Genomic DNA, 55317 nt, shown 5'->3' on the forward strand with positions numbered 1-55317 from the left:
TGGCGAGTTCGGCCTGAGTGATGGTGCTGACCCACTGCTGGCCGTCGACGCGCAGGGCGAATTCGGCGCTGTCGTCCTGGCCCAAGGCTTTGCGCACGCGCTCGGCTTCGCGGCGCAGGGCTTGCAGCACAGTGCTGGTGGGCGGGAAGCCCTGGGCATTGCGCTGGCTGTCGACGAAGTGTTCGAGCAACAGGGTGTCGAAGTCTTCGCCGCCGAGGAAGTTGTCGCCGGCGCTGGCACGCACTTCCATCACGCCGTCGAACAGCTCGATGATCGACACGTCGAAGGTGCCGCCGCCGAGGTCGAACACCAGGAACGAGGTTTCCTTGTCACGCTGGTGCAGGCCGTAGGCCAAAGCGGCGGCGGTGGGTTCGTTGATGAGTTTTTCAACGTTGAGCCCGGCCAACTCACCGGCGATGCGCGTGGCCTTGCGCTGGCCGTCACTGAAGTAGGCGGGCACGCTGATCACCGCTTCGGTGACGGTCTGGCCGTAAGTACGCTCGATGTCTTCCTTGAGGCTTTTGAGTACCAGCGCCGAAAGTTCTTCGGGGCGGAATGAGCGGTCGCCCAGGCGTACTTCTGTGGCACTGCCCATGAAGCGCTTGAACAGCGACGTGGTCATGTGCGGGTGGGTGTGCAGGCGTTCCTTGGCGGCTTGGCCCACCAGGATGCGGCCTTGATCATCCAGGCCGACCACACTCGGGGTCAGCAACTGGCCAAGGGCATTGGGCACCATTTCGGTAGCGTCACCGCGCCAGACGGCTGCCAGGCTGTTGGTCGTCCCCAGGTCGATTCCTACGATCATTACGACAAGCTCCCTCTGTGGTCTGTAAGAATCTGTAACCAATTTTACCCTGAAAGGTTTGGCAGAAAGCAAGGCGCAAGACGGAGTCGGGTTGCCCTGTGGGAGCTGGCTTGCCTGCGATAGCGGCCGGTCAGTCAGTACACGTGTGGCTGACACACCGCTATCGCGGGCAAGCCAGCTCCCACCTTTGATTCACGGTGCTTAATGAACCGGTAAAAAAAAACCGCTTCCGGTGAGGGAAGCGGTTTTATTTACAGCAGCACGATCAGAACAACTTCAGTGCCGGTGCTTCTTCTTTCAACGGCTCGTTCTTCGCGGTCTGCTCGTTCCAGCCGCCGCCGAGGGCCTTGTACAGGTTGACCTCGCTGTTGAGCTGCGCCAGGCGGTCGGTGATCAGCGATTGCTGGGCACTGAACAGCTGGCGTTGGGCGTCGAGGAACGTCAGGTTGCTGTCGACACCAATGCGGTAGCGACGCTCGGCCAGGCGGTAGTAATCCTGGTTGGCCGCGACGAAGCCACGTTGGGCATCCAGCTGCTGCTTGTAGGTTTCGCGGGCGGCGAGGCCGTCGGAAACTTCCTGGAAGCCGGTCTGAATCGCCTTCTCGTAGTTGGCCACGTTGATCTCTTTCTGGATCTTCGAGTAGTCCAGGCTTGCGCGCAGGCTACCGGCGTTGAAGATCGGGATGTTGATCTGCGGTGCAAACGACCAGGTGCCCGAGCCGCCTTTGAACAGGCCGCCCAGGGTTGGGCTGGCGGTGCCGGCGCTGGCCGTCAGGCTGATGCTCGGGAAGAACGCTGCACGCGCCGCGCCGATATTGGCGTTGGCGGCCTTGAGGTTGTACTCGGCCTGCACAATGTCGGGACGACGTTGCAGCAGGTCCGATGGCAACCCGGCGGGCACTTCGCTGAGCAGGTCATCCGACAGTGGCTTGCTGGCGATATTCGCCGGCAGGCCGGTGCCGAGCAGCAGGGTCAGGTTGTTTTCGTCCTGGGCCACCTGGCGGGTATAACGCGCCAGTTGTACGCGGGCGTTTTCCACCGAGGTGCGCGCCTGGCTGAGGTCGAGGGCCGAGGCCACGCCGACTTCATTGCTGCGCGAGGTCAGTTTGTAGCTCTGCTCGAACGCGCCGAGGGTGTCCTGGGTCAGCTTGAGCAGTTCCTTGTCGGCCTGCCAGGTCAGGTAGGCGTTGGCCACACTGGCCACCAGGCTGATCTGGGTGCTGCGCCGCGCTTCTTCAGTGGCGAAGTACTTTTGCAGTGCTTCTTCACTCAGGCTGCGCACGCGGCCGAACAGGTCCAGCTCATACGAGCTGATCCCCAGGCCAGCCGAGTACTGGCTGGTGATGCCCGCTTCGCCGGTTTGCGACAGCTTGGCCGGGGTTCGCGAGCGGCTGCCGCTGCCCGTGGCCGAAATAGCCGGGAACAGGTCGGCACGCTGGATCTGGTACTGCGCTGCATAGGCGTCGATGTTCAGGGCCGCGACACGCAGGTCACGGTTGTTGACCAACGCGGTCTGGATCAGCTGTTGCAGGGCAGGGTCATGGAAAAACTGCTTCCAGCCCTGCTCGGCAGCGGCCTGGCCCGGCGCCTGGGCCGACGAATACGCCGGCCCCTGCGGGTACTGGGCCGCCACCGGCGCTTCGGGGCGCTGATAGTCAGGTATCAGCGAGCAGCCACTGAGCACGAATGCCGTGACGGCTAGGGAAAGTAGCGACTTGCTCATTGGCCAGCCTCTTTAGGAGTTTCAGTAGTAACCTTCTTTTTACGCTCGCCAGCGGCCGATACGGTCGCGAAGAACAGTGGCACCCAGAAGATTGCCAGGACGGTGGCGGTGATCATACCGCCAATTACGCCGGTACCGATCGCGTGCTGGCTGCCTGAACCGGCACCGGTGGAGATCGCCAGCGGCAATACGCCGAGGACGAACGCCATGGAGGTCATGATGATCGGTCGCAGACGCATGCGGGACGCCTCAATGGCTGCCTCGACGATGCCTTTGCCTTGTTCGTGCAGCTCTTTAGCAAACTCCACGATCAGGATGGCGTTCTTCGCGGCCAGGCCCACCGTTACCAACAGGCCCACCTGGAAGAACACGTCGTTGGACAACCCACGCATGCTGGTTGCTATCAACGCACCGACAACCCCTAGCGGCACTACCAGGATAACTGCGATCGGGATCGACCAGCTTTCGTACAGTGCTGCGAGGCAGAGGAACACCACCAGCAGCGACAAGGCGTACAGCGCAGGAGCCTGGGAGCCGGACAGACGTTCTTCGTACGACAACCCCGTCCACGCATAGCCAACACCTGCAGGCAGTTGCTTGGCAATACGCTCGACTTCGGCCATTGCGTCACCGGTGCTGTAGCCCGGCGCCGGTGTACCGAGGACTTCCATCGCCGCTACACCGTTGTAGCGCGAAAGTTTCGGCGAACCGAAGATCCACTTGCCCGAAGCGATGGAGGACAACGGCACCATCTTCCCGGAGTCGCTGCGCACGTACCATTTGTCCAGGTCTTCAGGGGACATGCGGCTGGCGGCGTCACCTTGCACGTACACCTTCTTCACACGACCGCGGTCGATGAAGTCGTTGACGTAGCTGCCACCCAGGGCAATTGCCAGGGTCTGGTTGATATTCGACAGGGTTATGCCTTGGGCACTGGCTTTCTCGTCATCGACGGTGAGCTCGTACTGCGGCTCATCGTTCACGCCGTTGGGTCGCACGCCTGCCAGAATCTTGCTTTGTGCTGCCATACCGAGGAACTGGTTACGCGCCGCCATCAATTTGTCATGACCAACACCGCCCTGGTCTTGCAGGAACACGTCGAAGCCGGTGGCGTTACCCAGTTCCAGTACAGACGGGGGCACGATGGCAAATACCATGGCGTCCTTGAATGTCTGCATGAAGTAGCCCTGGGCGCGCTTGGCGATTTCGAACACCGAGTTGGAGGCGTCACGCTCGCCCCATGGCTTGAGCATCACAAATGCCAGGCCCGAGCTTTGGCCGCGACCGGCGAAGTTGAAGCCGTTTACGGTAAACACCGATTTCACGCCTTTGCCTTCGCCCGGCTCGCCTTCCTTATCGTTGAGCAGGTAGGCACGCATATCGTCGATGACTTTCTGCGTACGTTCAGCCGTAGAACCGACCGGTGTCTGTACCTGGGCAAAGATAACGCCCTGGTCTTCATCGGGCAGGAACGCCGCTGGGATGCGCATGAACAGCCAGATCATGCCGGCGAAGATCAGTAGGTAGACCAGGAACGCCGGAATCTTGTGCTTGATCATGTTGCCCACGCCGCGCTCGTAGCTCAGTACGCCACGGTCGAAGGTGCGGTTGAACCAGCCGAAGAAACCACGCTTGGGTTGGCCGTGTTTTTCCGGGTCGATCGGCTTGAGCATGGTGGCGCACAAGGCCGGGGTGAAGATCAGGGCAACCAGTACCGACAACGCCATGGCCGAAACGATGGTGATGGAGAACTGTTTGTAAATCACACCGGTGGAACCGCCGAAGAACGCCATCGGCAACAGTACCGCCGACAGTACCAGCGCAATACCCACCAGGGCGCCCTGGATCTGGCCCATGGACTTGACCGTCGCTTCTTTAGGCGACAAGTGTTCCTCGGCCATCACCCGCTCGACGTTTTCCACCACGACGATGGCATCGTCCACCAGCAAGCCGATGGCCAGGATCATGCCGAACATGGTCAGGGTGTTGATGGTGAAACCGAACGCGGCCAGGATCCCGAAGGTACCCAACAGCACCACCGGTACGGTCATGGTGGTGATGATGGTGGCGCGGAAGTTCTGCAGGAACAGGAACATCACCAGGAACACCAACACGATCGCTTCGACCAGGGTGTCAACTACACCGGAGATCGATTCGGTCACCACTGGGGTCGTGTCATACGGCACCACCGCCTTCATGCCTGGCGGGAAAAACGGTTCCAAGGATGCCACGGTGGCGCGGATGGCCTTGCCGGTGTCCAGGGCGTTGGCGCCCGAGGCCAGCTTGATCGCCATGCCGGAAGCCGGTTTGCCGTTGAACTGCGCAGCGATGCTGTAGTTCTGACCACCGAGCTCAATACGGGAGACATCCTTCAGGCGTACCTGTGAGCCGTCGGTATTGACCTTCATCAGGATATTGCCGAACTGCTCTGCAGTCTGCAGGCGAGTCTTACCGATAATGGTCGCGTTCAGCTGAGTGCCGGGCAGGGCTGGCAGGCCGCCCAGTTGGCCAGTAGCCACCTGCACGTTCTGAGCCGAGATCGCCGTACTGACATCTACCGGCGTGAGCTGGTAGTTGTTCAGCTTGGCCGGGTCGAGCCAAATACGCATGGCGTACTGCGAACCGAATACCTGGAAGTCACCCACACCGGCGGTCCGCGAAATCGGATCCTGGATGTTCGACACGATGTAGTTGGACAGATCGTCCTTGGTCATGCTGCCGTCTTCCGACACCAGACCGATCACCATCAGGAAGTTCTTCACCGACTTGGTCACGCGGATACCCTGCTGCTGCACTTCTTGCGGCAGCAGTGGGGTCGCCAGGTTCAGCTTGTTCTGCACCTGAACCTGGGCGATGTCCGGGTTGGTACCCTGGTTGAATGTCACGGTGATGGTCATGCTGCCGTCGGAGTTACTGTCCGAGGAAACGTAACGCAGGTTGTCGATACCGTTGAGCTGTTGCTCGATCACCTGCACCACGGTGTCCTGCACGGTTTGTGCGGACGCGCCTGGGTAGGTCACCTGGATGTCGATGGCGGTCGGCGCGATGGCCGGGTATTGGTTGATGGGCAACTTCAGGATCGAAAGTGCCCCGACCAGCATGATCACCAGGGCAATTACCCAGGCGAAAATGGGACGGTCGATAAAAAATTTCGACATGGGTTACTCCCCTTTGCCGGCAGCGGCAGCAGGAGCAGCAGCACTGCCAGCATCAGCAGGCTTGGCGTTGTCGGCCGGTTTGACCTTGACCTCGGCGCCCGGCTTGACGTACTGCAAGCCTTCTGTGATCACGCGGTCACCGGCGTTCAGGCCTTTTTCCACCAGCCAGTAGGCGCCGTAAGTGCGGTTGGCCACCAGTACACGCTGCTCGACCTTGTTGTCGGCGTTGACGATCAGCGCCGTTGGAGTGCCCTTCAGGTCACGGGTCACGCCTTGCTGCGGAGCCAGGATGGCCTTGCTGTTCACACCGGCTTGCAGTTGGGCGTGTACGAACATGCCCGGCAGCAGGGTGTGGTCAGGGTTCGGGAACACGGCGCGCAGGGTCACGGAACCGGTGGTCTGGTCGACCGACACTTCGGAGAATTCCAGCTTGCCGTCCAGGCTGTAAGGCGTACCGTCTTCCAGGGTCAGCTTGACCTTGGCAGCGTTTTCGCCGGCTTTTTCCAGCTGACCGCTAGCCAGGTCGCGGCGCAGTTTCAGCATTTCAGCCGAAGACTGTGTGACGTCGACGTAGATCGGGTCCAGTTGCTGGATCACGGCCATGGCGTCGGCCTGGCCATTGCTGACCAGCGCGCCTTCGGTCACCGAAGAACGGCCAATACGCCCGGAGATCGGCGCGAACACTTTGGTGTAGCGCACGTTGATCTGGGCGGTTTGAACGTTTGCTTCCGCGGTCATGCGGTTGGCGACGGCGGTGTCGTATTCCTGACGGCTCACGGCTTGCTCATCGACCAACTGCTTGTAGCGGTCGGTGATCGACTTGGTCTGGGTCAGGCTTGCTTGTGCGCTTTTCAGGGTGGCGTCATACACCGACGGGTCGATCTGGTAGAGCTGTTGCCCTTCCTTCACGTCGGCGCCTTCCTTGAACAGGCGCTTGAGAATAATGCCGTTGACCTGAGGCCGAACTTCCGCGATGCGATAGGCCGTGGTGCGGCCCGGCAACTCGGAGGTCAGGGTAAAGGCTTGCGGTTGAATGGTGACCACGCCGACCTGAGGGGTTTGAGCGGGCGGAGCCGCCTCTTCCTTTTTACATCCGCTGAGCAGCGATGCCAGGGCGACGGCAGTGACCAGAGCGGTAACAGCTGGCTTAAGTTGCATGAAGATCCTCGGGTCAGGCGCGCAGAATGCGCACAAGAAGTGTGGAAGGGTAAAAAACAAGCTGTGAGTAGATAAGTAGCTTGCTACGCAATATACTTACGTTCATGGTTGTTTGTAAACTCTTGACAGGCTTCGCGGATTGTTGACAAAGCAACTGCCAAAGCCTCGATTTTAGTACGTTCGGCACCCATGACGGTGTCGTCCCACAATTATTCAGATGATCGTTAGCGCCTATTAAAGCTGCGTTACCGATAGTCCCAAGTGTTCTGATTGAGGTTTTACTGCCATGGTTCGTCGCACCAAAGAGGAAGCTCAGGAAACGCGCAGCCAGATTCTCGACGCCGCCGAACAGGCGTTTTATGAGCGCGGCGTTGCGCGCACCACGCTGGCGGACATCGCTGCGTTGGCCGGCGTGACGCGCGGCGCTATCTATTGGCATTTCAGCAACAAGTCCGATTTGCTGCAGGCACTGCTCGACACGCTGCACGAGCCCTTGGACGAATTGGCCCGGGCGAGTGAAAGCGAGGATGAAGTCGACCCGCTGGGCTGTATGCGCAAGCTGTTGATCCGTCTTTATCATCAAGTGGCCCTGGACCCGAAAACTCGGCGCATCAACGAAATCCTGTTTCATAAGTGCGAGTTCACCGATGAAATGTGTGACATGCGGCGCCAACGCCAAACCCACAGTCTTGAGTGCAACCTGCGTATCGGCCTGACCTTGCGCAACGCGGTCCATCGCGGGCAACTTCCGGAAAACCTGGACACCACCCGTGGTGCGGTGTGCATCCATGCCTTCATCCACGGCCTGATAGGCCAGTGGCTACTGGTCCCCGACAGCTTTCAACTGCATCAGGAAGCCGAACGCTGGGTTGATGCAGGGCTGGACATGCTGCGCTTGAGCCCTAGCCTACGCAATTAAGACAAAATGCGTAATTGCATCCAGTTGTGTCAACAGCAAAGACCAGAGACAGTCAATCGTCCCTTCGGCTGATCGGTGGGGTGACTTTATATACGGGCTGGCGGGCGGTTGATAGGTAGCCGCCTAAGTATTTTGTAGCAATATTGTTGCAAGGCTGTGAAGGAATGTTTCCCAGCCTTTGTATGATCGTTCCCACGCTCCGCGTGGGAACGCCTCCTGTGACGCTCCGCGTCACGCTTAAGGAGCAGACGCAGAGCGTCCAGGGCGGCAATCCCACGCAGAGCGTGGGAACGATCAAACAGGCGATAAAAAGCCCCGGTTCCTGCGAACCGGGGCTTTTTCGTTTCAGCTGGTTACATCACAGGGCCAGGGTTGGATAGTCGATGTATCCGACCGGGCCTTTGGCATAGAACGTTTCCGGGTGCGCCTCGTTCAGCGGCGCATCGGCCTTCAACCGCGCCGGCAGGTCAGGGTTGGCAATGAACGGTACGCCGAAGGCTACCGCGTCTGCCTTGCCGGAGGCCAGCCAGGCGTTGGCGCTGTCCTTGGTAAAGCGTTCGTTGGCGATGTACGCGCCGCCGAAGGCTTTTTTCAGTTGTGGGCCGAGGCTGTCGCCGGCCTCTTTTTCACGCGAGCAGATGAACGCAATGCCACGCTTGCCCAGTTCGCTGGCGACGTAGGTGAAGGTTTCCGCCAGGTTGTCGTCGCCCATGTCATGGGAGTCGGCGCGCGGTGCCAGGTGCACACCGACACGGCCGGCGCCCCACACTTCAATGGCGGCGTCAGTCACTTCCAGCAGCAGGCGCGCACGGTTTTCCAGGGAACCACCGTAGTTGTCGGTGCGCTGGTTGGTGCTGCTCTGCAGGAACTGGTCGAGCAGGTAGCCGTTGGCGCCGTGGATTTCCACACCGTCAAAACCGGCAGCCTTGGCGTTTTCGGCACCCACGCGGTAAGCGTCGACGATGTCGGCGATTTCAGCGGTTTCCAGGGCGCGAGGCGTCGGGTAGTCGGCCAGTGGGCGCACCAGGCTGACGTGGCCTTTAGGCTGGATCGCGCTCGGTGCCACCGGGGTTTCACCGTTCAGGTAGGACTCGTGGGAAATACGGCCGACGTGCCACAGTTGCAGGACGATCTTGCCGCCCGCGCCGTGCACGGCCTTGGTCACGTTAGCCCAACCGCGTACCTGGTCGTTGGACCAGATGCCCGGCGTATCCGGGTAGCCCACGCCCAGTGGTGTTACGGACGTGGCTTCGCTGAGGATCAGCCCGGCAGAGGCGCGTTGTACGTAGTACTCGGCCATCAGCGCGTTCGGCACGCGACCTTCATCAGCGCGGCAGCGGGTCAGCGGCGCCATGATGATGCGGTTGGACAATTCCAGGTCGCCCAGTTTGATCGGATCGAAAATAGTCGTCATGGGATAACACCTTTCTCTTTAAGTGGATTGATCAGTTGGTCGCAGGGGCCAGGTCGGCATCGCCGCTCTGACGGAAAGTAATCAGGGTCACCAGCAGGGCCAGGATCGCCAGGGCGGCAGCCGCCAAGGGCACGCTGGTCAGGCCGAAGCCGTGGGCAATCACGCTGCCGCCGACCCAGGCGCCGAGGGCGTTGCCGATGTTGAAGGCGCCGATGTTCAGGGTCGACACCAGGTTTGGCGCGGCCTTGCCGAAGGTCACCACGTTGATCTGCAGCGCCGGGACGGCGGCGAACGAGGCGGTGGCCCACAGGAACAGGGTGATTTCGGTCGGGATCACCGCGACGCTGGTCCAGGTCAGTACCGTGGAGACCACCCCCATGCTGATGAACACGCCGATCAAGGTGGCCGCCAGGCGCTTGTCCGCCAGCTTGCCGCCGATGATGTTGCCCACGGTGAGGCCCAGGCCGATCAGCAACAGGGTCCAGGTCACGCCTTTGGGCGACACGCCGGTGACGTCGCCGAGCAGCGGCGCGACGTAGGTGAAGAGGGTGAACATGGAGGCGGAGAACAACGCGGTCATGGTCAGCGACAACCAGATACCCGCGCCTTTGAGGGCTTTGAGTTCGGCGCGCATGTCGAGTTTTTCTTCGTCACGCTTGGCGGGCAGAAAGCGGATCAGGCCGATCAGCGCAATCACGCCGATTACCGTGACGGCAAAGAACGTCGAGCGCCAGCCAGTGGCCTGGCCCAGCGCGGTGCCGAGCGGTACGCCCAGCACGTTGGCCAGGGTCAAACCGGTGAACATCAGCGCCACGGCCGAAGCGCGTTTGTTGGCCGGCACCAGGTTGGCGGCAACCACCGAACCAATCCCAAAGAACGCACCGTGGCACAGCGCGGTGACCACACGGGCAAACATCAGCACGTTGTAGTCACTGGCCAGGGCGCAGAGCAGGTTGCCAATAATGAAAATGCCCATCAACGCTACCAGGGCGGCCTTGCGTGGCAGCTTGGCGGTGGCCAGTGCCATGAAAGGGGCGCCGATGGCCACGCCCAGGGCGTAGCCGGTGACCAGCCAGCCGGCGCCGGGGATCGACACGCCCAAGTCCGCCGCCACATCGGGCAGCAAGCCCATGATGACGAACTCGGTGGTGCCGATGGCGAAGGCGCTCAGGGCCAGTATGAGTAGCGAGAGGGGCATTATCGTTTCCTTGGTTACAGCGGTTCGATGATTTCAGCGCTGAGTTCAGTCGTCAGCGCCGTGAGAAAGGCTTGAATCGTTTCCTCATTGCGTTTGAAAAAGTGCCACTGCCCGGCCTTCTGGCTGCTGATCAACCCGGCCCGTTGCAAGGTGGCCAGGTGGGCCGACACGGTCGACTGGGACAAGCCGCAGCGCTGGTCGATCTGCCCGGCGCAGATGCCGTATTCGTGGTGGTGCACTTGCTCGGGGAACTGCACTTTCGGGTCTTTCAGCCAGGTGAGAATGTCTCGTCGTACTGGGTGCGCCAGGGCTTTTATTATTTCGTCGAGGTCAATGGACATGGCAGGGGCTCGGTGTCGTAAAACGTTATATCGCGATGAGGCGAACTTTAAATCGTTATATCCCGATACACCAATATGATTTTGATCTTAGGTCAGGCTATTTCGGTATATCGGGTTATAACGATACGGATTTGGCAGTGGTAGACTGCGCGGCATGAATTATCTCGCACATCTGCACCTGGGCGGCCAACTTCCTGCGCAATTGCTTGGCAGCCTTTATGGCGACTTCGTCAAAGGCCGGCTGCAGGGCCAGTACAGCCCGCAAATCGAGTCGGCCATCCAGCTGCATCGCTCCATCGACCGTTTCACCGACAGCCACCCGTTGGTCGGCGAGGCGTTGTCACGCTTCAGCCTGACCCGCAAGCGCTACGCCGGGATTGTCCTTGATGTGTTTTTCGATCACTGCCTGGCGCGGGATTGGGCGCTGTATGCCGACCAGCCGCTGGAGCGTTTCACCGCCCAGGTATACCGCGTGCTGGCGGCCGAACCGCAGTTGCCGGGGCGGCTGGCGCAGATCGCGCCGTACATGGCGGCGGATGATTGGCTGGGGTCGTACCGTGAGTTCGCGGTGATGGAGCAGGTGTTGCGCGGGATTTCGCGGCGGCTGACGCAGCCTGAGGAATTAAGGCATGCGATGCAGGAGTTGCGGGTGTTGTATGAACCGCTGAGTGAAGATTTCCGGGTGTTCTATCCAGAGTTGCAGAAATTTGCACAGCTCCAACTGACAACTGAGACCTAACTGTGGGAGCTGGTGTTCAGTTCATCTTAGGCCGCAAACGCCGGCCGAGCATCCACCTGCTCCGCCTCCGGCAACGGCCCAAACAACGCCTTCTGCACCGCCTGTTGCGCCTGGAATGCCAGCGCCGCGCGTTCCTGCCCGGCGCAGGCAATCGGCTTGAGCACATGGATTTCCACATCGCCCTGGTCGTTGGCAAACAGACGCATCAGGTGTGAGAGCAAATCGTCATCGCCAATAAACGGCGCCAGCGCATCCACTTGCCCGTCGCGCAGGTAACGAATCGCCACCGGTTGCAGCGACACATCGGCATCAATCGCACTGGCCAGCAAACGCCCGTGGAAGGTGCGCAGGCTGCGCCCGTCGGTGGTGGTGCCTTCCGGGAACATCAGCAGCGGGTGCTGTTGCTCCAGGTGACGAGTCATCTGCTTGCGGATCAACTGGCTGTCGCCCGAACCACGGCGGATAAACAAACTGCCGGCCTTGGCTGCCAACCAACCGGCCACCGGCCAGGTGCGCACTTCGGCCTTGGACAAAAACGACAGCGGCGTGACCATGCCCAGCAGCGGGATGTCGGTCCACGACACGTGATTGCTCACCCACAGCATCGGCGTTTGCGGCAGCTCACCGTGCACCGTCACGCGAAAGGGCAGGGCGTTGGTCAGCCGCGCCATAAAAAACCGCGACCAACGCTGGCGCCGCACCATCGAATTCGCCACACCCAAACGCTCGAACACACCAAACACACTGGCCATGCTCAAGCCCAGCGCCACCACCAGCAGCACTCGGGCAATGCGCCCGTACACCCGAAGGCGAGCCATTACATGGCCGCCTTGAAGTGGCGGGCGTAACGCGGGCACAGCTCGTCGCGCTTGAGCAGGATAAACACGTCGGCCACCTGGAAATCTTCATCCCAGCACGGCTCGCCGCAGATCTTCGCGCCCAGGCGCATATAGGCCTTGAGCAGAGGCGGCATTTCGGCGATCACGTTGGTCGGCAGGTCCAGCGCCGGCAGCGGCTTTTTCGGCTCGGCGCGCAGGTGTTCGTTGCACAGGTAGCGTTCGCGCAGGCGCTGCATGATCGCGTGGGCCTGGATGCCGCCGTCGTGCATCGGGATGCTCGCGCAACCCATCAAGTAGCTGTAGCCGCCCTGGTTCAAGACTTCCGCCAACTCGCCCCACAACACCGCGATGGTGCCGCCGTTGCGATAAGCCGGGTCGACGCAGGTACGGCCGATCTCCAGGATCGGGCCTTGCAGGTGCAGCAAACCATGCAGGCTGAATTCTTCTTCGCTGTAGAACCGGCCCAAGGTGCTCGCGGCCTGGTGGTCGAGCAGACGGGTGGTGGCCACCAGTCGACCGCTGTTCAAATCGCGCACGCCGATGTGGCTGCAGTGAACATCATAGTCATCCATGTCCAGACCCAGTTCCGCGCCTTTCAGCTTGGCGTTGAACTCGCCGCTGAACACGTTGAACCGCAGGGCCTGGGCTTCCTGCAGCGCCTGTGCGCCAACCAGGCGTTCGGCTTGCAGACGGCGTTCATTGCCGGTGTCGCTGATGCGGGCGATCTGAGTCATGGCGAATCTCCGAGTGCCGGCCACTTACCGGCCGGTCGACTTGTTTGTCCAAACTCAGGCTAGGTAGGCTCGGTGTCAGCACCATGAAGTTACGGTGACGGTTGGATGACAGGCCTCGGGGTTAGGCACCAGGCTTGGGTGGAACTCGATTGCGCCCGTCCACCAATTAGACGGTGGGATGCTGATGCATATATGACGAAAAACCTTTGTTCAATAGGGAAAAAGACATGCCGAATTCAATCGAGTGGACCCTCCCTCCCGCGCAATGGGACGTTCAAGGCGCCGGGCATTTGCAGGGTTCACCCCTTGACGGCAAGACCGGAGTGAACCCTCAGGACGGCCGCAGCTATGGCACAAAAATGAGCAATCGCCCGGTCATTCTTGGTTCGCAGCTGTATGACTACCGGTGGATACATGATTACCCAAGGGGCAAACCTGAGAATATTTGGGGGGACTTCAGCCAGTGGGGGGCCGATAACTGCCTGGCCATCGCGGTGATCAAGCTGGCGATGATGCAATTCGGTAAAAGCCCGCTGGATGTATTCAAGTCTGTAAAAGAAACAGCCGATGGCTTTCAGATTGTCCTGAGAAACGGCGAGTCGACGTACCTGAGCAGAGAAGAACTCAAACAGGCCGCCGCCGCAGCGGGTTTCAAAGGCGAGGACCCTACGACGTTGCTGTACGCCAATTTCCTGTTTGCGGTCAGCGCCAAGCGTTACCTGGAGGCCGGGTATGGAACGTACAGCCAGGCCCTGAAGGTGCTGTGCAGTGGCGGCAGTAGCGCTGAATATGCCTTCAGGCGGCTGGGGTTATGGGAGCAGGTGGAACCCGTGTCGATCCACGAACTGGTTAACGGCAGGATGGGGATGTTCCAGTCTGGCAGCCATATTGAGTTTGCCGCTGATGGGCATGAGGAGCGCTGGGGGAAAAAGGGCGGTACGCCGCCCACCACTTCGATCTATCAAGCGTACGCGTTTAAGCCATGACCGGTTTTTTCAGCACAACCCTGGCCGCTGAGGAGGATCGCTGTCGCTAACTTGTCACTTTTCCGGGCTAGGCTCGCGGGCTTGAATGCCCCCTTGAGTTTGCGTCCATGGTCCGAGGCTTGTTGTGCGTTGCCCTGCTGTTTGTCACCGTCGCCGCCCATGCCGAAACCTGGCCTGACAAGGACTGGGCCAGGGGTGCGACGCTCTCGGGACCCGCTGTCGATGCTCTGGATAGCTACGCTTTTCCACCCCGTGACGACGCCACCCGCCAAGGCATTCGCACCGACGCGCTGCTGGTAATCCGCGATGGCGAGATCATCTACGAACGCTACGCCGCACCCACCACCGCCAGCACGCCGCACCTGACCTGGTCCGTCAGCAAAAGCCTGATGGCCACCGTGCTCGGCGTGGCCTACGGCGAAAACCGCTTCAAACTCACCGACCCCGCCGCACGCTTCTACCCGCCGATGAAACAGCACCCCAAGGTGACCCTGGCCGACCTGCTGCACTGGGCCTCGGGCCTGGATTGGCAGGAAGACTACGAATACGCGCCGCTGAAATCCTCGGTGGTGGCGATGCTCTACACCCGAGGCCGCGCCGACATGGCCGAGTTTGCCGCCGACACCGAAGCCGCCGCCGCACCGGGCCAGGCCTTCCGTTATTCCAGCGGCGACAGCAACATCCTCTCCGCCGCGCTCAAAGGCATGCTCGGCCACAAGGCCTATATGAGTTACCCGTGGGATGCGCTGTTCAAGCCGCTGGGCATTCACGACGCCACCTGGGAAACCGACGCCGACGAAACTTTCGTCGCCTCGTCCTATGCCTACCTCACCGCTCGCGACTTGGCGCGGGTCGGCCTGCTGATGGCGCGCGACGGTCGCTGGGGTGAGCAGCAGTTGCTGCCCAGAGAATGGGTCGCCTTCAACCGCAAACCCTTCGACAAGTACAAACCCGGCCAGGACGAAGCCGTGCCCGGTGGGCAATGGTGGCTCAACCAGGGCGCCCCAAAACCATGGCCCGACGCACCCGCCGACACCTTCGCCGCCCTCGGCCACTGGGGCCAGGCGCTGTACGTGCTGCCCGATGAACACCTGGTGATCGTGCGTTATGGCGATGACCGCGACGGCACGTACCGCCACAACGAACTGCTCAAACGCGTGCTTGCGGCGGTGCAACCATGATTCGTCGTCATCCGTTTATCAGCGTTTTTCTGCTGCTGTTACTGGCCCTGCTGGGCTGGGTGTGGCACGAACGCGTCAACCTGCAAGCCTTCCCCGACATCATCGCGGCGTACACGGCCAAGGAGTACTGCTCGTGCCGGTATGTGCAGAACAATCCCGCCGAGTATTGCCTCGGGTATGTGAAGCAATACGTGCCGACCAGCGCATTCAGCGACAACCCGGAGCGCAGTGAAGTGACGGCGAGCGGGTTGGGGCGCACGCACACGGCGCGGTGGCTAGGCGACCGTCAAGGCTGCCGCCTCAACCCCTGACACACCCAGGATTTTCTGTGGGAGCAGGCAAGCCGGCGCCCGATGCACTGCACCGGGCGCGAACGACTTACTGCGGGGTTTGATTACCAGGCTGCATAGCCAGCAGCAAGTCATCAATGATGGCCTTACCCATTTCCCCCAGGTAATGCGAGGCGAATGCAAACTTCTCCGCCTTGGGATCCATGGCGGCTTCAAGGGAGAGCATTTTCGCGTAATAGAGCACGTGGGATGCGTGTTCGAGGGCTTCTACGAGCGGAACCCCGGCGTTGACGCGGAACACTTTCAGATGGCTTTTGTTCTCTCCGCAGTCTGCGAAGGTGGCGGCGCCGATGGTTTCGGCTGAGGGTATTTCGTACGGCATAAGCTTGCTCCTTTGGTACAACCAAAAAGAGCTGCCAGTCACGATTCCAAGCGTGGGGGTGGCAGCTGTACGCAGGTTGGAATCCGAGAAGAAGCGACTCGGCAGGCACAAGGCCTCCCACGCACAGCCGCCATAAAGCACAAACAGCGGGCACAAAAAAGCGCCGACTGATTGTATGACGACGCTGTAGCGTCTTCTTTCTCGGGATTCCACGCCCGGTCACTGATGAGCAGCGACGGAGGCGAGGTTAACTCTATGCACGCGCCGTCGCAACCGGTGGCCAATAGCTGTCCGCAATCTGCGCTGTGCTTCCAGTGCGCGCCCCTGTAGTAACCTTGCCCGCGGCCGACCCCACTCACGTCGGCCGTTAACAGGCATAGAAAGGAGACTTATGACGCTGGGGCGCAAGGCCGAAAACTACTTCAGGATGATGAGAACGCGAATGGGCCTGGAGAAAAACTATTATTTAAAAAGCTTCGTTATTGCGCTGTTTATTTTTTGCATGAGCGTCTCCGTTTTTAAATCAAGCGATAAGGCCACCATCTATATCTTGATCTGCGGGGTTAATGCGCTGTTGTTCCCGCTGGCCAGGCGTGCAGTTGAAAACGTTGTCTTTCGTTTTACTGGAAAAGATTTTTGGGCGACACATCCCCTACGGGCCGCCGCATCTCATGGTGGTCACGTACTGCTATGGATGTTTTATTTCGTTTTTGCCATTCCGCTTGGCGCCTTTTATGGGCTGTGGTTGTGGCTGAAAAAATAGTGCCCGTTCGCGTGGCCTCTGCTTTCTGAGAGCGGAACCTCTATTTGTTGGCCCCCTCGTTTTGGGGGCGCTTCGCCCCCCGGCGCAAGCAAGCTTGCTCGCCACAGGAGCAGGTTCCACCCAGTGGAACCACCTTTGATTGTCCTCCCGCCCACATCGCGGTTAGCTGGCGATGTGTCGCAAACAAGAACGGGAACACCCGCCTGTGAGGAGAATCACCATGCGCCCACACCAGCACATTCTGGATTGGCTCAGCGACGTCGCCAGCGACTTGCACGCCGTGCGTCAAGACATCCACGCCCATCCCGAACTCGGTTTTGAAGAAAACCGCACCTCGGCGCTCGTCGCGCAATCCTTGAGAAATTGGGGTTATGACGTGCACACCGGCATCGGCAAAACCGGTGTGGTCGGCGTGCTGCGCAATGGCAGCAGCTCGCGTACGTTGGGCATTCGCGCCGACATGGACGCCTTGCCCATCATCGAAAACACCGGTGCGGCCTACACCAGCCAGCACGCCGGGTGCATGCACGCCTGTGGGCATGACGGCCACACCACCATGCTGCTCGGCGCCGCGCGTTACCTGGCGGCGACGCGGCAATTCGACGGTACGTTGAACCTGATTTTCCAGCCCGCCGAAGAAGGCCAGGGCGGCGCCGAGGCGATGTTGGCGGACGGTTTGCTCGAGCGTTTCCCCTGTGACGGCTTGTTCGGGATGCACAATATGCCAGGCTTGCCCGCTGGGCATTTGGGCTTGCGGGTCGGCCCGATGATGGCGTCCCAGGACTTGCTGACTGTGACGCTGGAAGGCGTCGGCGGGCATGGTTCCATGCCGCATTTGACGGTGGACCCGTTGGTTGCGGCGGCGAGTATGGTCATGGCGTTACAGACGGTGGTGTCGCGCAACATCGACACCCAGGAAGCCGCCGTGGTCACGGTCGGCGCGCTGCAAGCAGGGCAGGCCGCCAATGTGATTCCTCAGCAAGCCCTGTTGCGCCTGAGCCTGCGCGCACTGAACCCCAAAGTGCGCGAGCAGATGCTGGAGCGCGTCAATGCCATCATCCAAACCCAGGCCGCCAGCTTCGGCTGCACGGTGCAGATCGAACACCGCCCGGCCTACCCGGTGCTGGTCAACCACGCCGAAGAAACCGAGTTCGCCCGCCAGGTCGGCGTGGCCTTGCTCGGCGCCGAGGCGGTGGACGGCAACACCCGCACGCTGATGGGCAGCGAAGACTTCGCCTGGATGCTGCAACGCTGCCCCGGCAGTTACCTGTTTATCGGCAACGGCGTGTCGCGGCCGATGGTGCATAACCCCGCCTATGACTTTAACGACGACATCCTGCTGACCGGCGCCGCCTATTGGGGCGCGCTGGCCGAGAGCTGGCTCAAGCCTGCCTGACGACCACCTTTTTTCTGCCGCTGGACCCTTGCCCTTATCGGTTGAATGGAGTGTTCCTCATGCAGATTTCAAAACCCGGTGTTTCGCGCACCCGCCAGGTGGTGGCGGCGGTGATCGGCAACGCGCTGGAATGGTATGACTTTATCGTTTACGGCTTTCTGGCCAGCATCATCGCCCGGCAGTTTTTCCCCTCGCAGGACGAATACGCCTCGCTGTTAATGGCCCTGGCCACCTTCGGCGTGGGCTTTTTCATGCGCCCGGTGGGCGGCATCCTGCTGGGCATCTACTCCGACCGCAAAGGCCGCAAGGCGGCGATGCAGTTGATTATCCGGCTGATGACGGTGTCCATCGCGCTGATCGCCTTTGCGCCCAATTACGCCGCCATCGGCATGGGCGCGCCGTTGCTGATCGTGGTGGCGCGCATGCTTCAAGGCTTTGCCACCGGCGGTGAATACGCGAGTGCCACGGCGTTTCTGGTGGAGAGTGCACCGGCCCATCGCAAGGGCTTGTATGGCTCCTGGCAATTGGTGGGGCAATGCCTGGCGGTGTTTGGTGGTGCGGCGATGGTGGCGCTGGCCACGCATTTCTTTTCGCCGCACACCCTCGACCTGTGGGGCTGGCGTGTGCCGTTCGTATTGGGTTTGCTGATCGGCCCGGTGGGGCTGTGGATTCGCCGGCACATGGAAGACCCGGAAGAGTTCATCCAGGCGCGCAAACAGGCCACCGGCCCGGCGCCGAGTTTGATGGACGTGCTGCGTGAGCATCGACGCAGCATCCTGGTGTCGATGGGCCTGGCTTGCGGCGCGACGGTGTCGTTCTACGTGGTGCTGGTGAACATGCCGACCTTCGCCCACAAAAGCCTCGGCCTGCCGCTGGACCAAGTGCTGATGGTGCAGATGTTTGCGGTGGCGCTGATGACCGTGGTGATTCCGCTGTCCGGCCTGCTCTCGGATCGCCTCGGGCGGCGCCCGGTGTTGATGGCTTTCACCCTGGCCTTCTTCGTGATGGTCTATCCGTTGTATGTGTGGGTGGCCGCTGCGCCGTCCATCGAGCGTTTGCTGGTGATGCAAGTGCTGCTCTGCACGGCCATCGGCGGTTTCTTTGGCCCGGCGCCGACGGCCTTGGCCGAGCAGTTTCCTATCGAGGTGCGCTCGACCGGCGTGTCGGTGGCCTATAACGTGGCGGTGATGGTGTTCGGCGGCTTTGCGCCGTTGATCGTCACCTGGCTGACCAAAGTGCTGGGTACGCCAGTGGCGCCATCGTTTTACGTGCTGTTCGCTTGCGTGCTGACGCTGCTGGGCACTTACTGCATGCAGGAGGCACCGCGGGCGAATAGGCCGCTGCCGTTTTCAAGTGAGGTGAAGCCTTGAGCATTGTTGAGTGGGACGCGACTGAGCTGTCGCGGGCGATTCATGCGCGGCACGTGTCGTGTGAAGAGGTGATGCACGCGTACCTGGCGCAGATCCAGCGCTTCAACCCGCGCGTGAATGCGCTGGTGTCGTTGCGCGACGCCGATGATGTATTGGCCGAGGCGCGGGCCTGTGATCGCGAACTGGCCCTGGGCCAATCGCGCGGCTGGATGCACGGCATGCCCCAGGCGATCAAGGACCTGGCCGCCACCCAGGGCTTGCGCACCACCTTGGGCTCGCCGTTGTTTGCCGAGCATGTGCCCAGCGAAGATGCAATCAGCGTGGCACGGGTGCGGGCCAGCGGCGCGATCATTATCGGCAAGACCAACGTGCCGGAATTCGGCCTCGGCTCGCAGACCTACAACACCCTGTTCGGCACCACCAGCAATGCCTATGACCCACGCCGGGTGGCGGGCGGCAGCAGTGGCGGGGCGGCGGTGGCCCTGGCGCTGCGCATGCTGCCGGTGGCCGATGGCAGCGACATGATGGGTTCGCTGCGCAACCCGGCCGCGTTCAACAATGTGTTTGGCCTGCGCCCGTCGCAAGGGCGCGTGCCGCACGGGCCGATGCCGGAAGTGTTCGTGCAGCAACTGGGCACCGAAGGCCCCATGGGCCGCAGTGTGACCGATGTGGCGCGGTTGCTGAGCATCCAGGCCGGTTACGACCCGCGGGTGCCGTTGTCATCCAAAGACGACCCGACGGTGTTCGGCGAACCCTTGCAGCGCGACTTTAAAGGCGCGCGCCTGGGTTGGCTGGGGGATTACAACGGTTACCTGCCGATGGACGACGGCGTGCTGAGCCTGTGCGAATCGGCCCTTGGCGATTTCGTCACGCTGGGGTGTGAGGTAGAAAGCTGCCAGCCGGCGTTTTCCCTGGCGCGGCTATGGCGCAGTTGGTTGGTGCACCGCCATTGGCTGGTGCACGGCAATCTCGGCGCGGCCTACGCCAACCCGCAAAAACGTGCGTTGCTCAAACCCGAGGCGCAATGGGAAGTGGAGGGCGGCCTGGGCTTGAGTGCCCAGCAGGTGTACCAGGCGTCGGTGGATCGCAGCGAGTGGTATCGCGCCCTGGCCACGTTGTTCGAACGTTACGATTTCCTGTTGCTGCCCACCGCCCAGGTGTTCCCTTTCGATGCACAACAGGCGTGGCCGCGCCTCGTTGGCGGGCGCGAAATGGACACCTACCACCGCTGGATGGAGGTGGTGATCGGGCCGACACTCGCCGGTCTGCCGAGCATGAGTATCCCGGTGGGGTTCAACCCTGGCGGCATGCCCATGGGCCTGCAGATCATCGGCCCGGCCCAGGCCGACCGCGCGGTGCTGCAATTGGCGTACGCCCATGAACAGTTGACCCAATGGGTGCAGCGCCGGCCACCGGCGTGCCTTGCATCGGGCAGTTGACGCGCAACCGGGCCTGTATCTTGCTGTGAACAATGATCATCCACCGGCAACAAGGAGATCGAACATGGGCAGCCACGCCGAGACAGGCACCGTACGGTCGGTTGAGCGCGCACTGGCAATTGTCGAATTGCTCGGTGAACACCAGGCGTTGGGGTTGGAGGAGCTGCATTATCTGACGCGCCTGCCCAAGGCCACCGTGTCGCGCATGTTGCTGACCCTGCAAGAGCAGGGTTGGGTCTATCGCGGCCTGAGCGATCGCCGTTATCGCCTGCGCGCCCAGCGCTTGTTCGGCGACACCCAGCAACGCTTCAAGCGCCAGGTGGTGGAAAGCGCCGCGCCGTGGCTGCTGGAATTGAGCGAACGCACTGGGCTGGTGGTGGATTTATCCTGTTTTGATGGCGAGCGCCTGGAGGTCATGGAAAGCGCGATCCCCAGCGTGCTGCGCAAGTTGTATCCGAACAATTGCCAGATCGTCGGCCAGCACGCCAGCCTGTTTCACTCGGCGATGGGCAAGGCGTGCCTGACGCAGCTGCCCGCCGAAGAGGTGCAACGCCTGGCGGGCCGCGATCATGTGGCGGCCGATGAGCAGTTGCACACCTGCGAGCAAACCCAGCACCAAGGGTTTGGCCAGCGCACCGAAGGTTATTGGGAATACACGGTGCGCCTGCCATTCCTGATACGCGCGGTGGCGTTGCCGGTGCAGGCCAATGGGCGGCTGGTCGGCAGCATGGCATTGCACTGGCCGATGCATCAGGCGCCGGTGGAGCGTGTGTTGAACCTGCATATGGCCAGCCTTGAAGCGACGGTGCGCGATGTGCAGCGGGCGCTGGCCTGACAGTCACCGCTGAACAAAAATGTGGGAGCTGGCTTGCCTGCGATTGCGGTCAGTCAGTGAATGAACCCGCTGACTGACACACCGCTTTCGCAGGCAAGCCAGCTCCCACCTTGTTCGGCTTTGTCAGTTACATTGCGCCCGGCACCCGGCACAGTTAAGGTTCGTCCAGGTTTTTTGCCTCACGAGTCTTTATGTTCAACGTCAAACCCCTCGCCTTCACGCTGCTGACGGCTGCCGCTCTGCCTGCCCACGCCGACTGGTATTTGGATAACGAATCCTCACGCCTGTCGTTCGTCACCACCAAAAATACCGAGATCGCCGAAGTGCAGCGTTTCCTGGTGTTGCACGGCAAGGTCGACAGTCAGGGCGCGGCGCAGCTGGAAGTGGAGCTTGAGTCAATCAACAGCGGCATTCCGCTGCGCGATGAGCGCATGCGCAATGACCTGTTCCAGATCAAGGCCTTTCCCGAAGCGCTGATCAGTGCACGGATCAACCTGCAACCCATCAATGATCTGGCCCCCGGCGCACAAGTGGAATTGCGCCTGCCCCTGAACGTCACCCTGCACGGCAAGACCCAAACCTACAGCGCCGAGTTGCTGGCCACGCGCCTGGATGACCGGCGCTTCCAGGTAGTGACCCTGGAACCGGTGGTGTTGCATGCCGAGGATTTCGATCTGGCGCCGGGTGTGGCGGCGTTGCGTAAGGCGGCTGGGTTGAAGTCGATCAGTTTGTCGGTGCCGGTGGGTGCGGTACTGATCTTTACGGCGCGTTGAGATGAGCGGCGCGGTGTTCCCGTGGCGCAGCGCCAACCGTTTCGAGTTGCTGATCGACGGGCCACGCTTTTTCCCGCAGATGCTGGTGGCGATTGCCCGCGCTGAGCAGCACGTCGATGTGGAGTTGTACCTGGTGGAAGCCGGGGCCTGCGCCGAGGCCATGGTGCAAGCGCTGGTGCTGGCCGCCGAACGTGGCGTGCGAGTGCGTTGCCTGTTTGATGATTACGGCAGCCTGGCGTTTACCTTGGGGTTGCGTAAACGCCTGACCGACGCCGGTGTGGAGTTGCGTTTCTATAATCGCCTGAGCTGGCGGCGCTGGATGCGCAACCTGTACCGCGACCACCGCAAGCTGTTGCTGGTCGACCAGCGTATCGCCGTGGTTGGCGGAACCGGGGTGACGGATGAGTTCTGGACGCCGGGGCAGGACACGGCCGATTGGCATGAAGTAATGGTGCAAATCAGCGGCCCCTTGGTGCTGGATTGGCAAGCGTTGTTCGACCGTCAGTGGCATGCGAATGCGGCGCGCCGCGAGTGGAAGCCCGCCACCCATTTCGGTTTGGCGCGCCTGCCCAAGGTGCCGGCGACCGGGCCGGGCCTGGGGCGCGTCGCGTATGCCGACGCCCGCCAGCACCGCGATATTTTGCAGTCGTTGATTCGCGCCTTGAACAGCAGCCAGCAACGTATTTGGCTGGCCACGCCGTATTTTCTGCCGACCTGGAGCGTGCGCCGTGCGTTGCGCCGCGCGGCCGGGCGCGGCGTGGATGTGCGTTTGTTGCTCACCGGGCCGCGCACCGATCACCCTTCGGTGCGTTACGCCGGGCACCGTTACTACCCGCGTTTGCTGCGTGCGGGTGTACAGATTTTTGAATACCAGCCGTGCTTTCTGCACCTCAAAATGGTGCTGGTGGATGATTGGGTCAGCATTGGCTCGTGCAATTTCGATCACTGGAATTTGCGCTTCAACCTGGAAGCCAATCTGGAAGCCTTGGACCCTGAGTTAACGCTGGCCGTGGCGGGCAGTTTCGAGCGTGATTTTGCAAAGAGTCAGGCGGTGAGCCTGGCGGCGTGGAAGGCCCGGCCGTTGTGGCGGCGGGTCAAGCAGCGGGTGTGGGGCTGGATTGATCGGTTGGTGGTGAACCTGTTGGATCGGCGGGGGTAGGGCGCCCCCGCCTTGGCTGACTAAAACTGCAACGTGTATTGCGCCGTGAGGCTTTGGTCGCGCGTGCGCTCACCGCGCTGTTGGCTGAAGCCGAAGTCCAAACTGCTGTCGCGGCTCAGGCGCGCGGTGGCGCCCAATTCCAGGCGGGTGCTGAGGCGATCCAACGGCGCACCGCTGACACTCATCACGCGGCCACCGTCCCAGGCTGCTTGCGTGGTCGGTTGCAGGTCGCCGCTGGCATGGGTGTAGGCCAGGCCGCCACGCAGGCTCAGCCATGACGGGCCGATTTGCGCCTTGCCCAGGTCGAGGTTGACCCGCACGCCACCGGTGGTCAGGTTGACGTTTTCCTTTGAGCCTTTGCCCTTCAGTGCAGCCATGCCGCCGCGTTCTTTGAAGCCTTCGCTGCGCTGTTGCACATTGGCCAGTTGCAGGTACGGCTGCCAGTCCCAGGCGTCATGACTGAACGTATAGTTGGCCTCGGCAAACGTCTGCACGGTGCGGCTGGCGTATTTGGCGCTCAGGCGGTTCTCGACGCCGGGGAAGCTGACGCGGCGTTTTGTCTCGATCTCATGTTGCGCATAGGCGATGCCGCCATACAGGCCGAACGCGTCCCACGTGTGGCCGGCGTGCAGGGCCAATTGATAAGTGTCGACGCTGGCTTTGCCACGCGAACCGGCCCGCACATCCGTACGGCCACTGCCCGCCACTACGCCCACGCGAGTGCCCTGTTCGAGTGTGTGGTCAAACCCAAGCAGCAGGCCTGTGGTGTTGTGGGCCGTGCGTGTGGTGTTGCTGTCGCCTGCAAGTTGGCCGGATTGACGCGGCAGTTGCACCCAGACGCCTTGGTGCCTGGCGTCGAGTGCGGCGACGCGGCTGTCTTGCGCCAGGCGCTGACGGTCGAGTGCGGCCTGGCGCACGACACGGCTGTTTTCAATCAGCACCGCTTGGGTGCTGGCATGCAGTTCGCCGCTCAACTGGTCGAGGGCTGAAGGCGCCTGCTCGGGAAACAGCGCGGTCAGGCGTTGCAGCAGTGGTGACGGCGAGGTTTCAGCATCCGCAGCATTGGCGACGGCGCGTTGGTTGGTCGTCTGCGCCGTTGAAGCCAGTGACTGGCCGCGGCCAAACTCCACCAGTAAGTTATTGCCTTGCTTGACCTGGGAAACGCTGAGGAAAGGCGAGAACTCGCGGCGGTCAATCGAGGTGAATTCGCCAGTCAATGCACCTTGGGCCTGCAGGATGCTGTAGCGCTGGCCCAGGTAATAGTGATTGGGTTGCGCGCTCAGGTACAGCGAGCCACCGTTGATGGAGGCCTGGTTTTGGACTTGCAGTTTGGCTGGAGCTGCCTGGTCCGCAAGCCCGGTCATCAGGGTTGAGCCGGCGGCTTGTGTGTAATCGCCCGCCACGTCCAGGGAGCCGTTCAGGCGCAGCACGCCGCCGTCGACGTTGACGTCGCCCTTGAGCGCGTTGGTGCCGTCCAGCTCCAGGATGCCTTGCTTGAGCGTGGCCCCGGCGAAGCTGTTATTGCCGCTGAGGCGCAGCCAGCCGATGCCGGTTTTTTCCAGGCGACCGGGGCCGCCGATATCGTTGCGCCAATCATCCCAGGCACCGCCTTGCCAGACGATTGCGCCACCGGCAGGGCGGTCCATGTTCACCGAGGTGTCGACGCGCAACTGGCCGGGGCCGTCGATGGCTTTTTTCAGGTTCATCAAGCCCCAGCCGTAAACGTCGTCCACACCCGGCGCGCCGAGGTCGGTGGCGGTGGTGAGCAATATGTCGCGGATTTGCGGGTTGTCGAGGTAGGGGAAGCGTTCCATCAGCAGGGCCAGGCCGCCGGTGACGTGGGGGGCAGCCATGGAGGTGCCGGAACTTAACGCATAACCAAGCTCGGGTTTATCACCGGTGACTGCGAAGCCGTTGACGCCACCGTCTTGGTCATAATGGCTTTCGGTTTGTATTGAGCCGGTGACCCAAGAGGAGTTGATATCCGTTCCAGGTGCGGCCAGACACCAGTCTTTGCTGAAACCGCAGCGCTGGGAATGATCGCTCAACGTCAGCTCTTTAGTTAAGTTGACAACAGTCAACCAATACGGCTCCAGCTCTGCAATGGCACGTGGAAGGTTCGGGTGAAGCCCGGAATTTGGCGCATTTTGAGGGGAGTCGTTTGCTGCGGTTACGTTGCCTGCTGACCATACTTGCAGCATCCCATACTTGATAGTGTTGTCTGCTATGGCCTTAAGTTCCGAGTAAACAAGGCCTTCGGTTTGGCTTAATGCAATGTCCAGCTCTGCTTCATCCGCAGGCGAAAATGCACTCCCCCAACTATTATTGACGACACGCACATTCTGGCTGTGCAATTGGGCATAGGCGGCGTGTACCGACGCCGCTGTTGGGAGGGGCGCGCGCATAATATCTGTTATGGCAATGGGGCCTCCCAGGTAGGTATTACCGAATTTGCGCACGCTGCTCAAGTTGGCCGCGTAAGCCACACCATGGACTCCGGAGCCGTCACGATTGGCGAGTGCTGTGCCTGCAACGTGAGTACCATGCGCTTCGTACGTAGCACCTACAACTGCGAGATATTCATCAAGTTGTTTGCGTGTGAGGATGCCGTCGGCAATAGCTTCTTCAAGTTCGGCTAGTGCTTCGGGTGGCAATGAGTCGACAACGATCACTGCCGCCCGATCACCTTCGGTGTAGAAGCAGCCTCCCTCCAGCACGGTCCCACTCTTGCAACCGGTGTCAGCCATAAGCACGCCGATCGTTGGCTTCCCGGCAAACTCGCCGTGGCGCAGGTCGACTCCTGAGTCGTAAACCCCCATTTGCACCCCGGCGCCACTCAACCCTCGTGCATAAGCGAAGTCAGCGCCGATTGCCGCCAGCCCCCAGTTACTCTTGAACTCTTAACTGCGCCAGCTGGCCGCATCGTTCAGTCGGCCTTGTTCAACATAGCTCGCGGCTTCAACCGGCATGCCCGACAAGCAGCCGAATACACAGAGGATCAGAGCATTTCGCTTGAGTGATGATTGAACGGGTGCCTTTGCGGATGCCGTTCGGGCGTTTTCCGTGGGTGACATGGTCCACACACCTGCAAAAAAATGAGGCTGACAGGGTGTGCGAGGGGGGCGGGAGCGTGATGTAGGACTTGGCTTGTAGCGAGGAGGGAAAGTTAACTTTTTGCGGGGTTTGCTGATTCGGTGCGTAAGCCCCCTCTTCTAAAAAGAGGGGGCTACGCGTCTTACAACAACTCGAACGTCTGCTGCTGCACATCCTGGGAGTCGAGCCCGATCTGCACATTAAATTCGCCCGGTTCTGCGGCGAATTTGAGCTGGGTGTTGTAGAACTTCAAGTCCTCCTCGGTGATGGTGAAGTGCAACGTGCGCTCTTCACCGGCCTTGAGCATGACCTTCTGGAAGTTTTTCAGCTCCTTGATCGGGCGGATCATCGAGCCGGCCACGTCCTGGATATACAGCTGCACCACGGTTTCGCCGTCGACCTTGCCGGTGTTTTTCAGCGTGACGCTGGCGTCGAGCTTGCCGGTCTTGTTCAGGGTGGTGGACGACAGCGCCATGTCCGACAGGCTGAACGTGGTGTAGCTCAGGCCATAACCGAACGGAAACAACGGCCCGGTGGTGTCATCGAAGTATTGCGAGGTGTAGTTGCCCGGCTTGCCAGGGGTGAATGGCCGGCCGATGGTCAGGTGGTTGTAGTAGGTGGGAATCTGCCCAACCGAACGTGGGAAGGTGATCGGCAGCTTGCCCGATGGGTTGTAGTCACCGAACAGCACATCGGCGATGGCGTTGCCGCCCTCGGTGCCGGCGAACCAGGTTTCGAGGATCGCGTCGGCTTCTTTGTTCTCATCCACAATCGACAGCGGGCGGCCGTTCATCAACACCAGCACCAGTGGTTTGCCGGTGGCCTTCAACGCCTTGATCAGGTCGCGCTGGCTTTGCGGGATGTTCAGGTCGGTGCGGCTCGAGGATTCATGGGACATGCCCCGGGACTCGCCCACGGCAGCCACCACCACATCGGCATTCTTCGCGGCTTTTACCGCCTCATCAATCAGCACCTGCGGCGCGCGTGTGTCATCCACCACTTCCGGGGCATCGAAGTTGAGGAAGTTGAGGTAGTCGACCACGGCCTTGTCGTTGGTGATGTTGGCGCCACGCGCGTAGATCACTTTGCCTTTTTCGCCGATCACCGCGTTGAGGCCGTCAAGCAGTGTCACCGATTGCGCCGGTTTGCCGGCGGCGGCCCAGCTGCCCATCATGTCGATCGGCGCCTTGGCCAGCGGGCCGATCAGGGCGATGGTCGCGGATTTTTTCAGCGGCAGGGTGTTGTTCCGGTTTTTCAGCAACACCAGGCTGCGGCGCGCGATATCGCGGGCGTCGCTGCGGTGCAGGCGGCTTTCGGCGTCGGTGTCGGCCGGGTCATCCTCGGCTTTGCCGATGCGCAGGTACGGGTCCTTGAACAGGCCCATGTCGTACTTGGCGCCGAGCACTTCGCGCACGGCGTTGTCGATGTCGCTTTGTTCGATTTCGCCGGACTTGAGCAGGCCGGGCAGTTCCTTGCCGTACAGCGAGTCGTTCATGCTCATGTCGATGCCGGCCTTGATCGCCAGCTTGGCGGCTTCACGCCCGTCCTTGGCCACGCCGTGTTTGATCAGCTCGACAATTGCGCCATGGTCGCTGACGGCCAGGCCTTTGAAGCCCCAGTCTCTGCGCAGCAGGTCGTTCATCAGCCAGGTGTTGGCGGTGGCGGGTACGCCGTTGATCGAGTTCAACGCCACCATCACGCCACCGGAACCGGCCTTGATCGCCGCGTGGTAGGGCGGCAGGTAGTCCTGGTACATCTTGACCGGGCTCATGTCGACCACGTTGTAGTCGCGACCGCCTTCCACCGCGCCGTACAGGGCGAAGTGCTTGACGCTGGCCATGAGGCTGTCGGCATTGGCCGGGCTGGTGCCCTGGAAAGCCTTGACCATCACTTCGGCGATGCGCGAGACCAAATAGGTGTCTTCGCCGAAGCCTTCGGACGTACGGCCCCAACGCGGGTCGCGGGAGATATCGACCATCGGCGCAAAGGTGATGTCGAGGCTGTCGGCGGCGGCTTCCTGGGCGGCGATGCGCCCGGAGCGGCCGATGGCGTCCATGTCCCAGCTGGAGGCCAGGGCCAGGCTGATCGGGAAAATTGTGCGGTGGCCGTGGATCACGTCATAGGCGAAGAACATCGGGATCTTCAACCGGCTGCGCATGGCCGCGTCCTGCATCGGACGGTTTTCCGGGCGGGTGATCGAGTTGAACGTGCCGCCGATGCGGCCGGCGGCGATTTCCTTGCGGATCAGCTCGCGGGGCATTTCGGGGCCGATGCTGATCAGGCGCAACTGGCCGATCTTCTCATCCAGGGTCATCTGCTTGAGCAGGTCGCTGACAAAGGCGTCCTTGTCTTTAAGCGCAGCAGGCTTTGTTTCTGCCCACACGGGGTGACTGGCCAGAGTGGCAACAAGGCCGAGCAAACACAGCTTCTTCATGAATATCCTTTTTCGGCTCACTGCACAGCGAAAATGCGCTGTTCTGCCAAAATGTGGGGAACATATGTTGTTGTTCGAGTGTTATTGCAGTAAATGCACGACACTTGTGAACTCTTATTCGCGCTGGGCATCTTTTTAGCTGATTGGCTCGACGCAATCCAGTGGTGGCGGATTATGCCCCAAGCGCGCGGTTTATAGGGTTAGTCGTCACATTCCATCCAGTTTGGGCAGGAGAAATACCATGCAAGCAGCACAAGGTTACCGCTGGGGCTTGAAAGCCGCGGCTTTGCTACTGATCAGCAGCGTGCTGAGCGGTTGCGGCATCAACACGATTCCGACTCTGGATGAACAGGCCAAGGCGGCCTGGGGCCAGGTGCAGAACCAGTACCAACGGCGCGCCGACCTGATCCCCAACCTGGTGGAAGTGGTCAAGGGCTACGCCGCCCATGAACAAGACACCCTCACCGCCGTGATTGAAGCGCGGGCCAAGGCCACTTCGATCCAGGTCGACGCCAGCACCCTCGACAACCCGGAAAAACTCAAGCAGTTCCAGCAAGCCCAGGATGGCTTGAGCGGCGCCCTCAGCCGCTTGATGGTGGTGTCCGAACGCTACCCGGACCTCAAAGCCAACCAGAACTTCCTGGCCCTGCAGTCCCAACTTGAAGGCACGGAAAACCGCATTGCCGTGGCCCGCCGCGACTTTATCCAGGCCGTGCAGGCGTACAACACTGAAATCCGTACCTTTCCAGGCCGCCTGTGGCACAGCGTGATGTACAGCGACTTGCCGATCCGCGCCACATTTGAGGCCACCAGTGCCGACGCCGATAAAGCGCCGCAAGTGAAGTTCAAATAAGGCTTCTCTGAGGTGTCGATGCGTTTATTACGGATAGGCTTGGCGCTGTGGTTGCTGGCCTGCGTCGGTGCGGCCCAGGCGGCGCTGACGTTCCCGCCATTGACCGGACGGGTGGTGGACACTGCCCAGATGATCGACCCGGCGGTACGTGCGCAGATTACCCAGCAATTGCAGGCGCTGGAGCAAACCTCCGGCGACCAGATCGTGGTGGTCACCGTGCCCGACCTGCAAGGTGTGCCCATTGAGGACTACGGTTATCAATTGGGCCGCCAGTGGGGCATCGGCCAGAAGGGCAAGGACAACGGCGCGCTGTTGATCGTCGCCCGCGATGAGCACAAGTTGCGCATCGAAGTCGGCTATGGCCTCGAAGGCGTGCTGACCGATGCGCAGTCGTGGGTGATCATCAACCAGGTGATCGCGCCCAAGTTCAAGGCCGGCAATTACAGCCAGGGCATCAGCGACGGCGTCTCGGCAATGGTGCAGGTGGTGGGCGGCGAGCCGCTGGCGGTGCCTGCCCATGTGGCGGATGCGAATTTTGCCAAGGATAATCCCGGGTTCTCGATCGGCTTGTTCATTCTGCTGATCGGCGTGTTGTGGCTGTGCAATCGCCTGGGCCTGCCGGTTGGCGCTATTTTGCTGGCTATTCTCAGCAGCAGTGGGCGCGGCGGCGGCGGTGGGGGCGGCGGCGGTGGTGGCTTCAGAGGCGGCGGTGGTGGTTTCGGCGGCGGTGGTGCCTCAGGTGGCTGGTAATGACAATAACTAGAAAGGGGCATCTACAACCATGGCATTACTGAGTGAGCACGAGCAACGGCAAGTCGCCGAGGCGATCGCCCGCGTCGAAAAAAACACCGATGCCGAACTGGTGACGGTGCTGGCGGCGCGTGCCGACGATTACGCCTATATCCCGCTGTTGTGGGCCAGCCTGATCGCCCTGGTGGTGCCCGGCGTGGTGCATTACTTGTCGGGTTACCTGACCATGTACACCTTGTTGTTGGCGCAGTGGGCGACATTCATCGTGTTGTGCCTGATATTTCGCCTGCCCAAGGTCACCACCCGCTTGATCCCGCGTTCGGTACGGCACTGGCGCGCGTCCAACCTGGCGCGCCGGCAGTTCCTGGAGCAGAACCTGCACCACACAGTGGGCGGCACCGGCGTGCTGATTTTTGTCAGCGAGGCGGAGCGCTATGTGGAGATTCTGGTGGACGAGGGTATTTCCAAGCGGCTGGATGACAGCAGTTGGGATGGCATCGTCAAGGCGTTTACCCAGCAGGTGAAACAGGGGCACACGTTGGCCGGGTTTGTTGCGTGTATTGAGGCGTGTGGGGAATTGCTGAAGGTGCATGTGCCGGTGACGCAGACGCGTAATGAGCTGCCGAACCGCCTGATCGTGCTGGAATAACCCACACCACTCAGAACTCATAGGGGAGCTGCTTTTCTGTGGGAGCCGGGCTTGCCCGCGATGGCATCGGCTCGGTTTGCCTGATGGACCGAGTTGGCTGCATCGCAGCGGCGCGACGACTCGACAAGCCAGCTCCCACAGAAAAGCAGTTCCACATTTGGTTTGCGGCGGCTGAGCGACCGTTGATCAAATAACCCCGTGCCCTAAACCCTTATCCCCCCTAAAATGCCCGGCATTCCCAGCCCGAGGCGTTTTTGTTCATGTCCGTCACCGCTCAACCTGCCCGCCCTGCGCCGGATCATCACGCCCAGTTCATCGAACTGCTGAGCGCAAGCCTGGCGCAGAACGCGTTTATCAAGCTGGTGCTGGCCAAGTACGTCGGTGAGGAAGCCGAGCTGCAACGGCTGATCATCAAGCCTGTGATGGTCAAGGAACAGGCGTGCCTGTCCTTCGTCTACCGCTATAAGACCCGCGACATCACCAAGAACTTGCCCCTGGCCGATGGCGTGGCGGCGATTGCCGAGCTGCTGCCGGCGTCGTTCAAGAATGCGCACTTGCTGTCGCTGACCGACGAAGCCCAGCTGGAATACAGCAAGAAGAACAAAAGCTCGCTGTTCAAAAGCAAGCCGCAGCAATTGCGTGAGGCGCCGTCCGCCGAGCACAACCGCGAGAAGAATCGCTTCCTCGACCTGAGCCGGCCGTTCCTCGCCGACCTTGGCGTGACCGATGCCAAGCAGGCGCTGATCCCGTCGATGTCGCGCAAGTGGAAGCAGATCAACAAGTTCATCGAAGTGTTCAGCCATGCGCTGACCTCGTCACCGTTGAAGCTCGACCAACCGGTGCGCGTCGCCGACTTTGGTTCGGGCAAGGGCTACCTGACGTTCGCCATTCACGATTACCTGCGCAACACCCTCAAGGCCGAGGGCGAAGTGACCGGCGTGGAATTGCGCGAAGACATGGTGACCCTGTGCAACACCGCCGCCGCGCGCCTGGAACATCCGGGGCTGGTATTCAAGTGCGGTGACGTGCGCAGCGTGGCGCCGAGCGAGCTGGACGTGATGATCGCGCTGCATGCCTGTGACATTGCCACCGACTATGCGATCCACACCGGCATCCGTTCCGGCGCGTCGATCATCATGTGCTCGCCGTGCTGCCACAAACAGATTCGCCTGCAGATCCAGAGCCCGGTGCTGCTCAAGCCGATGCTGCAATACGGCCTGCACCTGGGCCAGCAGGCGGAAATGGTCACCGACAGCCTGCGCGCGTTGTACCTTGAAGCCTGCGGTTACGAGACCAAGGTGTTCGAGTTCATCTCGTTGGAGCACACCAACAAGAACAAGATGATCCTGGCGGTGAAGCGCAACGAGCCGGTGGACAATGCGCAGTTGCTGGAGAAAATCCAGGAATTGAAGGCGTTCTACCACATCAGCGAGCACTGCCTGGAAACCCTGTTGCGCGCGGATGGCTATTTAGGCTGAACACAGAACCAAAATGTGGGAGCTGGGCTTGTGTGGGAGCTCCCATATTAGATTGAGTCAGCCTTTACTATCGGCGCAGGCTGCACCGCCGTCTTGCGCCCCAGCATTACCGTCACGATGACCCCACAGGCAAACAGCCACGTAATCGGCTCGATATGTTCACCAAAGAACAACGCCGAAAAGGCGATGGTGAAGAAGATCTGCAACAGCTGAATCTGGCTGACCCGCGCAATCCCGCCCATCGCCAGCCCGGCGTACCAGGCGAAGAAGCCCAGGAATTGCGAAAACAGCGACACATACCCGAACGCCCACCAGGTGCGCATGGAAATCGCGCCCTGGTGCTGCGCCGCCAAGTACCACACCGGGCCGATCAACACGGGTGTGGACAGCACCAACGCCCAGCAGATCACCTGCCAGCCGCCCATCTCCTTGGCCAATCGGCCGCCTTCGGCATAGCCCAGGCCACCCACGGCAATTGCGCCGAGCATCAACAAATCTCCCGCCTGGATACTGCCCGCACCGGTGATCAGCGCATAACTCAGCACCAATGCACTGCCCAGCGCCGCGCAGGCCCAGAAGGCTTTCGACGGCCGCTCGTGGGACAGCCACGCCGCGTACAGCGCCACGCACAGTGGCTGCAGGCCGTTGACCAGCGCGCCATGGGAAGCCGGCAAGGTTTGCATGGCCCAGGCCGACAGCACCGGGAAGCCGAGGATCACGCCGGCGATCACCAGGCACAAGCCGCGCACCTGGCGCCAGGTCGGCCAGCGCTCGCGGCGCCACAGCAACAGCGCCGCCGCCGGAACTGCCGCGAACAAGGCGCGGCCCAGGCCGTTGAGCAATGGGTGGATTTCCTGCACGACGATGCGGGTGAAGGGCAACGTGAGGCTGAAGATGATGACGCCCAGCAGGCCGAGGGCCATGCCGGTGTTTTCGCGCGAGCTCATGATGGGGACCGAAATCTGGAGGGCTTCAAGGGAAACCCATCTAGCCACAGCCCCCGGCGTTTGGGGGCCTACAGCTGGGTGCGGATTTATCCGTACAGTTGAGGTCCTGTGGGAGCTGGCTTGCCTGCGATAGCGTCACCGCGGTCTATGCGTAAGACCGAGATGCTTGCATCGCAGGCAAGCCAGCTCCCACATTGACCGTGCCAGCCTTAGAAAAACCGCGTGATGCTGATCTTCGCATCGCGGCCCTTGGTGTAGGCGCGGTCGCCGCTCAGGGCCGGGCGGAAGTTGTTGTTGAGCAGGTTGTCCACGGTGAAATTCACCTCGGTGCCTTTCAGGTAAGCCTGTTGCGGTTTCCATTTGGCGAACAGGCCTTGGGTGTTGTAGGCCTTGTTGCCGTATTGGTCGTAGAACAGGTCGCCCACACTGCTGCCCGGGCCGCCGGAATATTTGTCACTGGGCAAGCGATCGGTCGCGCCGATGAACTGGCCCATCCAGCCCACCTGGGCATCCCAGGCCGGGATATTGGTGCCCAGTACCAGCACCCATTTGGTCGGTGGAATATCGCGGGCCGGCACGTCCGGGCCCCATGGGTTGGTGTAGGCGCCTTCGTGTTCGCCCTTGGCGTAGGCGAACGACACCGAGCCGAACAGGTAGGTGGAGTTGTAGAACGATTCCAGCTCAACGCCCTTGATGGTCAGGCCACCGATGTTGCGGTAGTTGGACATCGCTCCCGGCGGGCAGGCGTTGGAAATCGTGCCGCCATTGATGGCCTGGTTCTGGCAGCCGACGCCGGTGGCCTTGAAGATTTCGTCTTCGACCTTGTTGTGGAACAAGGTGGTGCGCACTTGCAGGTTGTCGTCCTGGGCGATCAGGTGATCGAAGCTGAAGACGCTGCCCACGGTGATCGAGGTGATGCGCTCCGGGTCCAGGTCGACGCTGGTGGCCGTGCGGCTGCCCAGGCCTTGCACCTCGTATTGTTCGTCGATGACCGGCGCGCGCCAGGTCTTGCTCCAGTTGGCGAACAGCCCCAGGTGCGGGGTGACGTTCCAGAACAGCGCCAGGCGCGGCGACCAGCCGGTGTAGGTGCGGTCGCTGTAATCGTGGCCAACGGCCGGGTCGGGATTGTTGTAGTACGGCGCGTCGTTGCCTTCGCCGCGATTGCGCACATGGTCGTAGCGCAGCGACGGCGTAATCGTCACATCGCCCACCGTGACCGCATCCTGGACAAAGAAACTGTTGGTATCGACCTTGCCGTGGGGCATGAAACCCGGCTGGAAATGCCCGTAGTTGTAGCGCGCGGTGTTGTAGGTGGAACCGGGCATCCACATTTCGGTTTCGCGGATGTGCTTGCGAATTTGCCCGCCGACGGTCACCGCGTGTTGCAGCGGCCCGGTGTCAAACAGGCTGACGTTGCGGATGTCGAGGTTCTTGTCGGTGTAGCCGGTGTCCATCTGGCGCCCGCCGGTAGCCAGCTGGAAAAACGCGGTGGCGTCACGGGCGTCGGTCTGGTCGGTGTTGGACTGCGAATACTTGACGGTCAGGTCCACCCACGGGTTGTCCAGCGGCGTGTATTCATACTTGCCCGACCACGTGGTGTCGGTGGTGTCGCGGTGCGCTAAAAAACGTTTCAACGCGTTTTCGTAGCCGTAGCGGTTGATGTTGGCCTGGGTCGGCGGTGTCGGGTAGCTGGCGGCGGAGAAGGGTGTCCAGCGATTGCTGTGGGAGCGCGAGTAGGACAAGCCAACGCTGTGCTCTTCGGTGAAGTGCGCGTTGACCTTGAACAGTTTGCCGTCCACGTCCTGGGCGCTGTTGGGCAGGCGCTGAGGGTTGATGGGGTATTCGTTGTTCTCGTTCGGCAACTTGGCGGCGACCTTCATATCGCCGCCGTCGCGTTGGGTCAGGTAGGCCAGCGCGTCGAAGCGGCCGTCGTCGGTACGGCCATAGACGGCGCTGCTGTAGACCTGTTCGTGGTCGTTGCTGGAGTAACCATATTTGAGCATCGCGCCGCTGTTGCGGCCGTCCTGCAGCAGGTCCGGCGCATCTTTGGTGGTCATGTTGACCGTGCCGCCAAACCCGCCGTTGCCGGTGAACGGCGAGTTGGGGCCTTTCTCCACCTCGATGCTTTTGATCAACTCGGGCTCGATAAAGACCGTGCCTTGCTGGTAGCGCTCGAAGCCGGTCTTGGTGGCGCCGTCGACGGTCATCGGCACGTCTTCGGCATCGCCGAAACCACGGATGTTGATGGTCTGGCCGCCGGGTTTCAGCGAGCCGCCCTGGCTCACGCCGGGCAAGGTCTGCAGCAGGCTGGGGATGTTATTGGACTGGTAACGGTCGATGTCGGCCTGGGTCATGGTCGAGCGGTTGACGGTGCTGGAGTCGACTTCGTTACCGGTGCCGATCACGCTGAGCGCGTCGAGTTGGATGGCGCCGCTGTGGCTGGTCTTGCCCTCGTCGGGGCGGACCACGTAGGTGCTGCCGACTTTGATCAGGGTGAACTCGCCGTTTTTCAGCAAGGTGCGAATCGCCACTTCCGGGGTGAAGTCGCCATTGAGTGCCGGCGCTTGCACGTTCTTGAGCAGGGTTTCATCGAACAGCAGCTGGATTTTTGCCTGCTGCGCCACTTGGCTCAGGGACGTGGCCAGCGACTGGGCCGGCAGTTGCAACGTGAACGACTCGGCCTGGGCACTGAGGCTGAACGCCAGGCAGGTGGCGATCAGGGTCGGTCGAAGAAACAGGTGCGAAGCGTGGCAAGGCGCGCGAAACATGAAATCCCCCGGGGTGGCCAAGTGGCCGAAAAGGTGTGCGTATCAAACACAGTCGGGAGGAAGACGGGGCAGGCCAAAAAATCCACACATGCGAATGCAAAATATTCTCAAGTGAGCGCCTGACGCTATTATTTGCTCGGTTCGATTCTGACAACGCCATCGGCTGAGGCCACGGTTTTCACCGGTAGCAGGGCAGGCAGGGCGTTGAGCAGGGCGTCCGGATCATTCACATCGAGGTTGCCCGAGACCTTCAATTGCGCCACGGACTTGCTGACTTGCAGCGGTGCCTGGGGCCGGTAGAGGCTCAGCTCATCGATCAGGCTGGCCAGGTCGCGGTTGCGAAAGGACAGGTGCCCGCTGCGCCAATCCGCCACTTCTTCAGCCGTGAGTGTCTGGTGTTGCACGGTGCCCTTGGCGTAGCTGTAGGTGGCGCGTTGTTGGGCGCCGAGCAAGGTCACCGGGCTTTTGGCGTCCGGCTCGAAGGCGACCTGGCCATGGGCCACGCTGACCACCAGTTGCTGCTGGCTGCGGCGCACATCGAAACCGGTGCCGACCACGCGCACGTTGGCCTCGCCGGCTTGCACATACAGCGGGCGCTCCTTGTCGGCGGCGACTTCGATGTACAGCTGGCCCTTGTCCAGATGAAGGATGCGTTGATGGGCGCTGAATTCCACCCGCACGCGCGTATTGGCATTCACGTACAACGTGCTGCCATCGGGCAGGTTTAACGTACGCATGCCTTTGGCATGCGCGGCGATCTGGCTGTGGTAGAGCTCGCGAGGCGCACCGATGTGCGTGGCCAACAGCGCACAGACCAGCGCAGCAGCCACAGCCAGGGCAGGGCGCCAGGCCGAGGGTTTGCGCTTGGGCAGCGGCAGCGGTTTGTTCAATTGCTGCAACTGGCCAAGGTCGGCCCATAGTTGTTCGAACTCGGCATAGGCGCGGGCATGTGCAGGCTCGGCCTGCCAGGCGGCAAAGGCCTTGCGGTCGGCTCGCCCCGCTTCGCTACGGTTGCGGGCAAACCAGCTGGCGGCTTGGGCATCGATGGAGTCGCTCGCTTCGATGTCCAGGGCGTCGATGTCGCTCAGGCGGTTCATTCTGGCTGCTCCGTGCCGGGTTCTTGTTGAAGGCGTCGCTTGCAATGCAGCAGGGCAAAAGCGATGTGCTTTTCCACCATGCTGGTCGAAATGCCCATGCGCTCGGCGATCTGCGCCTGGCTCAGGCCTTCGAAGCGGTGCAGCATAAGGGCTTCTCGCCTGCGGGGCGAGAGTTCGGCGAGGACTTCTTTCAACTGTTCCAGGCGTTGCAAGCGCTGCGCGGCGGCCATGGGCTCGTTTTGCTCATCGGTGACCGGCTCGGCGTCCCTTTCGGCCGGGTCAAGGTGGACGGTCTGCCGTACCTTCTGTTTACGCCAGTGATCGCGCAACAGGTTGCGCGCCATCTGGAACAGAAACGCCCGTGGCTGCTCGACCTTGGCCCGGTCGCGGTAATCCAGCCATTGGGCAAAGACATCCTGGGTCATGTCCGCCGCGTCGCTGGCGTTGTCCGTGCGTTTGCGCAGGAAATACAGAATATCTGCATAAAACCCGCGAAAGGCATCGGCCGACAACGGGTCGGGCTTGGGACGAGACATGGATATCCTTCTTGACGAAGCACGACGTAGAAAAGTCGCGAATGATATCGAGAACTATTGTCATTTGTCTCTATGTAAAGCGTGCACCCAATCAAATGTGGGAGCTGGCTTGCCTGCGATGGCGATGGTGACTGCACCACCGCTATCGCAGGCAAGCCAGCTCCCACAGGAGGCCACGCCTCTAGCGCAGCAATGTCCTTAGTTGCTCAATCCCCGCTTCACCCAACGGGAACACCGGCAAGCGTGGATCACCCGCTTCCAACCCGGTCAAACGCAACCCAGCCTTGATCGTCGCCGGCAAACCACCCTTGAGGATGAATTCCAGCAGCGGCAATTGGCGATAGAACAGTTCCCGCGCCAGCGTCAGGTCATTGGCCAGCACCGCGTCATACAGCGCCAGGTTGAGCTGCGCGATCAAGTTCGGCGCCGCCGTGCACCAACCCTTGGCGCCGGCCGCGAAGGCTTCCAGGGCCAGCGGGTTGCAGCCGTTGTAGAACGGCACGTCGCTGTGGCGATGCAACTGGTGCATGCGCTGAATATCCCCGGTGCTCTCCTTGACCATGGTCACGTTCGCCACCTGCTTGACGATGCGCAGGATCAAGTCCACCGACATGTCGGTGCCGCTGGTGGCCGGGTTGTTGTAAAGCATGATTGGCACGCCAATGCTGTCGCCAATCGCGGCATAGTGGGCGAGGATTTCCGCCTCGCTGAGTTTCCAATAGGACGCGGGCAACACCATCACCACATCGGCGCCATTGGCCTCGGCGTAACGCGCACGGCGCACGGCCTTGGCGGTGGTCAGGTCGGACACGCTGACAATCGTCGGCACGCGCCTGGCGATTTTTGCCAGGCTGTAGGCGCTGACTTCATCCCACTCGGCATCGCTCAAATACGCACCTTCGCCCGTGCTGCCCAAGGGCGCGATGGCGTGCACGCCGCTGTCGATCAAGCGGTCGATGGAGCGGCCGAGGGCGTCGAGGTTGATGCGCTGGCCGTCGGCGCTGAATGGGGTGATGGTGTAGCCGATGATGCCGTGAATAGTTGGGTTGGACATAAAGGAGTCTCCGCTCGGAATAGGGCAATCAGTTCAGGCAATCGGCGTGGTGTCTCAGGTTCTGCCGGGCGTAGTAGTTGAACGCGGCGCCGTGGCGCTTGGGCTTGGAGATCCAGTCATGCGCCTCGCGGCCCAGTTCCGGCAGGATCGGCTTGATCGTCCCGGCTGCCATCGCCAGCAACTGCAACTTGGCCGCGCGCTCGATCAACTGCGCGATCACGCAGGCTTCTTCGATGCTCGCCCCGGTGGACAGCTGGCCGTGGTGCGAGAGCAGGATCGCGCGTTTGTCGCCCAGCGCCGTGGTGATGATTTCACCTTCTTCGTTGCCCACCGGAACCCCCGGCCAGGCCTCCAGAAATGAACAGTCTTCATACAGCGGGCAGAGGTCCATGTGCGACACCTGCAGCGGCACTTCGAGCATCGACAGCGCGGCTATATGCGTGGGATGCGTATGGATGATGCAGTTCACATCCGGCCGCCCACGGTACACCCAGGTGTGAAACCGGTTGGCCGGGTTGGGAATGCCGTGGCCTTCCAGCACTTCAAGATCCTCGTTGACCAGCAGCAGGTTGCTGGCGGTGATCTCATCAAAACCCAGGCCCAGTTGCTGAGTGTAATAGGTGCCGGGCATGGGCCCGCGCGCGGTGATTTGCCCGGCCAGGCCGGAGTCGTGGCCGTGTTCGAACAGTATGCGACACGTGAGCGCCAGCTTTTGCCGGTCGGTCCACGTATTATCCGCCAGGGTGTTTTGCATCTGCATCAGTGCTTGCTTGACCAGTTGGTCTTTGGGGAGTGCTAATGTCTTGGCCATATCGGTGTCCTTTGGGTGATGCATGGACGTCGGGTTTGCTGCTCTCCCGCTGCTCGCAAGGTTGTTGGGTGAACGCAAATGACACTAAAGATGCTATATGACACTTTGTGTCATTGGCAAGTGAAGCGCTGGCTTTTCTGCATGGATTAATCGCAGCACATGTCTATCCGTTTGAAATTACTGAGAAAAAAACTTGGCGTAACCCTGGAGTCCCTGGCTGAAAAATCCGGGATGACCAAGAGTTATCTGTCCAAGGTCGAACGCGGGCTCAACACGCCGTCAATTGCCGCCGCGTTGAAACTGGCCAAGGCGTTGAACGTGAAGGTTGAAGAACTGTTCAGCGAAGACAACGTCAGCCTCGACAGCTACAGCCTGGTGCGCAGCCACGAGCGGCCCGACACCGCGCCGGGTTATGCGGTGCTGGCCCATCAGGTCAGTGAGCGCAGCCTGCTGCCGTTCATCATCTACCCGCCGGCGGAGTTCACCGACAAGACGTTCAAGGAGCACGTGGGAGAGGAGTTTCTGTTCGTGCATGAAGGCCAGGTGGAGGTGGATTTCATGAGCGAACGGGTAATCCTGAATCGGGGTGATGCGCTGCACTTCAATGCGCAAAAGCCCCACCGAATTCGCTCGGTGGGCGAGGTGCAGGCGCAGTTGTTGGTGGTGGTGCACAGCTCAGAAGAGTGAGTGCAATTGCTATTTGAAATGCAATCAATATGGGAGCTGGCAAGCCAGCTCCCATATTTTGATCTTCTTTGTTCGGGGGATCAGCGCTCGACCGGCACCGAGAGCGCCGAATTACCCAACGGATGCGTGCGCGCCGCAAAGAACTTCAACGTCACGCCGCTGCCCTCGAACAGCTCCGAATACCGGCGCTTCTGCTGGCGAATAAACCCATCGCTGCGCCCCGACACCGAGATCGCCAGCGTCGTCAGTTTGGCCTGGCGCAACGCATCCACCAGGTGCTTATCCTGCGGCCCAAGGTCATGGCCGAAGATGCACAGCGCACCCTCATGGCTGAGCAACTGCTCATAACAGAACGACAAATAGTCCGAGCTGCGGATGGTCTTGAGCTTCTCTTCCACCTTGCCTTCGCTGACAAACAGCGGCACGTCGTCCAACGTCTTGATCGTGTTATTGATCGCAAAACTGCTGAGCAAGGTGCTGTCGGTGGACGGCAATTTACGCGCGGTGCCGTCGAGGTTGCGCACCAAGTGCAGGCCGCCGTGCAGGTAGAGGATGCGCGTGGCGTCGGTGTGCGTGTTGCGCAGGTCGAAGCTGGCGTCGGCGCTGCCAAACAGGTCGTCGATGCCTGGCGTGTGCAGGATCGCCCAATAGTTGAGCAGGTCGTAATTGCTGGTGAAAACGGTGGGGTAGCGGACCAGCTCGGCGTTGATCGTCGCCAGCGTCGAGGGTTGCACCAGCCGCCACGGAATGTGCACGGCGTGGATGGTGTTGATCAACGCTTCCTTGATCGCGTAATAGCGGTTGCGCGGTGCCGCCGAGCTGACCGCCAGGGCCTTGTTGACCCGGCTGGTGGTTTTCAAGGCGCCCAACGCCTGCTCGAAGCTGCGGGTTTGCAGGGCGTCGAACACACTCAGCTCGGACGGGCTGAGGGGTTTTTCTTCGACGGTGCGCGCGTTTTCGAACAGCGAATCGTAGGCAAAGTCTTCCCAAATCGTGCGGCTTGCGCCGTTGCCGATCAGAATCCCACTGAAGTCGATGGCGCTGCGCAGCGCGCTCCAGTCTTCAAGGTGGGCGTCAATATCCTGGAAATCCTTCATTGCGGCGGGTCTACTCGAATTCGGCTGGGTGGTGACTTTATCACGAGCGGGCGTTGATCCTGATCAACATGCCGCAGGCAAGTCAGGTTGATCCTGTAGGCATAACGCCTCTGAGGATTGACCATGAGCAGCACCTTTTTCATTCCCGCCGTCAACATCATGGGCACCGACTGCCTCGACGAAGCCATGATCGCCATCCGCAACTACGGCTTTCGCAAGGCGCTGATCGTCACCGACGTGGGCCTGGCCAAGGCGGGCGTGGCCAGCATGATCGCCGAGAAACTGGCGATGCAGGACATCGACTCGGTGATCTACGACGGCGCCAAGCCCAACCCCAATGTCGAAAACGTCGAGAACGGCCTGGCGCTGTTGCAGCGCAGTGCCTGCGATTTCGTGGTGTCTTTGGGCGGCGGCTCGCCCCATGACTGCGCCAAGGGCATCGCGTTGTGCGCCACCAATGGCGGGCATATCGGCGACTACGAAGGCGTCGATCAGTCGAGCAAGCCGCAGCTGCCACTGGTGGCCATCAACACCACCGCCGGCACGGCCAGCGAGATGACGCGCTTTTGCATCATCACTGACGAAACCCGCCACGTGAAAATGGCCATCGTCGACCGCAACGTCACGCCGCTGCTGTCGGTCAACGACCCGGCGCTGATGGTCGGCATGCCCAAGGGCCTCACCGCCGCCACCGGCATGGACGCGCTGACTCACGCCATCGAAGCCTACGTGTCCACCGCCGCCAACCCGATTACCGACGCCTGCGCCATCAAGGCCATCGAGCTGATCAGCGCCAACCTGCGCCTGGCGGTACGCGATGGCAGCGACAAGGCCGCGCGGGAAAACATGGCGTATGCGCAATTCCTCGCCGGCATGGCCTTCAATAACGCGTCCCTGGGCTTTGTGCACGCCATGGCCCACCAACTCGGCGGCCTTTACGACCTGCCACACGGCGTGTGCAACGCAGTGTTGCTACCCCATGTGCAAAGTTTCAACGCCAGTGTGTGCGCCAAGCGCTTGAGTGACGTGGCGCGCGCATTGGGAGCCGACATCAAGGGTATTACCCCGGAAGAGGGCGCCCAGGCCGCCATCGCCGCGATTCGCACCTTGGCCCTCGACGTTGAGATCCCGGCCGGCTTGCGCGAATTGGGCGCCAAGTTGCAGGACATTCCGCTGCTGGCCACCAATGCGTTGAAGGATGCGTGCGGCCTGACCAACCCACGGCGGGCGGATCAACGCCAGATCGAGGAGATCTTTCGCAACGCTTTCTAAAGGGGGCAGTCGCACGCTGCAAGCGGTAAGCTACAAGCTGAACGGCATTTAACTAGAGCATGAAGCTTGCGGCTTGCCGCTGAGGTCCCCCCATGAGAGTTCTGTTATTCGGCGCCACCGGCATGGTCGGCCAGGGCGTGCTGCGCGAGTGCCTGTTGGCCGCTGACGTGCAGGAAGTCGTGGCGGTCGGCCGTACGGCCTTGACCCAGGAACACGGCAAGCTGCACCAGGTGCTGCACAGCGACATGCTGGATTTCCAGCCGCTGGAAAACCTGCTGCAAGGCTTTGATGCGTGCTTCTTCTGCCTCGGCGTTTCGTCGGCGGGCATGAATGAAACCAAGTACACCCACCTCACCTATGACCTGACCTTGGTCGCGGCCAGCACGTTGGCGCGGCTCAACCCACAGATGACGTTCATCTACGTATCCGGCGCCGGCACCGACAGCTCCGAGGCGGGCAGGTCGATGTGGGCGCGGGTCAAGGGCAAGACCGAAAACGCTTTGCTGCGCCTGCCGTTCAAGGCGGTGTATCTGTTCCGGCCCGGGGTGATTCAGCCGTTGCATGGCGTGCGCTCGAAAACGCCGTTGTACCAATCCTTCTATTCCGTACTCGGGCCGCTGCTCACGTTTGTGCGTCGGCTCAAACCCGGCTGGGTGGTGAGCACCGAGACCGTCGGCCAGGCAATGCTGGCAGCCGTGCGCCATGGCGCGCCGCAGGCGGTGGTGGAGCAGGCCGAGATCAATCGACTGGCCGCCGAGCGCAGCTGATGTTGCACAAAAGCCTGGTGCGTCGCCTCGACCTGATCACGCTGCAGCTGTTCGTGGCAGTGTTCGAGGAAGGCACGCTGACCCGCGCCGCCGCCCGCGAAGCGATTGCGGTGTCGGCGGCGAGCAAGCGCCTGATGGAGCTGGAACAGGTGCTGGGCGTGAGCCTGTTCGTGCGCCGGGCCAAGGGCATGGACCTCACCGCTGCGGGTGAAACCCTGTTGCACCATGCGCGGCAGATGCTGTTCAACGTCGAGAAAATGGGCCTGGAGCTGGGTGAGCACAGCCATGGCGTGCGCGGTTATGTGCGCATGCTGGCCAACCTGTCGGCGATCATTCAATTCCTTCCGGAAGACCTGCGGGATTTTTCCGCGCTGCATCCCGAAGTCAAAACCGATCTGGAAGAGCGCCCCAGCAACGGCGTGGTGCAGGGCGTGCTGGATGGCGTGGCCGACCTGGGTATCTGCTCCAGCGACACCGACACCAAAGGCCTGCCCAGCGTGACCTATCGCCACGACAAGCTGGTGGTGCTGATGCCGGCGGATCACCCGTTGGCCAGCCGCCACACCCTGGCCTTCGCCGAAACCCTCGACAGCGACTACGTCGGCCTGCATGCCGCCAGCTCGATCAACATGCGCACCCACGCCGCCGCGCGCGAGGCGGGCAAGATGCTGCGCCTGCGCATCCATGTGCCGGGGTTTGATGCGATGTGCCGCATGGTCCAGGCGAATATGGGCATCGGTATCCTGCCGCAAAAAGCCTATGAACTGTTCGGCCACGCGCTGGGGTTACACGCGGTGCCGCTGACAGATGCGTGGTCAGATCGCCGTTTGATTCTGGTGGTGCGTGATGAAGCGCAATTGTCGCCGGTCAGCCGGCTACTGTTCGATTACCTGAGTGTTCGCGTTTCGCGAACGCTCCTTGCCAACTGACGGTTGGATTTCTGCTCTTTCAGTCCTCTAGTCTTGGCCACACATTCCAAGGATAAGAGGCACACCCCATGACGGCTCCATTGAGCGGTATCAAGGTGGTTGAGATCGGCACCCTGATTGCCGCGCCGTTCGCCGCCCGGATGATGGCCGAGTTTGGCGCCGAGGTGATCAAGATCGAAGCCATGGGCCAGGGCGATCCACTTCGCAAATGGCGAAAGCTGCACGAAGGCACTTCACTGTGGTGGTACCTGCAATCGCGCAACAAAAAGTCGCTGGCCCTGGACCTGAAGTCGTCGCAAGGCCTGGGCTTGATCAAGCAACTGCTGGGCGACGCCGACGTGCTGATCGAAAACCTGCGCCCCGGCGGCCTGGAAAAACTCGGCCTGGGCTGGGATGTGCTGCACGCACTCAACCCCAAGCTGACCCTGGTGCGTATCTCCGGCTACGGCCAGACCGGCCCTTACCGTGATCGCCCAGGCTTCGGTGCCATCGGCGAGGCCATGGGCGGCATTCGCTACACCACCGGCAACCCGGATTCGCCACCGGCGCGGGTCGGCGTAAGCCTGGGCGATTCCCTGGCGTCACTGCACGGCGTGATCGGTGCGCTGATGTCGCTGCTGCGGGTCAAGACCGGGCAGGGCGACGGGCAGATAGTCGATGTGTCCCTGGCCGAAAGCGTGTTCAACCTGATGGAAAGCCTGGTGCCCGAATACGACATGCTCGGCCATGTGCGTGAGCGCAGCGGTGGCGCCTTGCCCGGCATCGCACCGTCCAACACTTACCTGACCGCCGATGGCGCCTACGTGGTCATTGCCGGTAACAGCGACCCGATCTACAAGCGTCTGATGATGACCATCGGCCGCGCCGACCTGGCCGAAGCGCCGGAGTTTGCCCACAACGATGGCCGCGCGGCGAAAAGTGGCTTGCTGGATGCGGCGATCACCCACTGGACCAGCAGCCTGCCCATCGACCAGGTGCTCGCCGCCCTGGAAGCCGCCGAAGTGCCTGCCGGGCGCATCTACTCGGTGGCCGATATCGTCAGCGACCCGCACTACCAGGCGCGTGACATGCTGCTCAATGCCGAGCTGCCCGGTGGTGTGTCGGTGAAAATGCCCGGCATCGTGCCCAAGCTCTCCGAAACCCCTGGCGCAGTGAACTGGCAAGGCCCGGCACTGGGCCAACACACCGACGACATCCTCACTGGCCTTGGGTTGACCGAGGCTGATATCCAACGCCTGAAAACCTCGGGAGTGGTGCAATGATCACTGACTATTGCGACCCGCTGATCGTGCAGGAAGTGTCCCCGCGCGATGGCCTGCAAATCGAACCGACCTGGGTAGAAACCGCCGACAAGATCACGCTGATCAACGAACTGTCCCTGGCGGGTTTTTCGCGAATCGAGGCGGGTTCGTTCGTCTCGCCTAAGGCGATTCCGGCGTTGCGCGATGGCGAACACGTGTTCCAGGGCATCGCGCGCAAGCCCGGTGTGATCTATGTGGCGTTGATCCCCAACCTCAAGGGCGCCCAGCGCGCCGTCGAGTCCCGCGCCGATGAGCTGAACCTGGTGATGTCCGCCAGCCAGACCCACAACCTGGCGAATATGCGCATGCGTTGCGAGGCGTCATTGGCGGCGTTTGAAGACATCGTCAGCTTCGCCAGCGACTACCCGGTGCGCCTCAACGGCAGCATCGCCACCACCTTCGGCTGCCCGTTCGAAGGCAAGATTGATGAAGACCGCGTGCTGCAAATCGTCGATGCCTACCGCCAGTTGGGCATTCAGGGCATCACCCTGGCCGACACCACCGGCATGGCCAACCCGCGCCAGGTTGAACGCCTGGTCACGCGTGTATTGCAGCATGTGCCTGCCAGCGATCTGACCCTGCATTTTCACAACACCCGCGGCCTGGGCTTGTGCAATGTGCTGGCGGCCTACGAGGCCGGCGCCCGGCGTTTTGATGCGGCCTTAGGCGGCCTCGGTGGTTGCCCGTTTGCGCCGGGAGCCTCGGGCAATATCTGCACTGAAGATCTGGTCAACCTGTGCGACGAGGTCGGGATTCACACCGGCATCGATCTGCCGCACCTGTTGCATATGTCTCGCCGACTGCCGGCGCTGCTTGGCCATGACCTGCCTGGCCAGGTCGCCAAGGCCGGGCGCAATAGCGACCTGCATCCGCCGCCCGGCTACATCGCCACGCTGTAACGCCACACCAGACAACAAAAACAATCGGGCGCCGTTGAGCAGCCCGCTGGAGAGAAAGCATGAGCACTAATACGTTGGAGGCGGGCCTGCGCCCGGCCGCTGAGATCGATGCCGAAAAAGCCCTGGTCAGCAAGGTCGCCTGGCGCCTGATGCCACTGATCATGGTGTGCTACCTGTTCGCGTTTTTTGACCGCATCAACATCAGCTTCGCCAAGTTCCAGCTGCAAACCGATTTGAGCCTGAGCGACACCGCTTACGGCCTGGGCGCAGGTTTGTTCGTGGTGGGTTATGTGATTTTCGAGGTGCCGAGCAACATGATGCTGTACAAGGTCGGCGCGCGCCGCTGGATCGCGCGGATCATGATGTCGTGGGGCCTGGCCACGGCGGCGATGGTATTTGTCACCGCCGAATGGCAGTTCTACGGCCTGCGTTTCATCATTGGTGCGATGGAGGCGGGGTTTGCGCCGGGCGTGCTGTATTACCTGACGTTGTGGTTCCCGCAGCACTTCCGTGGGCGCATCACCTCGCTGCTGTTCCTGGCGTCCGCTTTCGCGGGGTTGGTCGGCGCGCCGTTCTCCGGCCTGGTGTTGGAGCATCTCGACGGCGTGCTGCAAATGCGCGGCTGGCATTGGTTGTTTCTGCTCGGCGGCTTGCCGTGCATCGGCCTGGGCTTTCTGGTGCTGACGTTGCTCAAGGACCGAATTGAAGACGCACAGTGGCTGACACCGGCGGAAAAGACCTTGCTGTCGAGCCGAATCGCCAAGCATGAGCCGAACTCACACGGTGGTTCGCTGCTGTCGGCGATCCGCATTCCTGGCTTCTTGATGCTCGGGTTTATCTACTTCCTGATCCAGGTCGCGTCTTACGGCCTCAACTTCTGGGCGCCACAATTGATCCGCAGCGCCGGCACCCAAAGCCCGGTGATGATCGGCTTGCTCACTGCGATCCCCTATGTGTGCGGCGCAATCAGCATGGTGGTGATCGGGCGGCTGTCGGACGCCACCGGCGAACGGCGCAAGTTTGTCTGCGGCCTGGTGGTGTTGGGTGCGGTGGGCTTCTTCTGCGCCGGGATTTTTGCCGACCACACCACTTTCCTGATCATCGCCCTGGGCATGTTGGGCGCGGGCATCATCGCCTCGATCCCGACCTTCTGGACCTTGCCGCCCAAACTGCTGGCAGGCGCTGGTGCCGGTGCCGCCGGTGGCATCGCGGTGATCAACACATTGGGGCAGTTCGGCGGCATTGTCAGCCCGGTGATGGTGGGGCGCATCAAAGACCTCACTGGCAGCACCACCCCGGCGCTGTACGTGATTGGCGTGTGCGCGCTGTTGGCGGCGGCGCTGCTGTTGTGGGGCTTGCCGCAAAAATTGCGCACGCTGGACAAGGGCTGATCAGCCCGCCGTCGCCCACGCTCGGGCAGGCGCGCTGCTGAACTGAATCAACACCACGCCGCCCATCAATAACAACGCCCCAGTACGCGGGGCGTTGTCAGTTGGCGCTCCACCGGCCCACATCCACAGTGGCGCTTTAGTGATAAACGCCAGGCTCGGCAGCGGTAGACGCATCGCCAGAATCACCGGCAGCAGCACGATAATGTTCACCAGCAGTGAGGCCAGGGTGGCCCACAACGGATGGCCGAGCCCGCGCCCGAGGTTGGCGTTGATCGCGCTTTGAAACGGCACCACGGCGCCGGCGATAACCGCCAGCGCCAATAAACCCACCCAGTGCAGCGTCGTCATGGCAACTCTCCCAGAGGTTTTGCTGGACTCTGGGCTATTCGTCGCGAAAATTTAAATTCCAGACTCTTATACTGAGCATGCAGATGATGAATGATCTGCGTCGCATCGACCTCAACCTGCCGGTGATTCTGGATGCCTTGCTCAGCGAGCAGCATGTCACCCGTGCGGCTGAGCGTCTGCACTTGAGCCAGCCGGCCGTCAGCCATGCGTTGACGCGCTTGCGGGACTTACTGAATGACCCTTTGCTGGTGCGCCAGGGCGGCGCCTTGGTGCCTACTGTGCGCGCGTTGGAATTGGCGGCGCCACTGACGGAAGCCCTGGCCCAGGTGCAGGCTGTAGTGTCCGACGATCATTGATAACAGGGAAAACAAAAAATGCTCTCAGGCTTCAACCACCTGACCCTTGCCGTCACCGATTTGAACCGCAGCGTCAGCTTCTATCATGACCTGCTGCAACTTCAGCTCGACGCCACGTGGGACAACGGCGCCTACCTCTCGTTGCCCGGTTTGTGGCTGTGTTTGTCGCTCGACCCTTTGCGCCCGACGGCACCGGCGGCGGAATACACTCACTATGCGTTTACGGCCGATGCTCGTGATTTCACTGCGTTAGTGGAGCGCCTGCGCGCCGCGCAGGTGCAAGAGTGGCGCGACAACCGCAGTGAAGGCGCCTCGTTCTATTTTCTCGACCCCGATGGGCACAAGCTCGAAGCCCATGTGGGCGATTTGGCATCGCGTCTGCAAGCCTGTCGTGCCAAGCCTTATGCTGGCATGAAGTTTTACCCTTAACGCCAGAACGTGCAGAATCCCTGCACCTCTCAACCGTCCGTCAGAGTCGCGACCATGACCCCATCCTTGCTGTTCGCCGTCCTCGCTTCAGGTTTTATCTACGGGATTACGCCGGGTCCTGGCGTGCTGGCCGTGTTCGGCATCGGTGCTGCGCGCGGCCGTCGCGCCGGGGCAGGTTTTTTGTGCGGGCATCTGCTCGGTGACGTGGTGTGGTGCAGTACCGCGCTGATCGCCATTGTGGGCGCGCGTGAAGTGGGCAGCAGTGCGTTTGATGTACTCGGCGTACTCAGCGGTTTGTACCTGTTCTGGCTCGGCTGGCGCGCCATTCGCACCCAGCGTCGCAGCAGCGATGCGCCACAGGGCGCGGCGCGGCATCCGTTCTGGCACGGTATCTTGTTCGGCCTGACCAACCCCAAGGCTTACCCGGTGGCCGTAGCGACATTTACGGCGCTTTTGTCCAGCCGTGCCGAGCTGCTGACGTGGGCGATGCTGCCGTCGCTGATCTTCCTGAGCTTTATTGGCGGCCTGCTGGCCTACGCGATTCTGATCGGCGTGGTGGGCGCCCAGCGCGTGCGCACGGTGTATCAGCGCCATGAAATCCTGATCACCAGGCTCTGCGGCGTGATGTTTATCGGCTTCGCCATTAATGCCCTGGCACACGCGTTGCCGGGTCTTTTTGGCAGCAAACCGGCCTGAAGTGATCACGACCGTTCGTCGCACTGGGAAGTTTTTTCTAAACCTTTGCCGCCCTGAAAATTCGAATTCAGGGCGGGGTGTATGTCCTCGCACTTATTTTTGCCCTGGAGGAACCCATCATGAGCCGCATGGCTATCCGGTTACGCACCGCCAGTTTCGCGATGCTGCTGGGCCTCGGCGCCAGCAATGCTTTCGCCCAGTCGCCTGCTGAATTCATCGAGCAGGCTTCGGCCAAAGGCATGGCCGATATCGAAACCAGTCGCATGGCCCACGCCAAGACCTCGTCCCAGGAAATCAAGGATTACACCATTGAGGTGATCAACGAACGCACTCTGGCTAATCAGCACTTGGCAGCGATTGCCAAGAAGCTCGACCTGCCGGTGGCGCCGCGCGAGAAGATCGTCGACAAGGCTGAAACCCTGATGCCTGAACTCAAGGACGGCGACTCCTTTGACGCCGCCTATACCGCGCAGCAGGTCAAGGAAAACGAAGACGCTATCGCCCTGTTCAAGAAAGAAGGCGCGGCTTCGGATGTGCCAGAGATAAAAGCCCTGGTGGACGAGACACTGCCTAAGCTGGAAGAGCGTTTGCAAAAAGCCCGCGCCCTGGCGTCGACCTACGGTAAAGGTCATCAAGGCGACGGTTGAGTCCGGCACTCGAAACAAGAACGGCGATTGGATGATTTCCAACCGCCGTTTTTTTATGCCTGGTTCAGATCGGTTTTGTTCTGCACGGCATCGTCCACTGTTTCACCGCAACTGCTGTTGAGGCTGACGCTGCCGGTGGCACCAATACTGCGGTATTCATTACGCAGTTTTTCCAGCTCTTTGCGGTCCAGGCCATCCAGGCTCAGTACGGCGTTCTGCGCATCCTTGGAGACGCGCAGCAATTCGTCGATCTTGATGTGCAGGATGTCATTGTCGCGGTTTTGCGTGTTCTGGATCAGGAACACCATCAGGAAGGTAATGATGGTGGTCGAGGTGTTGATGATCAGCTGCCAGGTGTCGTTATAGTGGAAGTACGGCCCGCTCAGGCTCCACAGGAAAATCAATGCAACGGCCGCATAGAACGTCCGGGCACTGCCTGCCCAGCGGGACAGAGATTGGGAGACTGCGGAGAATTTCATGACCGTTTTTTCCTTTACAGGTGGGTGATGAAATTATGGACCGCAGCCGTGCTTTGAAATTTCTTTTTACAATTTAGCGTGTGAACAAAGTTGTACGTTTTTGTCGCGCACGCCTTAGAACCCCAGTTCCGCTTGGCCCTTGCCTTCCAGCGCAAGCAAATACTGCTTGGCTTGCAGACCGCCGGCAAACCCGGTTAGCCCGCCTGACGCACCTATCACCCGGTGGCAGGGCGCAATGATCGAAATCGGATTGCGCCCGTTGGCAGCGCCCACCGCCCGCACGGCCTTGGGGTTGCCGATCTGCTGGGCGATCTGGCTGTAGCTGCGGGTTTCGCCAAAGGGGATGGTCAGCAGCGCCTGCCAGACCTGTTTTTGAAAGGCGGTGCCGGTGAAGTCCAGCTCCAGCTCGAATTGGTTGCGGGTGCCGGCGAAGTATTCACGCAACTGACGCTCGGCTTCCACTAGCACCGGGCTGTCGTTGGCTTCATGCAACTCACCCAAAGGCACGCGGTTGGCGCGTTCTTTTTCCCACAGGATGGCGTTGAGCTTGCCGTTGCGCGCCACCAGGGTGAGCTGGCCGACGGGGGAGGGCATGAACGTGTATTGATAGGGCATGATCGGGCTCCTTGGCGTGGGATGGTATTGGAATTTAGAGCACCTTGTTCAATTGGAAACTACGTTTCTTGCGATTGAATTCGGTTAGATCATCGGTCCTGTTGCAATACCTTCAGCGCGGCTGACGCCAGAAACCCCGAACGACTTTTTTCCTCCGGGTGGTTCAGCACATATTCATCAATGCGGTTCAACAGATAACCCGGCAAGGTAATGTTGAGCTTCTGCGCTTTGCCCAGGTATTTGGTGACATCTATGTCGACCACAGCCCAGGTGCAGCCAGCGTATTGGGGGTTGGCCGCGTGCAAGGTGACTTTTTGCGCCGTGGGAATCGGCGCGCCATCTTCCGCGAGGATCTCGAAATGCCCCTCGATGGCCTCCCGGGCCATGGCCATGGCCTCGTCCAGGTCATCGCCAGCTGAGTAGCAGCCAGGAATATCCGGGACTTCCACGCCCCAGGCGTGGTCCTCGTCACCGGTTGAAATTGCGATGGGGTAAAGCATGTTTATTGCCCTCCAGGGGACGGTCAGCTCAACAGGGCCTGTTTCAAAATGCTCTTGGCAGTCTTGTCCAACAGGTCCTTCTTTGGATGAGGAATCGTCACCAGGCCCGGTTTTGTCGGGTGCTTGAAGTGATGATGACTGCCTCGGGTGCGCACCAGATACCAGCCGTCCGCAACGATGTGACCTATCAAATATCGGCTATCCACAACACCTCCTTGTGGTGTGTGTTGGTGGTGACTATAACCACTGAATAAAAATTATCAACACTCTACCTACCGACGGTCGATGACCGGCGTTTCGGTAAGCGTTGAATGAAGTGTATGAGCGCCTGGGAATGGCGCCGGAGAGACGTATTGCGGGGTTTTTCGAGGTGTTACGCGGTATGTAAAACCTGCTCGAGAACGGCCAGAAATGCTTCAGCCAATACACTTTTCCGGGTTGCCGGCGTCAGTGCCAGCAATTGCGCACAGGCATCTGCTTCGATCATCGGTTTATAGGTCACGCCCTTGTTCATCAAACTTTGCGTACATTCAGGCACCAGTGCCACGCCTTGCCCGGCGGCAACCAGTGCAATGATCGAGGTGATCTGCCGCCCGGTCGGCCCGGCTCGCAGGGGCACGCCATGGTGTCGGTACAGCTGCTCAATGGACTGGTTCAGCCCCGACCCATAATCTGGCGGGAACAGGATCAATGGATAGGCATTGAGCTGGGCCAGGCTGACGTCGGCCAGTGCGGCCAACGGGCTGTCACTGGACACCGCCGCCACTAACCGCTCTTCACCCAGCGACAATGCGTGGACGTCTGCGGTTTGTGGCAACAGCCGGCTCAGCCCGATATCCAGCCGTCCATCCGCCAGCTGCGCGCCCAGGCTGCCCGAGGCGCACTCCACCAAGGTCAGCTGCACATCGGGAAAGCGCTGGGCGAAGGCCTGGATCGCCTGGCTGAACAGATCCGATAAAGCGATTGAGCTGACATACCCGAGTGCCAATTGGCCTGCGGTGCCCGCCGCCAATTTGCCAGCGATCACCTGCGCCAGTTCAACCTGCTCCAACACGCCGCGCGCGTAGGGCAAGAACGCACGGCCCTGGGCGGTGAGGGACACCGTCCGGCTGGTGCGATCAAACAGCTTGAAGCCCAGCTCCGTCTCCAACGCAGAAATCTGTCGGGTCAGCGGCGGCTGGGCCAGGTGCAGGCGAAGTGCAGCACGGCCGAAGTGCAATTCTTCGGCGACCGTCAGAAAGTAACGCAGCTTGCGTAGGTCGAGCATCCTGATCCTTGGGTATTGATCGGTTCGAAATCGGTATTGGTTTCAGACCCGTCGGCCATTCTATAAAGACCGTACAAAATAAAACGAGAGGTTTCATGAGAGCGCGCCTGCATTGTGCCCGCCTGGCCCTGTTTCTGTGTGGCTGCGCGGCGTTTCTGAATCTCTATGCGACCCAGAGCATCCTGCAAACCTTCGCCACGCAGTTTCATATCAGCGCCAAGGAAGCGGGGTGGAGCATCACGGTCACCACCTTGGCCGTGGCGATCACTGCGCCCTTTGTCAGCCGACTGACGGGGCGCTTTGAGCAGCGCACAGTGATCGCCGTGGCCGCGCTGTTGTTGGCGCTGCCGGCACTGATGACCGCCTATGCCGACAGCTTTGCCCAAGTGCTGGTGTGGCGGTTTGTGCAAGGCATGTTGATACCCGTGGTGTTTGCCACCAGCGTGGCCTACATCGGCGACCGTTGGCGTGGCGCAACGGTGACCGAGGTCACCAGCCTTTATGTGGCGGGCACTGTGCTGGGTGGGTTCGCCGGACGTTTCGTCACCGGCGTGATGACTGAATATGTCGGCTGGCGGGAAGCCTTTGAGTTGCTGGCGGCACTCAGCCTGATGGTCGGTGGGTTTATTCAGTTTCTGTTGCCCGCTAACCAGCCGCGAAGCGAGCGGCGCAAAGTCTCTTCCTCAGGCGTGTTTCGCCAACCTTTGCTGGCAGCGTACGCCGTAGGATTTTGCGTGTTGTTCTCCCAGGTCGCGGCGTTTACCTATGCCGGTTTGTACCTTGGCCTACCACCGTTCAACCTGGGGCCTGCGGCGCTGGGCACGCTTTACATGGTGTTCCTGCTGGCCTTGATCGTAATTCCTGTCGCAGGTCGCCTCAGCAAAGCTCGGCCCCACGCCGAACTGCTGGCGGTTGCCGCCGTGCTTGGCGTCAGTGGTTCGGCGCTGACCCTGGCACCGTCGCTGTGGTGCATCGTGGTGGGTTTGGCGCTCAGTTCCACTGGCGTGTTTCTCGCCCAGGCCGCCGCCAATGCCTTCATCAGCGCCACCGCCGGCGACAATAAATCTGGCGCGGTAGGGGTTTACCTTACGTGTTATTACCTGGGCGGCAGTTGCGGTGCCATCGCCCCTGCGTTGATCTGGGAGCATTGGGGCTGGGCGGGCTGCGTGGCGCTGATTATCGGTTTTCAAGTGTTGACCCTGCTGATCGCCCTGACCGGCTGGAAGCCCCTTAAACCTGAGCTGATCCAAACCCCATGAACGACACCGTTGCCTTGCCTGCCAACGAAACGTCCAGCCGCCGCCGTGCGCTGATCGCCGGCTGCAGCGCCCATGCGGTACACGATGGCCTGACTGACGTGATCTACGTGCAGCTGCCGATCTGGCAAGCGCAGTTCGCTCTTTCCTATGCCCAGATCGGCCTTTTGCGCGGTGCTTATTCCGGGATGATGGCCGTGTTCCAACTCATGGCCAGCCGCGCCGCCAAACGCTGGGGCCGCGTAACGTTGCTGGTCGGCGGCACTGCGCTGGCGGGTGTGGCGTACTTACTGGTCGGGCAAGCCACAG

The 55317-nt window shown here is 61.2% G+C and carries 53 protein-coding genes and 1 pseudogene (2 of these 54 cut by a window edge); 29 read left to right on the top strand and 25 right to left on the bottom strand.

The window, feature by feature from the left end; genetic code table 11:
* From L8I05_RS10070 to L8I05_RS10085, 4 genes are all read right to left on the bottom strand, one after another.
* On the bottom strand, window positions 1-805 hold the beginning of the coding sequence (locus tag L8I05_RS10070) for a molecular chaperone HscC (RefSeq protein ID WP_242168672.1). 893 nt of this gene lie to the left of the window's left edge; the window shows 805 of its 1698 coding nt (coding positions 1-805); its start codon is at window positions 803-805; its stop codon lies beyond the left edge, outside the window.
* 265 nt (window positions 806-1070) lie between these two features.
* Window positions 1071-2528, bottom strand: a complete 1458-nt coding sequence (adeC, locus tag L8I05_RS10075) for an AdeC/AdeK/OprM family multidrug efflux complex outer membrane factor (protein WP_242168674.1) — start codon at window positions 2526-2528, stop codon at window positions 1071-1073.
* Complete coding sequence (locus L8I05_RS10080; RefSeq protein WP_242168676.1) at window positions 2525-5686, bottom strand: efflux RND transporter permease subunit; 3162 nt, start codon at window positions 5684-5686, stop codon at window positions 2525-2527. The genes adeC and L8I05_RS10080 overlap by 4 nt, the downstream gene beginning before the upstream one ends.
* A 3-nt stretch (window positions 5687-5689) precedes the next feature.
* The gene (locus L8I05_RS10085) at window positions 5690-6844 is read right to left on the bottom strand and encodes an efflux RND transporter periplasmic adaptor subunit (RefSeq protein WP_242168678.1); all 1155 of its coding nucleotides are present in this window, start codon (window positions 6842-6844) and stop codon (window positions 5690-5692) included.
* Between the two features lie 286 nt (window positions 6845-7130).
* Here L8I05_RS10085 and L8I05_RS10090 point away from each other — a divergent pair, with 286 nt between their 5' ends.
* Entirely contained in the window at window positions 7131-7763 is a 633-nt protein-coding gene (locus tag L8I05_RS10090) for a TetR family transcriptional regulator (RefSeq protein ID WP_242168680.1), read from the top strand.
* Between the two features lie 358 nt (window positions 7764-8121).
* Here L8I05_RS10090 and L8I05_RS10095 read toward each other — a convergent pair whose 3' ends face one another.
* From L8I05_RS10095 to L8I05_RS10105, 3 genes are read right to left on the bottom strand one after another with little or no spacing between them, the layout of a single operon-like run.
* Window positions 8122-9177, bottom strand: a complete 1056-nt coding sequence (locus L8I05_RS10095; RefSeq protein WP_159954750.1) for an alkene reductase — start codon at window positions 9175-9177, stop codon at window positions 8122-8124.
* 31 nt (window positions 9178-9208) lie between these two features.
* Entirely contained in the window at window positions 9209-10375 is a 1167-nt protein-coding gene (locus L8I05_RS10100; RefSeq protein ID WP_242168682.1) for an MFS transporter, read from the bottom strand.
* A gap of 14 nt (window positions 10376-10389) precedes the next feature.
* Complete coding sequence (locus tag L8I05_RS10105; RefSeq protein WP_159954752.1) at window positions 10390-10716, bottom strand: helix-turn-helix transcriptional regulator; 327 nt, start codon at window positions 10714-10716, stop codon at window positions 10390-10392.
* Window positions 10717-10870: 154 nt separating this feature from the next.
* Here L8I05_RS10105 and L8I05_RS10110 point away from each other — a divergent pair, with 154 nt between their 5' ends.
* A complete protein-coding gene (locus tag L8I05_RS10110) occupies window positions 10871-11455 on the top strand; it encodes an ACP phosphodiesterase (RefSeq protein ID WP_197624213.1) in 585 nt (194 codons plus the stop codon).
* A 26-nt stretch (window positions 11456-11481) separates the two neighbouring features.
* On the opposite strand, the gene L8I05_RS10115 is transcribed toward L8I05_RS10110, so the two are convergent.
* On the bottom strand, window positions 11482-12273 hold the full coding sequence (locus tag L8I05_RS10115) for a lysophospholipid acyltransferase family protein (RefSeq protein WP_242168683.1): 792 nt from the start codon (window positions 12271-12273) through the stop codon (window positions 11482-11484).
* A complete protein-coding gene (gene olsB, locus L8I05_RS10120) occupies window positions 12273-13028 on the bottom strand; it encodes an L-ornithine N(alpha)-acyltransferase (protein ID WP_032888332.1) in 756 nt (251 codons plus the stop codon). Before olsB ends, L8I05_RS10115 begins: the two co-directional genes overlap by 1 nt.
* A gap of 227 nt (window positions 13029-13255) precedes the next feature.
* Here olsB and L8I05_RS10125 point away from each other — a divergent pair, with 227 nt between their 5' ends.
* The 3 genes from L8I05_RS10125 (at window position 13256) to L8I05_RS10135 (ending at window position 15506) form a co-directional block, all read left to right on the top strand.
* Window positions 13256-14014: a hypothetical protein gene (locus L8I05_RS10125; protein ID WP_242168685.1), complete on the top strand. Its 759-nt coding sequence runs from the start codon at window positions 13256-13258 to the stop codon at window positions 14012-14014.
* 107 nt (window positions 14015-14121) lie between these two features.
* Window positions 14122-15195 (top strand): serine hydrolase, encoded by a 1074-nt coding sequence (locus L8I05_RS10130; RefSeq protein ID WP_242168687.1) that lies wholly within the window; start codon window positions 14122-14124, stop codon window positions 15193-15195.
* Window positions 15192-15506 carry an amidase gene (locus L8I05_RS10135; RefSeq protein WP_197624202.1) on the top strand — a complete coding sequence of 105 codons (315 nt, stop codon included), beginning with the start codon at window positions 15192-15194 and terminating at the stop codon, window positions 15504-15506. Before L8I05_RS10130 ends, L8I05_RS10135 begins: the two co-directional genes overlap by 4 nt.
* A 67-nt stretch (window positions 15507-15573) precedes the next feature.
* Here L8I05_RS10135 and L8I05_RS10140 read toward each other — a convergent pair whose 3' ends face one another.
* Window positions 15574-15867 carry a DUF3077 domain-containing protein gene (locus tag L8I05_RS10140; protein WP_145162787.1) on the bottom strand — a complete coding sequence of 98 codons (294 nt, stop codon included), beginning with the start codon at window positions 15865-15867 and terminating at the stop codon, window positions 15574-15576.
* A 391-nt stretch (window positions 15868-16258) separates the two neighbouring features.
* Between L8I05_RS10140 and L8I05_RS10145 the strand changes: the two genes are divergently transcribed.
* The 7 genes from L8I05_RS10145 to L8I05_RS10175 all read left to right on the top strand — a co-directional run bounded on the left by L8I05_RS10145 (window position 16259) and on the right by L8I05_RS10175 (window position 23602).
* Window positions 16259-16630, top strand: a complete 372-nt coding sequence (locus tag L8I05_RS10145) for a colicin E1 family microcin immunity protein (protein WP_242168689.1) — start codon at window positions 16259-16261, stop codon at window positions 16628-16630.
* Window positions 16631-16850: 220 nt separating this feature from the next.
* The gene (locus L8I05_RS10150; RefSeq protein WP_242168691.1) at window positions 16851-18026 is read left to right on the top strand and encodes a M20 aminoacylase family protein; all 1176 of its coding nucleotides are present in this window, start codon (window positions 16851-16853) and stop codon (window positions 18024-18026) included.
* Window positions 18027-18085: 59 nt separating this feature from the next.
* On the top strand, window positions 18086-19396 hold the full coding sequence (locus L8I05_RS10155) for a citrate-proton symporter (RefSeq protein WP_242168693.1): 1311 nt from the start codon (window positions 18086-18088) through the stop codon (window positions 19394-19396).
* Window positions 19393-20835 (top strand): amidase, encoded by a 1443-nt coding sequence (locus L8I05_RS10160; RefSeq protein ID WP_242168695.1) that lies wholly within the window; start codon window positions 19393-19395, stop codon window positions 20833-20835. The genes L8I05_RS10155 and L8I05_RS10160 overlap by 4 nt, the downstream gene beginning before the upstream one ends.
* Window positions 20836-20899: 64 nt before the next feature.
* Window positions 20900-21670: a helix-turn-helix domain-containing protein gene (locus tag L8I05_RS10165; RefSeq protein WP_242168697.1), complete on the top strand. Its 771-nt coding sequence runs from the start codon at window positions 20900-20902 to the stop codon at window positions 21668-21670.
* Window positions 21671-21861: 191 nt separating this feature from the next.
* Window positions 21862-22443: a YceI family protein gene (locus tag L8I05_RS10170; RefSeq protein WP_177016189.1), complete on the top strand. Its 582-nt coding sequence runs from the start codon at window positions 21862-21864 to the stop codon at window positions 22441-22443.
* A 1-nt stretch (window position 22444) separates the two neighbouring features.
* The gene (locus tag L8I05_RS10175; RefSeq protein ID WP_242168699.1) at window positions 22445-23602 is read left to right on the top strand and encodes a phosphatidylserine/phosphatidylglycerophosphate/cardiolipin synthase family protein; all 1158 of its coding nucleotides are present in this window, start codon (window positions 22445-22447) and stop codon (window positions 23600-23602) included.
* 20 nt (window positions 23603-23622) lie between these two features.
* Here L8I05_RS10175 and L8I05_RS10180 read toward each other — a convergent pair whose 3' ends face one another.
* Together L8I05_RS10180 and bglX are read right to left on the bottom strand one after the other, a co-directional pair.
* Window positions 23623-26421: an autotransporter serine protease gene (locus L8I05_RS10180; RefSeq protein ID WP_242168701.1), complete on the bottom strand. Its 2799-nt coding sequence runs from the start codon at window positions 26419-26421 to the stop codon at window positions 23623-23625.
* 416 nt (window positions 26422-26837) lie between these two features.
* Entirely contained in the window at window positions 26838-29129 is a 2292-nt protein-coding gene (bglX, locus tag L8I05_RS10185) for a beta-glucosidase BglX (protein ID WP_242168703.1), read from the bottom strand.
* A gap of 241 nt (window positions 29130-29370) precedes the next feature.
* Between bglX and L8I05_RS10190 the strand changes: the two genes are divergently transcribed.
* The 4 genes from L8I05_RS10190 to L8I05_RS10205 all read left to right on the top strand — a co-directional run bounded on the left by L8I05_RS10190 (window position 29371) and on the right by L8I05_RS10205 (window position 32859).
* Window positions 29371-29982 (top strand): LemA family protein, encoded by a 612-nt coding sequence (locus L8I05_RS10190; protein ID WP_094953058.1) that lies wholly within the window; start codon window positions 29371-29373, stop codon window positions 29980-29982.
* Window positions 29983-30000: 18 nt separating this feature from the next.
* On the top strand, window positions 30001-30732 hold the full coding sequence (locus tag L8I05_RS10195) for a YgcG family protein (RefSeq protein WP_242168706.1): 732 nt from the start codon (window positions 30001-30003) through the stop codon (window positions 30730-30732).
* A gap of 31 nt (window positions 30733-30763) precedes the next feature.
* Window positions 30764-31381 carry a TPM domain-containing protein gene (locus tag L8I05_RS10200; RefSeq protein WP_242168709.1) on the top strand — a complete coding sequence of 206 codons (618 nt, stop codon included), beginning with the start codon at window positions 30764-30766 and terminating at the stop codon, window positions 31379-31381.
* Between the two features lie 260 nt (window positions 31382-31641).
* Entirely contained in the window at window positions 31642-32859 is a 1218-nt protein-coding gene (locus L8I05_RS10205) for an SAM-dependent methyltransferase (RefSeq protein WP_242168711.1), read from the top strand.
* Between the two features lie 47 nt (window positions 32860-32906).
* Here the strand turns inward: L8I05_RS10205 and L8I05_RS10210 are convergent, their stop codons facing one another.
* The 6 genes from L8I05_RS10210 to L8I05_RS10235 all read right to left on the bottom strand — a co-directional run bounded on the left by L8I05_RS10210 (window position 32907) and on the right by L8I05_RS10235 (window position 40072).
* The gene (locus L8I05_RS10210) at window positions 32907-33806 is read right to left on the bottom strand and encodes a DMT family transporter (RefSeq protein WP_197624151.1); all 900 of its coding nucleotides are present in this window, start codon (window positions 33804-33806) and stop codon (window positions 32907-32909) included.
* A 209-nt stretch (window positions 33807-34015) separates the two neighbouring features.
* On the bottom strand, window positions 34016-36574 hold the full coding sequence (locus L8I05_RS10215) for a TonB-dependent receptor (RefSeq protein WP_242168713.1): 2559 nt from the start codon (window positions 36572-36574) through the stop codon (window positions 34016-34018).
* A gap of 128 nt (window positions 36575-36702) precedes the next feature.
* Complete coding sequence (locus L8I05_RS10220) at window positions 36703-37671, bottom strand: FecR domain-containing protein (RefSeq protein ID WP_177016180.1); 969 nt, start codon at window positions 37669-37671, stop codon at window positions 36703-36705.
* Window positions 37668-38207 carry a sigma-70 family RNA polymerase sigma factor gene (locus L8I05_RS10225; RefSeq protein ID WP_177016179.1) on the bottom strand — a complete coding sequence of 180 codons (540 nt, stop codon included), beginning with the start codon at window positions 38205-38207 and terminating at the stop codon, window positions 37668-37670. Before L8I05_RS10225 ends, L8I05_RS10220 begins: the two co-directional genes overlap by 4 nt.
* 181 nt (window positions 38208-38388) lie before the next feature.
* Complete coding sequence (locus L8I05_RS10230) at window positions 38389-39261, bottom strand: dihydrodipicolinate synthase family protein (protein WP_242168715.1); 873 nt, start codon at window positions 39259-39261, stop codon at window positions 38389-38391.
* Between the two features lie 28 nt (window positions 39262-39289).
* Window positions 39290-40072, bottom strand: coding sequence for an aldolase (locus L8I05_RS10235; protein WP_242168717.1), 783 nt, complete (start codon window positions 40070-40072; stop codon window positions 39290-39292).
* Window positions 40073-40231: 159 nt separating this feature from the next.
* On the opposite strand from L8I05_RS10235, the gene L8I05_RS10240 reads away from it, so the two are divergent.
* Window positions 40232-40759: an XRE family transcriptional regulator gene (locus L8I05_RS10240; protein ID WP_197624141.1), complete on the top strand. Its 528-nt coding sequence runs from the start codon at window positions 40232-40234 to the stop codon at window positions 40757-40759.
* An 80-nt stretch (window positions 40760-40839) separates the two neighbouring features.
* On the opposite strand, the gene L8I05_RS10245 is transcribed toward L8I05_RS10240, so the two are convergent.
* The gene (locus tag L8I05_RS10245) at window positions 40840-41856 is read right to left on the bottom strand and encodes a DUF4917 family protein (protein WP_242168719.1); all 1017 of its coding nucleotides are present in this window, start codon (window positions 41854-41856) and stop codon (window positions 40840-40842) included.
* A gap of 123 nt (window positions 41857-41979) precedes the next feature.
* Here L8I05_RS10245 and yiaY point away from each other — a divergent pair, with 123 nt between their 5' ends.
* The 6 genes from yiaY (at window position 41980) to L8I05_RS10275 (ending at window position 48415) form a co-directional block, all read left to right on the top strand.
* Window positions 41980-43128: an L-threonine dehydrogenase gene (gene yiaY / locus L8I05_RS10250; RefSeq protein ID WP_242168721.1), complete on the top strand. Its 1149-nt coding sequence runs from the start codon at window positions 41980-41982 to the stop codon at window positions 43126-43128.
* Window positions 43129-43220: 92 nt separating this feature from the next.
* On the top strand, window positions 43221-43895 hold the full coding sequence (locus L8I05_RS10255; RefSeq protein ID WP_242168723.1) for an NAD(P)H-binding protein: 675 nt from the start codon (window positions 43221-43223) through the stop codon (window positions 43893-43895).
* Complete coding sequence (locus tag L8I05_RS10260) at window positions 43895-44824, top strand: LysR substrate-binding domain-containing protein (protein ID WP_242168725.1); 930 nt, start codon at window positions 43895-43897, stop codon at window positions 44822-44824. The genes L8I05_RS10255 and L8I05_RS10260 overlap by 1 nt, the downstream gene beginning before the upstream one ends.
* Window positions 44825-44892: 68 nt before the next feature.
* The gene (locus L8I05_RS10265; protein ID WP_242168727.1) at window positions 44893-46086 is read left to right on the top strand and encodes a CaiB/BaiF CoA-transferase family protein; all 1194 of its coding nucleotides are present in this window, start codon (window positions 44893-44895) and stop codon (window positions 46084-46086) included.
* A complete protein-coding gene (locus L8I05_RS10270) occupies window positions 46083-47024 on the top strand; it encodes a hydroxymethylglutaryl-CoA lyase (protein WP_242168729.1) in 942 nt (313 codons plus the stop codon). Before L8I05_RS10265 ends, L8I05_RS10270 begins: the two co-directional genes overlap by 4 nt.
* A 59-nt stretch (window positions 47025-47083) precedes the next feature.
* Window positions 47084-48415 carry an MFS transporter gene (locus L8I05_RS10275; RefSeq protein ID WP_242168731.1) on the top strand — a complete coding sequence of 444 codons (1332 nt, stop codon included), beginning with the start codon at window positions 47084-47086 and terminating at the stop codon, window positions 48413-48415.
* Here the strand turns inward: L8I05_RS10275 and L8I05_RS10280 are convergent, their stop codons facing one another.
* Window positions 48416-48763 carry a DMT family transporter gene (locus L8I05_RS10280; protein ID WP_242168733.1) on the bottom strand — a complete coding sequence of 116 codons (348 nt, stop codon included), beginning with the start codon at window positions 48761-48763 and terminating at the stop codon, window positions 48416-48418.
* A 77-nt stretch (window positions 48764-48840) separates the two neighbouring features.
* On the opposite strand from L8I05_RS10280, the pseudogene L8I05_RS10285 reads away from it, so the two are divergent.
* The 4 genes and pseudogenes from L8I05_RS10285 to L8I05_RS10300 form a co-directional block, all read left to right on the top strand.
* Window positions 48841-49107: pseudogene (locus tag L8I05_RS10285) on the top strand (LysR family transcriptional regulator); the annotation flags it as partial.
* Window positions 49108-49137: 30 nt separating this feature from the next.
* On the top strand, window positions 49138-49548 hold the full coding sequence (fos, locus tag L8I05_RS10290) for a fosfomycin resistance glutathione transferase (RefSeq protein ID WP_242168734.1): 411 nt from the start codon (window positions 49138-49140) through the stop codon (window positions 49546-49548).
* A gap of 54 nt (window positions 49549-49602) precedes the next feature.
* Window positions 49603-50244, top strand: a complete 642-nt coding sequence (locus tag L8I05_RS10295; RefSeq protein WP_242168736.1) for a LysE family translocator — start codon at window positions 49603-49605, stop codon at window positions 50242-50244.
* A 119-nt stretch (window positions 50245-50363) separates the two neighbouring features.
* On the top strand, window positions 50364-50891 hold the full coding sequence (locus L8I05_RS10300; protein ID WP_005785958.1) for a DUF4142 domain-containing protein: 528 nt from the start codon (window positions 50364-50366) through the stop codon (window positions 50889-50891).
* Window positions 50892-50944: 53 nt separating this feature from the next.
* On the opposite strand, the gene L8I05_RS10305 is transcribed toward L8I05_RS10300, so the two are convergent.
* The 5 genes from L8I05_RS10305 to L8I05_RS10325 all read right to left on the bottom strand — a co-directional run bounded on the left by L8I05_RS10305 (window position 50945) and on the right by L8I05_RS10325 (window position 53752).
* Window positions 50945-51370: a low affinity iron permease family protein gene (locus L8I05_RS10305; protein ID WP_159954789.1), complete on the bottom strand. Its 426-nt coding sequence runs from the start codon at window positions 51368-51370 to the stop codon at window positions 50945-50947.
* A 114-nt stretch (window positions 51371-51484) separates the two neighbouring features.
* Window positions 51485-51985 (bottom strand): methylated-DNA--[protein]-cysteine S-methyltransferase, encoded by a 501-nt coding sequence (locus L8I05_RS10310; protein WP_242168738.1) that lies wholly within the window; start codon window positions 51983-51985, stop codon window positions 51485-51487.
* A gap of 89 nt (window positions 51986-52074) precedes the next feature.
* The gene (locus tag L8I05_RS10315; protein WP_159954791.1) at window positions 52075-52485 is read right to left on the bottom strand and encodes a type II toxin-antitoxin system HicB family antitoxin; all 411 of its coding nucleotides are present in this window, start codon (window positions 52483-52485) and stop codon (window positions 52075-52077) included.
* Window positions 52486-52508: 23 nt separating this feature from the next.
* Window positions 52509-52691: a type II toxin-antitoxin system HicA family toxin gene (locus L8I05_RS10320; protein ID WP_017736377.1), complete on the bottom strand. Its 183-nt coding sequence runs from the start codon at window positions 52689-52691 to the stop codon at window positions 52509-52511.
* A 167-nt stretch (window positions 52692-52858) separates the two neighbouring features.
* Window positions 52859-53752, bottom strand: coding sequence for a LysR family transcriptional regulator (locus L8I05_RS10325; RefSeq protein ID WP_242168740.1), 894 nt, complete (start codon window positions 53750-53752; stop codon window positions 52859-52861).
* 95 nt (window positions 53753-53847) lie between these two features.
* Here L8I05_RS10325 and L8I05_RS10330 point away from each other — a divergent pair, with 95 nt between their 5' ends.
* Window positions 53848-55011, top strand: coding sequence for an MFS transporter (locus L8I05_RS10330; protein ID WP_242168742.1), 1164 nt, complete (start codon window positions 53848-53850; stop codon window positions 55009-55011).
* Window positions 55008-55317: the 5' portion of an MFS transporter gene (locus L8I05_RS10335; RefSeq protein WP_242168744.1), read on the top strand. The gene runs 884 nt beyond the window's last position; the window shows 310 of its 1194 coding nt (coding positions 1-310); its start codon is at window positions 55008-55010; its stop codon lies off the right edge, out of view. The genes L8I05_RS10330 and L8I05_RS10335 overlap by 4 nt, the downstream gene beginning before the upstream one ends.

It is taken from the genome of Pseudomonas sp. MONT-RG-20F-20-E-7-02, assembly GCF_022662395.1.
In the GTDB taxonomy this organism is placed as follows: domain Bacteria; phylum Pseudomonadota; class Gammaproteobacteria; order Pseudomonadales; family Pseudomonadaceae; genus Aquipseudomonas.

What these genes read in the sequence shown, in the direction of transcription:
- adeC (WP_242168674.1), bottom strand. Translation starts at nt 2,528, where the DNA reads ATGAGCAAGTCGCTACTTTCCCTAGCCGTCACGGCATTCGTGCTCAGT.
- L8I05_RS10080 (WP_242168676.1), bottom strand. Translation starts at nt 5,686, where the DNA reads ATGTCGAAATTTTTTATCGACCGTCCCATTTTCGCCTGGGTAATTGCC.
- L8I05_RS10085 (WP_242168678.1), bottom strand. Translation starts at nt 6,844, where the DNA reads ATGCAACTTAAGCCAGCTGTTACCGCTCTGGTCACTGCCGTCGCCCTG.
- L8I05_RS10090 (WP_242168680.1), top strand. Translation starts at nt 7,131, where the DNA reads ATGGTTCGTCGCACCAAAGAGGAAGCTCAGGAAACGCGCAGCCAGATT.
- L8I05_RS10095 (WP_159954750.1), bottom strand. Translation starts at nt 9,177, where the DNA reads ATGACGACTATTTTCGATCCGATCAAACTGGGCGACCTGGAATTGTCC.
- L8I05_RS10100 (WP_242168682.1), bottom strand. Translation starts at nt 10,375, where the DNA reads ATGCCCCTCTCGCTACTCATACTGGCCCTGAGCGCCTTCGCCATCGGC.
- L8I05_RS10105 (WP_159954752.1), bottom strand. Translation starts at nt 10,716, where the DNA reads ATGTCCATTGACCTCGACGAAATAATAAAAGCCCTGGCGCACCCAGTA.
- L8I05_RS10110 (WP_197624213.1), top strand. Translation starts at nt 10,871, where the DNA reads ATGAATTATCTCGCACATCTGCACCTGGGCGGCCAACTTCCTGCGCAA.
- L8I05_RS10115 (WP_242168683.1), bottom strand. Translation starts at nt 12,273, where the DNA reads ATGGCTCGCCTTCGGGTGTACGGGCGCATTGCCCGAGTGCTGCTGGTG.
- olsB (WP_032888332.1), bottom strand. Translation starts at nt 13,028, where the DNA reads ATGACTCAGATCGCCCGCATCAGCGACACCGGCAATGAACGCCGTCTG.
- L8I05_RS10125 (WP_242168685.1), top strand. Translation starts at nt 13,256, where the DNA reads ATGCCGAATTCAATCGAGTGGACCCTCCCTCCCGCGCAATGGGACGTT.
- L8I05_RS10130 (WP_242168687.1), top strand. Translation starts at nt 14,122, where the DNA reads ATGGTCCGAGGCTTGTTGTGCGTTGCCCTGCTGTTTGTCACCGTCGCC.
- L8I05_RS10135 (WP_197624202.1), top strand. Translation starts at nt 15,192, where the DNA reads ATGATTCGTCGTCATCCGTTTATCAGCGTTTTTCTGCTGCTGTTACTG.
- L8I05_RS10140 (WP_145162787.1), bottom strand. Translation starts at nt 15,867, where the DNA reads ATGCCGTACGAAATACCCTCAGCCGAAACCATCGGCGCCGCCACCTTC.
- L8I05_RS10145 (WP_242168689.1), top strand. Translation starts at nt 16,259, where the DNA reads ATGACGCTGGGGCGCAAGGCCGAAAACTACTTCAGGATGATGAGAACG.
- L8I05_RS10150 (WP_242168691.1), top strand. Translation starts at nt 16,851, where the DNA reads ATGCGCCCACACCAGCACATTCTGGATTGGCTCAGCGACGTCGCCAGC.
- L8I05_RS10155 (WP_242168693.1), top strand. Translation starts at nt 18,086, where the DNA reads ATGCAGATTTCAAAACCCGGTGTTTCGCGCACCCGCCAGGTGGTGGCG.
- L8I05_RS10165 (WP_242168697.1), top strand. Translation starts at nt 20,900, where the DNA reads ATGGGCAGCCACGCCGAGACAGGCACCGTACGGTCGGTTGAGCGCGCA.
- L8I05_RS10170 (WP_177016189.1), top strand. Translation starts at nt 21,862, where the DNA reads ATGTTCAACGTCAAACCCCTCGCCTTCACGCTGCTGACGGCTGCCGCT.
- L8I05_RS10175 (WP_242168699.1), top strand. Translation starts at nt 22,445, where the DNA reads ATGAGCGGCGCGGTGTTCCCGTGGCGCAGCGCCAACCGTTTCGAGTTG.
- L8I05_RS10180 (WP_242168701.1), bottom strand. Translation starts at nt 26,421, where the DNA reads ATGGGGGTTTACGACTCAGGAGTCGACCTGCGCCACGGCGAGTTTGCC.
- bglX (WP_242168703.1), bottom strand. Translation starts at nt 29,129, where the DNA reads ATGAAGAAGCTGTGTTTGCTCGGCCTTGTTGCCACTCTGGCCAGTCAC.
- L8I05_RS10190 (WP_094953058.1), top strand. Translation starts at nt 29,371, where the DNA reads ATGCAAGCAGCACAAGGTTACCGCTGGGGCTTGAAAGCCGCGGCTTTG.
- L8I05_RS10195 (WP_242168706.1), top strand. Translation starts at nt 30,001, where the DNA reads ATGCGTTTATTACGGATAGGCTTGGCGCTGTGGTTGCTGGCCTGCGTC.
- L8I05_RS10200 (WP_242168709.1), top strand. Translation starts at nt 30,764, where the DNA reads ATGGCATTACTGAGTGAGCACGAGCAACGGCAAGTCGCCGAGGCGATC.
- L8I05_RS10205 (WP_242168711.1), top strand. Translation starts at nt 31,642, where the DNA reads ATGTCCGTCACCGCTCAACCTGCCCGCCCTGCGCCGGATCATCACGCC.
- L8I05_RS10210 (WP_197624151.1), bottom strand. Translation starts at nt 33,806, where the DNA reads ATGAGCTCGCGCGAAAACACCGGCATGGCCCTCGGCCTGCTGGGCGTC.
- L8I05_RS10215 (WP_242168713.1), bottom strand. Translation starts at nt 36,574, where the DNA reads ATGTTTCGCGCGCCTTGCCACGCTTCGCACCTGTTTCTTCGACCGACC.
- L8I05_RS10220 (WP_177016180.1), bottom strand. Translation starts at nt 37,671, where the DNA reads ATGAACCGCCTGAGCGACATCGACGCCCTGGACATCGAAGCGAGCGAC.
- L8I05_RS10225 (WP_177016179.1), bottom strand. Translation starts at nt 38,207, where the DNA reads ATGTCTCGTCCCAAGCCCGACCCGTTGTCGGCCGATGCCTTTCGCGGG.
- L8I05_RS10230 (WP_242168715.1), bottom strand. Translation starts at nt 39,261, where the DNA reads ATGTCCAACCCAACTATTCACGGCATCATCGGCTACACCATCACCCCA.
- L8I05_RS10235 (WP_242168717.1), bottom strand. Translation starts at nt 40,072, where the DNA reads ATGGCCAAGACATTAGCACTCCCCAAAGACCAACTGGTCAAGCAAGCA.
- L8I05_RS10240 (WP_197624141.1), top strand. Translation starts at nt 40,232, where the DNA reads ATGTCTATCCGTTTGAAATTACTGAGAAAAAAACTTGGCGTAACCCTG.
- L8I05_RS10245 (WP_242168719.1), bottom strand. Translation starts at nt 41,856, where the DNA reads ATGAAGGATTTCCAGGATATTGACGCCCACCTTGAAGACTGGAGCGCG.
- yiaY (WP_242168721.1), top strand. Translation starts at nt 41,980, where the DNA reads ATGAGCAGCACCTTTTTCATTCCCGCCGTCAACATCATGGGCACCGAC.
- L8I05_RS10255 (WP_242168723.1), top strand. Translation starts at nt 43,221, where the DNA reads ATGAGAGTTCTGTTATTCGGCGCCACCGGCATGGTCGGCCAGGGCGTG.
- L8I05_RS10260 (WP_242168725.1), top strand. Translation starts at nt 43,895, where the DNA reads ATGTTGCACAAAAGCCTGGTGCGTCGCCTCGACCTGATCACGCTGCAG.
- L8I05_RS10265 (WP_242168727.1), top strand. Translation starts at nt 44,893, where the DNA reads ATGACGGCTCCATTGAGCGGTATCAAGGTGGTTGAGATCGGCACCCTG.
- L8I05_RS10270 (WP_242168729.1), top strand. Translation starts at nt 46,083, where the DNA reads ATGATCACTGACTATTGCGACCCGCTGATCGTGCAGGAAGTGTCCCCG.
- L8I05_RS10275 (WP_242168731.1), top strand. Translation starts at nt 47,084, where the DNA reads ATGAGCACTAATACGTTGGAGGCGGGCCTGCGCCCGGCCGCTGAGATC.
- L8I05_RS10280 (WP_242168733.1), bottom strand. Translation starts at nt 48,763, where the DNA reads ATGACGACGCTGCACTGGGTGGGTTTATTGGCGCTGGCGGTTATCGCC.
- fos (WP_242168734.1), top strand. Translation starts at nt 49,138, where the DNA reads ATGCTCTCAGGCTTCAACCACCTGACCCTTGCCGTCACCGATTTGAAC.
- L8I05_RS10295 (WP_242168736.1), top strand. Translation starts at nt 49,603, where the DNA reads ATGACCCCATCCTTGCTGTTCGCCGTCCTCGCTTCAGGTTTTATCTAC.
- L8I05_RS10300 (WP_005785958.1), top strand. Translation starts at nt 50,364, where the DNA reads ATGAGCCGCATGGCTATCCGGTTACGCACCGCCAGTTTCGCGATGCTG.
- L8I05_RS10305 (WP_159954789.1), bottom strand. Translation starts at nt 51,370, where the DNA reads ATGAAATTCTCCGCAGTCTCCCAATCTCTGTCCCGCTGGGCAGGCAGT.
- L8I05_RS10310 (WP_242168738.1), bottom strand. Translation starts at nt 51,985, where the DNA reads ATGCCCTATCAATACACGTTCATGCCCTCCCCCGTCGGCCAGCTCACC.
- L8I05_RS10315 (WP_159954791.1), bottom strand. Translation starts at nt 52,485, where the DNA reads ATGCTTTACCCCATCGCAATTTCAACCGGTGACGAGGACCACGCCTGG.
- L8I05_RS10325 (WP_242168740.1), bottom strand. Translation starts at nt 53,752, where the DNA reads ATGCTCGACCTACGCAAGCTGCGTTACTTTCTGACGGTCGCCGAAGAA.
- L8I05_RS10330 (WP_242168742.1), top strand. Translation starts at nt 53,848, where the DNA reads ATGAGAGCGCGCCTGCATTGTGCCCGCCTGGCCCTGTTTCTGTGTGGC.